General features: G+C 74.3%; 53 protein-coding genes (1 of these 53 cut by a window edge). 29 read left to right on the forward strand and 24 right to left on the reverse strand.

The window, feature by feature from the left end:
- From E4U92_RS08265 to E4U92_RS08280, 4 genes are all read left to right on the forward strand, one after another.
- The coding region (locus E4U92_RS08265; protein WP_137299647.1) for an alpha-glucosidase C-terminal domain-containing protein at window positions 1-457 on the forward strand (457 nt) is incomplete at its 5' end.
- Window positions 458-485: 28 nt separating this feature from the next.
- Window positions 486-1850, forward strand: a complete 1365-nt coding sequence (locus E4U92_RS08270) for a maltokinase N-terminal cap-like domain-containing protein (protein ID WP_137299648.1) — start codon at window positions 486-488, stop codon at window positions 1848-1850.
- A gap of 3 nt (window positions 1851-1853) precedes the next feature.
- Complete coding sequence (gene glgB, locus E4U92_RS08275) at window positions 1854-4058, forward strand: 1,4-alpha-glucan branching enzyme (protein WP_137299649.1); 2205 nt, start codon at window positions 1854-1856, stop codon at window positions 4056-4058.
- A 57-nt stretch (window positions 4059-4115) separates the two neighbouring features.
- Entirely contained in the window at window positions 4116-5267 is a 1152-nt protein-coding gene (locus tag E4U92_RS08280) for a glutamate--cysteine ligase 2 (RefSeq protein WP_137299650.1), read from the forward strand.
- A 33-nt stretch (window positions 5268-5300) separates the two neighbouring features.
- Here E4U92_RS08280 and E4U92_RS08285 read toward each other — a convergent pair whose 3' ends face one another.
- On the reverse strand, window positions 5301-5534 hold the full coding sequence (locus E4U92_RS08285; protein WP_067228907.1) for a DUF6480 family protein: 234 nt from the start codon (window positions 5532-5534) through the stop codon (window positions 5301-5303).
- Between the two features lie 165 nt (window positions 5535-5699).
- On the opposite strand from E4U92_RS08285, the gene E4U92_RS08290 reads away from it, so the two are divergent.
- Together E4U92_RS08290 and E4U92_RS08295 are read left to right on the forward strand one after the other, a co-directional pair.
- The gene (locus E4U92_RS08290; RefSeq protein WP_137299651.1) at window positions 5700-7601 is read left to right on the forward strand and encodes an AMP-dependent synthetase/ligase; all 1902 of its coding nucleotides are present in this window, start codon (window positions 5700-5702) and stop codon (window positions 7599-7601) included.
- 208 nt (window positions 7602-7809) lie between these two features.
- Window positions 7810-8244, forward strand: coding sequence for an ATP-binding protein (locus E4U92_RS08295; protein WP_137299652.1), 435 nt, complete (start codon window positions 7810-7812; stop codon window positions 8242-8244).
- A 68-nt stretch (window positions 8245-8312) separates the two neighbouring features.
- Here the strand turns inward: E4U92_RS08295 and E4U92_RS08300 are convergent, their stop codons facing one another.
- Entirely contained in the window at window positions 8313-8873 is a 561-nt protein-coding gene (locus tag E4U92_RS08300) for an ATP-binding protein (RefSeq protein ID WP_229862467.1), read from the reverse strand.
- Window positions 8870-9235: a PRC-barrel domain containing protein gene (locus E4U92_RS08305; protein ID WP_210719253.1), complete on the reverse strand. Its 366-nt coding sequence runs from the start codon at window positions 9233-9235 to the stop codon at window positions 8870-8872. Before E4U92_RS08305 ends, E4U92_RS08300 begins: the two co-directional genes overlap by 4 nt.
- Window positions 9236-9657: 422 nt before the next feature.
- On the opposite strand from E4U92_RS08305, the gene E4U92_RS08310 reads away from it, so the two are divergent.
- The 3 genes from E4U92_RS08310 (at window position 9658) to E4U92_RS08320 (ending at window position 17125) form a co-directional block, all read left to right on the forward strand.
- Window positions 9658-13953, forward strand: coding sequence for a HAMP domain-containing protein (locus E4U92_RS08310; protein ID WP_137299654.1), 4296 nt, complete (start codon window positions 9658-9660; stop codon window positions 13951-13953).
- Window positions 13954-14011: 58 nt separating this feature from the next.
- The gene (locus E4U92_RS08315; RefSeq protein WP_137300121.1) at window positions 14012-16582 is read left to right on the forward strand and encodes a SpoIIE family protein phosphatase; all 2571 of its coding nucleotides are present in this window, start codon (window positions 14012-14014) and stop codon (window positions 16580-16582) included.
- Between the two features lie 150 nt (window positions 16583-16732).
- On the forward strand, window positions 16733-17125 hold the full coding sequence (locus tag E4U92_RS08320) for an STAS domain-containing protein (RefSeq protein WP_137299655.1): 393 nt from the start codon (window positions 16733-16735) through the stop codon (window positions 17123-17125).
- A gap of 249 nt (window positions 17126-17374) precedes the next feature.
- Here E4U92_RS08320 and E4U92_RS08325 read toward each other — a convergent pair whose 3' ends face one another.
- The gene (locus tag E4U92_RS08325; protein ID WP_168373568.1) at window positions 17375-17848 is read right to left on the reverse strand and encodes a MarR family winged helix-turn-helix transcriptional regulator; all 474 of its coding nucleotides are present in this window, start codon (window positions 17846-17848) and stop codon (window positions 17375-17377) included.
- A gap of 99 nt (window positions 17849-17947) precedes the next feature.
- Here E4U92_RS08325 and E4U92_RS08330 point away from each other — a divergent pair, with 99 nt between their 5' ends.
- From E4U92_RS08330 to E4U92_RS08355, 6 genes are all read left to right on the forward strand, one after another.
- Window positions 17948-19123, forward strand: a complete 1176-nt coding sequence (locus E4U92_RS08330; protein ID WP_174863757.1) for a PP2C family protein-serine/threonine phosphatase — start codon at window positions 17948-17950, stop codon at window positions 19121-19123.
- 216 nt (window positions 19124-19339) lie between these two features.
- On the forward strand, window positions 19340-20236 hold the full coding sequence (locus tag E4U92_RS08335) for an STAS domain-containing protein (protein WP_137299657.1): 897 nt from the start codon (window positions 19340-19342) through the stop codon (window positions 20234-20236).
- Window positions 20233-20649 carry an STAS domain-containing protein gene (locus tag E4U92_RS08340; RefSeq protein ID WP_137299658.1) on the forward strand — a complete coding sequence of 139 codons (417 nt, stop codon included), beginning with the start codon at window positions 20233-20235 and terminating at the stop codon, window positions 20647-20649. The genes E4U92_RS08335 and E4U92_RS08340 overlap by 4 nt, the downstream gene beginning before the upstream one ends.
- Window positions 20646-21092: an anti-sigma regulatory factor gene (locus E4U92_RS08345; protein ID WP_137299659.1), complete on the forward strand. Its 447-nt coding sequence runs from the start codon at window positions 20646-20648 to the stop codon at window positions 21090-21092. Before E4U92_RS08340 ends, E4U92_RS08345 begins: the two co-directional genes overlap by 4 nt.
- Window positions 21089-22135, forward strand: coding sequence for an ATP-binding SpoIIE family protein phosphatase (locus E4U92_RS08350; RefSeq protein WP_137299660.1), 1047 nt, complete (start codon window positions 21089-21091; stop codon window positions 22133-22135). Before E4U92_RS08345 ends, E4U92_RS08350 begins: the two co-directional genes overlap by 4 nt.
- On the forward strand, window positions 22132-23856 hold the full coding sequence (locus tag E4U92_RS08355; RefSeq protein ID WP_137299661.1) for a PP2C family protein-serine/threonine phosphatase: 1725 nt from the start codon (window positions 22132-22134) through the stop codon (window positions 23854-23856). Before E4U92_RS08350 ends, E4U92_RS08355 begins: the two co-directional genes overlap by 4 nt.
- 46 nt (window positions 23857-23902) lie before the next feature.
- Here the strand turns inward: E4U92_RS08355 and E4U92_RS08360 are convergent, their stop codons facing one another.
- Entirely contained in the window at window positions 23903-24376 is a 474-nt protein-coding gene (locus tag E4U92_RS08360; RefSeq protein WP_229862465.1) for a MarR family winged helix-turn-helix transcriptional regulator, read from the reverse strand.
- Between the two features lie 243 nt (window positions 24377-24619).
- Between E4U92_RS08360 and E4U92_RS08365 the strand changes: the two genes are divergently transcribed.
- Together E4U92_RS08365 and E4U92_RS08370 are read left to right on the forward strand one after the other, a co-directional pair.
- The gene (locus tag E4U92_RS08365; protein WP_137299662.1) at window positions 24620-25987 is read left to right on the forward strand and encodes an NAD(P)/FAD-dependent oxidoreductase; all 1368 of its coding nucleotides are present in this window, start codon (window positions 24620-24622) and stop codon (window positions 25985-25987) included.
- 63 nt (window positions 25988-26050) lie between these two features.
- Window positions 26051-28300: an FUSC family protein gene (locus tag E4U92_RS08370; protein ID WP_229862461.1), complete on the forward strand. Its 2250-nt coding sequence runs from the start codon at window positions 26051-26053 to the stop codon at window positions 28298-28300.
- A 48-nt stretch (window positions 28301-28348) separates the two neighbouring features.
- Here E4U92_RS08370 and E4U92_RS08375 read toward each other — a convergent pair whose 3' ends face one another.
- From E4U92_RS08375 to E4U92_RS08395, 5 genes are all read right to left on the reverse strand, one after another.
- Complete coding sequence (locus E4U92_RS08375) at window positions 28349-28780, reverse strand: hypothetical protein (protein ID WP_137299664.1); 432 nt, start codon at window positions 28778-28780, stop codon at window positions 28349-28351.
- Window positions 28781-28808: 28 nt separating this feature from the next.
- On the reverse strand, window positions 28809-29651 hold the full coding sequence (locus E4U92_RS08380) for a DUF1206 domain-containing protein (RefSeq protein WP_137299665.1): 843 nt from the start codon (window positions 29649-29651) through the stop codon (window positions 28809-28811).
- 110 nt (window positions 29652-29761) lie between these two features.
- On the reverse strand, window positions 29762-30013 hold the full coding sequence (locus E4U92_RS08385; RefSeq protein ID WP_137299666.1) for a DUF5133 domain-containing protein: 252 nt from the start codon (window positions 30011-30013) through the stop codon (window positions 29762-29764).
- Between the two features lie 49 nt (window positions 30014-30062).
- Window positions 30063-30947 (reverse strand): SigB/SigF/SigG family RNA polymerase sigma factor, encoded by an 885-nt coding sequence (locus E4U92_RS08390; RefSeq protein WP_137299667.1) that lies wholly within the window; start codon window positions 30945-30947, stop codon window positions 30063-30065.
- Window positions 30948-31157: 210 nt separating this feature from the next.
- Entirely contained in the window at window positions 31158-31598 is a 441-nt protein-coding gene (locus E4U92_RS08395) for an ATP-binding protein (protein ID WP_168725070.1), read from the reverse strand.
- A 172-nt stretch (window positions 31599-31770) separates the two neighbouring features.
- Between E4U92_RS08395 and E4U92_RS08400 the strand changes: the two genes are divergently transcribed.
- The 3 genes from E4U92_RS08400 to E4U92_RS08410 all read left to right on the forward strand — a co-directional run bounded on the left by E4U92_RS08400 (window position 31771) and on the right by E4U92_RS08410 (window position 33855).
- Window positions 31771-32019, forward strand: coding sequence for a hypothetical protein (locus E4U92_RS08400; protein WP_137299668.1), 249 nt, complete (start codon window positions 31771-31773; stop codon window positions 32017-32019).
- Between the two features lie 312 nt (window positions 32020-32331).
- Window positions 32332-32787 (forward strand): cyclic nucleotide-binding domain-containing protein, encoded by a 456-nt coding sequence (locus E4U92_RS08405; protein WP_137299669.1) that lies wholly within the window; start codon window positions 32332-32334, stop codon window positions 32785-32787.
- A gap of 357 nt (window positions 32788-33144) precedes the next feature.
- A complete protein-coding gene (locus tag E4U92_RS08410) occupies window positions 33145-33855 on the forward strand; it encodes an HAD family hydrolase (RefSeq protein WP_137299670.1) in 711 nt (236 codons plus the stop codon).
- 21 nt (window positions 33856-33876) lie between these two features.
- On the opposite strand, the gene E4U92_RS08415 is transcribed toward E4U92_RS08410, so the two are convergent.
- From E4U92_RS08415 to E4U92_RS08425, 3 genes are all read right to left on the reverse strand, one after another.
- Complete coding sequence (locus E4U92_RS08415) at window positions 33877-34245, reverse strand: hypothetical protein (protein WP_137299671.1); 369 nt, start codon at window positions 34243-34245, stop codon at window positions 33877-33879.
- Window positions 34246-34395: 150 nt separating this feature from the next.
- Entirely contained in the window at window positions 34396-35700 is a 1305-nt protein-coding gene (locus E4U92_RS08420) for an MFS transporter (RefSeq protein WP_137299672.1), read from the reverse strand.
- 77 nt (window positions 35701-35777) lie between these two features.
- Entirely contained in the window at window positions 35778-36392 is a 615-nt protein-coding gene (locus E4U92_RS08425; RefSeq protein ID WP_137299673.1) for a LysE/ArgO family amino acid transporter, read from the reverse strand.
- Window positions 36393-36461: 69 nt separating this feature from the next.
- Here E4U92_RS08425 and E4U92_RS08430 point away from each other — a divergent pair, with 69 nt between their 5' ends.
- Window positions 36462-37355 carry a LysR family transcriptional regulator ArgP gene (locus E4U92_RS08430; RefSeq protein WP_137299674.1) on the forward strand — a complete coding sequence of 298 codons (894 nt, stop codon included), beginning with the start codon at window positions 36462-36464 and terminating at the stop codon, window positions 37353-37355.
- 106 nt (window positions 37356-37461) lie between these two features.
- Here E4U92_RS08430 and mscL read toward each other — a convergent pair whose 3' ends face one another.
- The 3 genes from mscL to E4U92_RS08445 form a co-directional block, all read right to left on the reverse strand.
- The gene (gene mscL / locus E4U92_RS08435) at window positions 37462-37905 is read right to left on the reverse strand and encodes a large conductance mechanosensitive channel protein MscL (RefSeq protein WP_137299675.1); all 444 of its coding nucleotides are present in this window, start codon (window positions 37903-37905) and stop codon (window positions 37462-37464) included.
- Between the two features lie 120 nt (window positions 37906-38025).
- Window positions 38026-38892 (reverse strand): SDR family oxidoreductase, encoded by an 867-nt coding sequence (locus tag E4U92_RS08440; protein WP_137299676.1) that lies wholly within the window; start codon window positions 38890-38892, stop codon window positions 38026-38028.
- Window positions 38893-39062: 170 nt separating this feature from the next.
- The gene (locus tag E4U92_RS08445) at window positions 39063-39806 is read right to left on the reverse strand and encodes a TetR/AcrR family transcriptional regulator (RefSeq protein ID WP_137299677.1); all 744 of its coding nucleotides are present in this window, start codon (window positions 39804-39806) and stop codon (window positions 39063-39065) included.
- A gap of 145 nt (window positions 39807-39951) precedes the next feature.
- Here E4U92_RS08445 and E4U92_RS08450 point away from each other — a divergent pair, with 145 nt between their 5' ends.
- The gene (locus tag E4U92_RS08450; protein WP_137299678.1) at window positions 39952-41169 is read left to right on the forward strand and encodes a saccharopine dehydrogenase family protein; all 1218 of its coding nucleotides are present in this window, start codon (window positions 39952-39954) and stop codon (window positions 41167-41169) included.
- Between the two features lie 21 nt (window positions 41170-41190).
- Here E4U92_RS08450 and E4U92_RS08455 read toward each other — a convergent pair whose 3' ends face one another.
- From E4U92_RS08455 to E4U92_RS08475, 5 genes are all read right to left on the reverse strand, one after another.
- Window positions 41191-41649 (reverse strand): DUF6098 family protein, encoded by a 459-nt coding sequence (locus tag E4U92_RS08455; protein ID WP_137299679.1) that lies wholly within the window; start codon window positions 41647-41649, stop codon window positions 41191-41193.
- Between the two features lie 58 nt (window positions 41650-41707).
- Window positions 41708-43570, reverse strand: coding sequence for a sensor histidine kinase (locus E4U92_RS08460; RefSeq protein WP_137299680.1), 1863 nt, complete (start codon window positions 43568-43570; stop codon window positions 41708-41710).
- Window positions 43567-44262 (reverse strand): response regulator transcription factor, encoded by a 696-nt coding sequence (locus E4U92_RS08465; protein WP_137299681.1) that lies wholly within the window; start codon window positions 44260-44262, stop codon window positions 43567-43569. Before E4U92_RS08465 ends, E4U92_RS08460 begins: the two co-directional genes overlap by 4 nt.
- 41 nt (window positions 44263-44303) lie before the next feature.
- A complete protein-coding gene (locus tag E4U92_RS08470; RefSeq protein WP_137299682.1) occupies window positions 44304-45041 on the reverse strand; it encodes a L,D-transpeptidase family protein in 738 nt (245 codons plus the stop codon).
- A 76-nt stretch (window positions 45042-45117) separates the two neighbouring features.
- Window positions 45118-46548, reverse strand: a complete 1431-nt coding sequence (locus tag E4U92_RS08475; RefSeq protein WP_137299683.1) for a M1 family metallopeptidase — start codon at window positions 46546-46548, stop codon at window positions 45118-45120.
- Window positions 46549-46792: 244 nt separating this feature from the next.
- Here E4U92_RS08475 and E4U92_RS08480 point away from each other — a divergent pair, with 244 nt between their 5' ends.
- On the forward strand, window positions 46793-47146 hold the full coding sequence (locus tag E4U92_RS08480) for a DUF488 domain-containing protein (protein WP_137299684.1): 354 nt from the start codon (window positions 46793-46795) through the stop codon (window positions 47144-47146).
- Window positions 47147-47209: 63 nt separating this feature from the next.
- On the opposite strand, the gene E4U92_RS08485 is transcribed toward E4U92_RS08480, so the two are convergent.
- Together E4U92_RS08485 and E4U92_RS08490 are read right to left on the reverse strand one after the other, a co-directional pair.
- A complete protein-coding gene (locus E4U92_RS08485; RefSeq protein ID WP_137300125.1) occupies window positions 47210-48883 on the reverse strand; it encodes an FAD-binding dehydrogenase in 1674 nt (557 codons plus the stop codon).
- A gap of 23 nt (window positions 48884-48906) precedes the next feature.
- Entirely contained in the window at window positions 48907-49602 is a 696-nt protein-coding gene (locus tag E4U92_RS08490) for a TetR/AcrR family transcriptional regulator (protein ID WP_137299685.1), read from the reverse strand.
- 127 nt (window positions 49603-49729) lie between these two features.
- Here E4U92_RS08490 and E4U92_RS08495 point away from each other — a divergent pair, with 127 nt between their 5' ends.
- The 3 genes from E4U92_RS08495 to E4U92_RS08505 all read left to right on the forward strand — a co-directional run bounded on the left by E4U92_RS08495 (window position 49730) and on the right by E4U92_RS08505 (window position 52472).
- Window positions 49730-50362: an alpha-ketoglutarate-dependent dioxygenase AlkB gene (locus E4U92_RS08495; protein ID WP_137299686.1), complete on the forward strand. Its 633-nt coding sequence runs from the start codon at window positions 49730-49732 to the stop codon at window positions 50360-50362.
- A 97-nt stretch (window positions 50363-50459) separates the two neighbouring features.
- Window positions 50460-51224, forward strand: coding sequence for an MBL fold metallo-hydrolase (locus tag E4U92_RS08500; RefSeq protein WP_137299687.1), 765 nt, complete (start codon window positions 50460-50462; stop codon window positions 51222-51224).
- Window positions 51225-51233: 9 nt separating this feature from the next.
- Window positions 51234-52472 carry a DUF4032 domain-containing protein gene (locus E4U92_RS08505; protein ID WP_137299688.1) on the forward strand — a complete coding sequence of 413 codons (1239 nt, stop codon included), beginning with the start codon at window positions 51234-51236 and terminating at the stop codon, window positions 52470-52472.
- A gap of 25 nt (window positions 52473-52497) precedes the next feature.
- Here the strand turns inward: E4U92_RS08505 and E4U92_RS08510 are convergent, their stop codons facing one another.
- Entirely contained in the window at window positions 52498-53370 is an 873-nt protein-coding gene (locus tag E4U92_RS08510) for a universal stress protein (RefSeq protein WP_137299689.1), read from the reverse strand.
- A gap of 113 nt (window positions 53371-53483) precedes the next feature.
- Between E4U92_RS08510 and E4U92_RS08515 the strand changes: the two genes are divergently transcribed.
- The 3 genes from E4U92_RS08515 to E4U92_RS08525 form a co-directional block, all read left to right on the forward strand.
- On the forward strand, window positions 53484-53843 hold the full coding sequence (locus tag E4U92_RS08515) for a VOC family protein (RefSeq protein WP_137299690.1): 360 nt from the start codon (window positions 53484-53486) through the stop codon (window positions 53841-53843).
- A 125-nt stretch (window positions 53844-53968) separates the two neighbouring features.
- Window positions 53969-55645, forward strand: coding sequence for an NAD(P)/FAD-dependent oxidoreductase (locus tag E4U92_RS08520; RefSeq protein ID WP_137299691.1), 1677 nt, complete (start codon window positions 53969-53971; stop codon window positions 55643-55645).
- Window positions 55642-56335, forward strand: the 5' portion of a protein-coding gene (locus E4U92_RS08525) for an ATP-binding protein (RefSeq protein ID WP_137299692.1). It continues 782 nt past the right edge of the window; only the first 694 of its 1476 coding nucleotides appear in the window; it begins with the start codon at window positions 55642-55644; its stop codon lies off the right edge, out of view. The genes E4U92_RS08520 and E4U92_RS08525 overlap by 4 nt, the downstream gene beginning before the upstream one ends.

Consider the following 56335-nt stretch of genomic DNA (forward strand, 5'->3'; position numbering starts at 1 on the left):
CCGCAACGCCGGCTTCTCCTCCTGCGACCCCGGCCGCCTCTACCTCCCGACCATCATGGACCCGGTCCACGGCTACCAGGTCACCAACGTCGAGGCGTCCATGAGCAGCCCCTCGTCGTTGCTGCACTGGACCCGCCGCATGATCGAGATCCGCAAGCAGAACCCCGCCTTCGGCCTCGGCAGCTACACGGAACTGCACTCCTCCAACGCCGCGGTGCTGGCCTTCCTGCGCGAGTACGAGGACGACCTCGTGCTGTGCGTGCACAACTTCTCCCGCTTCGCCCAGCCCACCGAACTCGACCTGCGCCGCTTCGACGGCCGCCACCCGGTCGAGCTGTTCGGCGGGGTCCGCTTCCCCGCCATCGGCGAGCTGCCCTACCTGCTCACCCTGGCGGGCCACGGCTTCTACTGGTTCCGGCTCGCCCGAGTCGCATCCCGCACCGGCCGGCGCGTGTGAACGTGCGCCGGGGAAAGGACGCGTCACCATGCCGAAGACCACACCGCTGATGACGAGAACGCCCGTCGGTACCCGTACCGTCGGGCCGCTCGGCGCGTTGCTGCGCGAGTGGCTGCCGGGGCAGCGCTGGTTCGCCGGCAAGGACCGGCCGGTCACCGACCTGCGGCTGCTGTCCATGACGGAGCTGTATCCGGGCTGTCTGCACGTGCTCATCCAGGCCGGGCACCAGAGCGTCCCGCCGCCCGTCGGGGCCGCCCCCACCGGTGACTGCTACCAGCTTCTGCTGGGCCTGCAACAGCACCTGTCGCCGCGGCTGGGGCGGGCGATGATCGGCCGCGTGGCCGAGGGACCGCTCACCGGGTACACGGTGTACGACGCGCTGCAGGACCCGCGCTCCACCCAGCTCCTGCTGGAGCGGATGCGGCATCCGGGCGCCCTCGGCCCGCTGGTGTTCGAGGCGCACCCCGAGGCGCCGCCGGTGCCCGCGGGCCTCGCGCCGCGGCTGCTGGAGGCCGAGCAGTCCAACACCTCCCTGGTGTACGGGGACGCGTTCATCCTGAAGGTGTTCCGGCGGATCCAGCCGGGGGTGAACCCGGACCTGGAGGTGCCGGTCGCGCTGGCCGGGCAGGGCTGCGCCCAAGTGCCCGCGCCGGTCGCGTGGTTCCGTACGACGCACCCGCAGCAGGCCACGCTGGGCGTGCTCCAGCCGTTCCTGCCGGACGCCTCGGACGGCTGGACGCTGGCCCTGGACGCGCTCGGCCGCGGGGACGACTTCACCACCGAGGCGCACGCGCTGGGCCGGGCGACGGCCGAGGTGCACCTCGCGCTGGCGGCCGCCTTCCCGCTGGGCCCCGAGGGCGAGAACGGCCCGCTGGCGGCCGCGATGACCGAACGGCTGGAGGCCGCCGCGCACCACGTGGCGGCCCTCAGGCCCTACGTGCCCGGGCTGAAGACCGCCTTCGCGGCGCTCGGCTCCTGCGACCCGGGCCCGCCCGCCCAGCGCATCCACGGCGACCTGCACCTGGGACAGGTGCTGCGGGCCGGACGCGAGTGGTTCGTCATCGACTTCGAGGGCGAGCCGTCCCGCCCGCTGGCCGAGCGGTGCAGCGCCCACTCCCCCGTGCGGGACATCGCCGGGATGCTGCGCTCCTTCGACTACGCGGCCCGGCAGCGGCGTCCCTGGCGCCCGGAGTGGGCCCGGCGCTGCCGGGAGGCGTTCTGCGCCGGCTACGCCGCCCGGGCCGGCTGGGACCCGCGCAAGAAGCACGCCCTGCTGCGCGCCCACGAGACCGACCGGGCGGTCTACGAAGTGCTGTACGAGGCCCGGCACCGGCCCGACTGGCTGGCGGTGCCGATGGCCGCGATCGAACGACTCGCCGTCCGAGGAGGATGACCCGTGGCTCTGCGTGACACGTCCCCGCCCGAGGGCGCCGGCCCGGTCCCGACCCGGACCGCGCCGCTCGACCCGACCGACCGCGCCCGGCTCCTTGCGGGCGAACACCACGATCCCCACGCCGTGCTCGGCGCCCACCCGGTGCCGGGCGGGGTCGTGTTCCGGGCGCTGCGCCCGTTCGCGCGGGCGGTGAGCGTCGTCGTCGACGGCGCGCCCGTGCCGCTCGGCTCCGAGGGCGACGGCTTCTTCTCCGCCGTGCTGCCCCTGGACGCGGTGCCCGCCTACACCCTGCGGGTGGCGTACGACGACGGCCCGGAGCAGGAGACGCACGACCCGTACCGCTTCCTGCCCGCGCTGGGCGAGCTGGACCTGCACCTGGTCCGCGAGGGGCGGCACGAGGAGCTCTGGACGGCGCTCGGCGCCCGGCCGATGACCCACCAGGGGGTGGCCGGCACCCGGTTCACCGTGTGGGCGCCCAACGCCCGCGGGGTGCGGGTCACCGGCGACTTCTGCTGCTGGGACGGCACCGCGTTCCCGATGCGCTCGATGGGCGCCTCCGGCGTCTGGGAGTTGTTCCTGCCGGGGATCGGCGAGGGCGCGCGGTACAAGTTCGAGATCACCTCCCGCCACGGCGGCCGGTTCCTCAAGGCGGACCCGATGGCGCGCCGCGCGGAGGTGCCGCCGGACACCGCGTCGATCGTGCACGTCTCGCGCTACGAGTGGGGCGACGCCGACTGGCTGGCGCACCGGGGCGAGGTGCCGGTGCACGAGGCCCCGTTCTCCGTGTACGAGGTGCACCTGCCGTCCTGGCGCCCCGGGCTGACGTACCGCGAACTCGCCGCGGAGCTGCCCGGCTACGTGAAGGAACTGGGCTTCACGCACGTGGAGTTCATGCCGGTCGCCCACCACCCCTTCAGCGGCTCGTGGGGCTACCAGATCACCGGCTTCTACGCGCCCACGGCCCGCCTCGGCTCCCCCGACGACCTCAAGTACCTGATCGACGCCCTGCACCGGGAGGGCATCGGCGTGATCATGGACTGGGTGCCGGCCCACTTCCCCAAGGACGACTGGGCGCTGGCCCGCTTCGACGGGGACCCGCTGTACGAGCCCGGGGACGCGCGGCGGGCCGAGCACCCGGACTGGGGCACCTTCGAGTTCGACCTCGGGCGCACCGAGGTGCGCAACTTCCTGGTCGCGAACGCCACGTACTGGTGCGAGGAGTTCCACATCGACGGGCTGCGCGTGGACGCGGTCGCCTCGATGCTCTACCTCGACTACTCGCGCGACTCCGGTCAGTGGTCCCCGAACGTGTACGGCGGCCGTGAGGACCTGGACGCGGTGGCGTTCCTGCAGGAGATGAACGCCACGGTGTACCGGCGCAACCCCGGGGTGGTGACCATCGCGGAGGAGTCCACCGCGTGGGACGGGGTGACCCGGCCGACGGACAGCGGCGGGCTCGGCTTCGGCCTGAAGTGGAACATGGGCTGGATGCACGACTCGCTGCAGTACATGAGCCACGAGCCGGTGCACCGCAAGTACCACCACCACGAGATGACCTTCGCGATGGTGTACGCCTACAGCGAGAACTACGTCCTGCCCATCAGCCACGACGAGGTGGTCCACGGCAAGCAGGCCCTGGTGTCGAAGATGCCCGGCGACTGGTGGCAGCAGCGCGCCGACCACCGCGCCTACCTCGGCTTCATGTGGTCCCACCCCGGCAAGCAACTGCTGTTCATGGGCCAGGAGTTCGCCCAGGGCGCCGAGTGGTCCGAGGCACAGGGCCCCGACTGGTGGCTGCTCGACCCGGCCTACGGCGCCGAGGCCGACCACCGCGGCGTGCGCGACCTGGTCCGCGACCTCAACGCGGTCTACCGCGCCACCCCGGCCCTGTGGCAGCGGGACACCGACCCGGCGGGCTTCCGCTGGGTGGCCTGCGACGCCGCCGAGGACAACGTGTACGCCTTCCTGCGCTTCGCCGCCGACGGCGCTCCCCTGCTGGCGGTCAGCAACTTCTCGCCGGTCGTGCGCCACGACTACGCCCTCCCGGTCGGGGACGAGGTCACGGCGTGGCAGGAGGTGCTGAACACTGACGCGGCCCGCTACGGCGGCGGCGGCGTCACCTGTCCCGACCCGGTGAAGCCGGAGGACGGACGGATCCGGCTCACCCTGCCGCCACTGGCGACGGTGTGGCTGACGCCCGCCGTGTGAACCCGGCCCGGGCGGGAAAGCGGGTGCGTACGACCAGCGGGAGAAAGGCTGCAACGCGTGCGCACCGTCGGAGTGGAGGAGGAACTCCTCCTGGTGGACCCGGACAGCGGCGATCCGAGAGCGATGTCCGCCGCGGTCCTGGCCCGGGCCGCCCGGGCAGCCGGGGACCAGGAGGAGAACGGCACCAAGGGCGACGACAGCGACAGCGGCGAGGCCGCCGGGGACGCCGACGACGTCTTCGAGAAGGAACTGCACGAGCAGATGCTGGAGTTCGCCACCCAGCCGCAGTCCTCGATGGCCGAGCTGGCGGCGGAGATCGTCCGGTGCCGGGCGGAGGCGTCCCGGCTCGCCCGGGAGACCGGGTGCGAGGTGGCCGCACTGGCCTCGTCCCCGCTGCCGGTGCAGCCGTCGGTGGGCATGGGCCGGCGCTACCGGTGGATGGAGGAGCAGTACGGCATCGCCACCCGGGAGCAGATGGTGTGCGGCTGCCACGTCCACGTGTCTGTGGACTCCGACGAGGAGGGCGTGGCCGTCGTGGACCGCATCCGGCCCTGGCTGTCGGTGCTGACCGCGCTCAGCGCGAACTCGCCGTTCTGGCAGGGCCGGGAAACCGGTTACCACAGCTACCGCAGCCGGGTGTGGCAGCGGTGGCCCTCGGCCGGTCCGACCGAGCTGTTCGCCACGCCGGAGCGCTACCACCGCCGGGTGGCCGACATGGTGGCCACGGGGACGATCCTCGACGACGGCATGATCTACTTCGACGCCCGGCTCTCCCCGCGCTACCCCACGGTGGAGATCAGGGTGTCCGACGTCTGCCTGGAGCCCGGCACCCCCGTGCTGATCGCCGCCCTCGTGCGGGGGCTCGTGGAGACGGCCGCGCGCGAGTGGCAGGCCGGCCGGGAGCCGGTGGACCACAGCGTGAGCCTGCTGCGCCTCGCCGGCTGGCAGGCCGCCCGCTCCGGGCTGACCGGCGAACTGCTGCACCCGGCGACCATGCGGCGCGCCCCGGTGAAGGCGGTCGTACGGGCGCTGCTGGACCACGTCGGAGAGGCGCTGGCCGACGCCGGCGACCTCGACCGGGTGGAGGCGTCCTGCGCCGAGCTGCTGGCGCACGGCAACGGCGCGCAGGTGCAGCGGGAGGTGTGGGAGCGCACCGGCGGCAACCTGCGCGAGGTGGTCGCCGAGTGCGTGCGGCGCACCCAGGGCTGAGCGCCGGGTGCGTCCCCACGGGGGTACGGGTGCTCACAGGGCCAGGACGAGGGCGTAGGCGAGGAAGAACGCGGCGACCAGCACGCACAGCCCGATGATGATCACCAGCGGGCCCTTGGCCCAGCCCGTGGTCGGGTTGTGCGTCTCCAGCGGACCCGCCTCCGGCATGCTGCTCTCGGCCGGCGGGGTCTCGCCCGGGGGGACGCCGCCGCCGGGTTCCAGTCCGGTGGTGCGCTCGGGTTCGGGGTCGGGGTTGATGTGCGTCATGCCGTCCGAGTCCCCCGATCCGGGCAGGATCACCGTCCCGGGATCATCGACTCGGATTACTTGTCCGTTTCCGGCCACAAGTGGTCCGACCTCGGCTACATTCGACCAGCGCCGACACCGGACCACGTCGGCCGCGCGCCACCCCGTTCCCGTCAGGAGCACCGCATGCGCGACACCGCGATGGCTCCCCCAGCCGCCTCGCCCCTGACCGCGGGTCTCGCCGACAGCGTCTTCGAGACGGCGGCCCGCACGCCCACGCTCCCGGTCCTCGCCCGCCGCAGCCCGGTCACGGGCGCGTGGGAGGAGGTGACCGCCGTCGAGCTGCGCGACGAGGTGGTCGACCTGGCCAAGGGGTTCGTCGCCTCGGGCATCTCCCCCGGCCACCGTGTCGCGATCATGGCCCGTACCCGGTACGAGTGGACGGTGCTCAGCTACGCCCTGTGGGCCGTGGGCGCCGAGATCGTGCCGATCTACCCGACGTCCTCGCGCGACCAGGTCGCCCACATCCTGCGCGACTCCGGCTGCGTCGGGGTGGTCGTCGAGGACGAGCAGAGCGTGATGACGGTCGGTTCGGTCTGCGCCTCGCTGCCCACGCTGCGGCACGTGTGGCAGCTCGACTCCGGCGCCCTGGACGAGCTCGCCCGGCGCGGTGAGCACATCCCGCTCACCACCGTGGACTCGCTGCGCCGCATCGTGCTGCCGGACTCCACCGCGGCGATCGCCTACACCTCCGGCACCTCCGGCCGTCCCCTCGGCTGTGCGCTGAGCCACCGCGGGCTGGCGAGCCCCTGCGACACCCTGCTGGCCGGCTGGGGGCACACCGCGGCGCCGCCCGGCGAGCAGCCGTCGGTGCTGGCCTTCCTGCCGTTCTCGCACGTCTACGGGCTGATGATCCAGGGGCTGTGCGTGCGCGGCGGCATCCTCATGGGCCACGAGCCCGACCTCAGCCAGGAGGCGCTGGTCGCGGCACTGGCCTCGTTCCGGCCGACCTACCTGTACGCGGTGCCGTCGGTCTACGAGAAGATCTACAAGAACTTCCTGCGCGCCGCCCAGCAGGCCGGCCGCGGCGCGCTGTTCGAGCGGGCCGCGCAGACCGCGCGGGACTTCGCCACCGCCGTGGAGCGCCAGCGCCTCGGCCGCGGCTCGGGACCGGGGCTCGACCTGCGGCTGCAGCACGCCGTGTTCGAGCGGACCGTGTACCGCAGGCTGCGCGCCGCGCTCGGCGGGCGGGTGCACCGCGCCACGTCCGGCGGCTCCCCGCTCCACCGCGATCTGTCGCTGTTCTACGAGGGCATCGGCATCTACGTCCACGACGGCTACGGGCTCACCGAGACCAGCGGCGGCATCACCATGCAGCCGCTGGGCCGGGAGCGGTCCGGGACGGTCGGGCAGGCACTGCCGGGCACGGAGATCCGGGTGGCCGAGGACGGGGAGATCCTGGTGCGGGGCCCGTCGGTGTTCCAGGGCTACGTCAACGACGAGGGCGCCACCCGGACCGCGCTGCGCGGCGGCTGGCTGGCCACCGGGGACCTCGGGCACCTGGACGGGGACGGCTACCTGACGATCACCGGCCGCAAGAAGGACGTCATCATCACCAGCAGCGGCAAGAGCGTCTCGCCGGCCCTGCTGGAGCAGCGGCTGCGCCTGCATCCCCTGGTGCACCAGGCGGTCGTGGTGGGCGACAACCGGCCCTGTGTCGGCGCGCTGATCACGCTGGACCCGGACTTCCTCGCGCACTGGCGCGGCGGGCTGATGCTCCAGGGCGACGCGCCGAGCCGCGAGGCCCGCGAGGAGAACGCCCTGCGCGACGAGCTGGGCCGGGCCGTCGCCGCCGCCAACAGCGCGGTGTCCCGCTCGGAGTCGATCCGGGTCTTCCGGGTGCTGCCGCAGCCGTTCGACCAGACCAACGGACTGCTGACGCCGTCGATGAAACTGCGTCGGGACTCGATCGTGCGGCACTACGCCGCCGAGATCGACGCGATGTACGCGGTCCGCCGCCCGCTGCCCCGGCCGGGCCCGCCGGAGGAGGTCCTCGCCTGGGACGACGCGGACAACGTGTTCCGCTGAGCCCGGGCCGCCCGGGGCCGCCCGAGGGTGCTTGCCGTGTCCGCGCACTCCGTCGGCGTACGCCGGGATGTGACGCCAGGGACTGCGGTGTACGGTGCCGCCCTCGTCCGGGACGCGTAGGCCACGCGGGCCCGGGAACCCTGAAGGTGGTCACGGACAGTTCTGTGGGAGAAAGGACGCCGGCCCGCCGCGCGGGCCGCACGACGACATGGCGATCGAGCCGAACAGGGGAGACGAACTGACCTCCTGGGGACCGCAGCCCCGCACCGTGCGTTTCGCGGGTGAGCCGCACGACGTGACGGGCGCTCGGATGGCCGCGGAGGAGTTCCTGCGAGACCTGGCGCGGGCCGTGCCGCCCTCCGCCGAGGAGTACTGGCACGACATCCTGCTGATCGTGGACGAGCTGACGTCGAACGCGGTCCAGTACGCGCCGGGCCCCTTCGACCTGCACCTGCGGCGGACCTTCGACGGGGTGCACGTCACGGTCCACGACACCAGCTCCACGCTGCCCGCGCCGCGGCCCTTCCGGCCGGACAGCGGGGCCGGCGGCATCGGCTGGCACCTGGTGCACACGCTGTGCCGGCAGGTCAGCGTGGTGCCCACCGACGGGGGCAAGGACATCCACGTGTTCCTGCCGTGGTGAGAGCCGGTGAAGGCCCGCGGGGGGCCGGTGCGGGAACGGCGAGCGGGGGTGGCGGCCGGGCGCGTAGATCAGGCGCGTCCGGCCGAGGCGTCCTCGGAGGAGGACGGAACGCCGTCGGAGCCGCCGCGGGCGCGGCCGGGTCCGGACGGGTCCTGGGCGAGGGCCGGGCGCAGCGGAACGCGCGCGCTGATCGTCTTCCCGCCCCTCGGCCGGTGCCGGACGGTGACCTCTTCGGCGAGGCGGTTGATCAGCGGCCAGCCGTAGCCGTTGCCGCCGTGGGTGGTGGGGAAGCCGCCGACGCCGTACGCGCCGTCGGGGACGGCGTCGCTGCGGTCGCTCACCGCCAGCCGGACACCGTCCCGCTCGACCGTCACCTCGAAGCCGGTCAGTCCCCCGCCGTGCCGGATGGCGTTCGTGACCATCTCGGAGACGACGAGCGACAGGTCGATCAGGTCCTCCTCGCTTGGCCGCTCACCGGCGGCGCCCCACGCCCCCTCCACCGCCGCCCGTGCCCGGGCACGGGCCGACGCGGCGGTCGCTCCGGTCGGCGGGACGGGCGACGGCACCCGGGCCGTCAGGTCGCCCGGGCCCCTGCCGCCCTCCTCCCGCGGACGCGACGCGCGGGTCACGCGGGTGTGGTTCCGCGGGCCGCCAGCCGGGCGTAGTACTCACCGACCGCCGACAGGTACTCGTGGTTCATGGTCTCGCTGTCCGTACGGAACCGCGGGGCGTCCTTGACCTGGTCCCTGGTGCAGGCCAGGGTCACGCGCCGCTCCGCCGGGTCGACGGAGGTGACCGCGCCCACCGGCACGACGGCGCTGCGGCCGAACACCCACACGCCGGTGTCGACGACCAGGTGGCGCATGCCGTGCGGGGCCGCCTCCCGGTCCACGTGGCCGACGGTGCCGTCGGCGGCCTCGACCGTCCAGCCCGTCAGGTCCTGCTCCTCGGTCCGGCCGCTGTCCACCGTGTACGACCACAGTGCGAGCATCGTCACGCTGCTCCCTTCTCGCGTCTCTCAGCACCAATTACCCGGACACGGCTGGCCCATTCGGCTCCGGGGGCCCGCGGCGCCCCGCGTCCGGGCGGCCCCGTGCCCCGTTCCCGCACGGCGCGGGGCGGGTCCGCGGCGCTTCGGGCGGCTTTGCCGGGTACACGCGCGAAACTCCGTCGCATACCCTGTTCCCGCTCCCGTATGCGCGGTGTCCGCCTCCTGGTCCGGCGTGGTGCGGGAGGTGACGCACGACTTTGTTCCGGGCCCGATCCGCGGGTTAGCCTGCGGCGTATTTCTCTCATCGGCGGGGCCGTCACCGGCGGTTTCGTCACACGGCAGGCGGGTTCGTCCGTCCTCACGGGCGGCCCGGTTCCGAGTCCCCGGGGCGGGGGCTCCTGGGGAGCGGAACGAGGCTGCGCATGACCAGCAAGAGGACCGAGGTCGTCGAATCGGCACCGGGCGACCAGGAGCTCAGACAGCTCCTCGCCGGGTTGACGGCCGTGCGGGACGGCGACTTCGGCATCCGGCTGCCCGAGGAGGGCGAGGGGCTGGTCCGGGACATCGCCACCGTCTTCAACGGCATGGTGGACCAGTTGTCGGTGTTCACGTCCGAGGTCACCCGCGTGGCCCGGGAGGTCGGCACCGAGGGCACCCTCGGCGGGCAGGCGGAGGTGCCCGGGGTGTCCGGCACCTGGGCCGACCTGACCGACTCGGTCAACGCGATGGCGGGCAACCTGACCACCCAGGTCCGCGACATCGCCCAGGTGGCGACGGCGGTGGCCAAGGGCGACCTGTCGCAGAAGATCGACGTGCCGGCCCGGGGCGAGATCCTGCAGCTCAAGGAGACCGTCAACACGATGGTCGACCAGCTCTCCGCGTTCGCCGACGAGGTCACCCGCGTCGCCCGCGAGGTGGGCACCGAGGGACGCCTCGGCGGCCAGGCGCAGGTGGGCGGGGTCGCCGGCGTGTGGCGCGACCTCACCGACTCGGTGAACTTCATGGCGGGCAACCTCACCGCCCAGGTCCGCAACATCGCCCAGGTGACGACGGCGGTCGCCCAGGGCGACCTCTCCCAGAAGATCACCGTCGACGCCCGCGGCGAGATCCTCGAACTCAAGAACACCATCAACACGATGGTCGACCAGCTCTCGGCCTTCGGTGACGAGGTCACGCGCGTCGCCCGCGAGGTCGGCACCGAGGGACGCCTGGGCGGCCAGGCCGACGTGAAGGGCGTCAAGGGCACCTGGCGCGACCTCACCGACTCGGTGAACTTCATGGCGGGCAACCTCACCGCCCAGGTCCGCAACGTCGCCCAGGTGGCGACCGCGGTCGCCCAGGGCGACCTCTCCCAGAAGATCACCGTCGACGCCCGCGGCGAGATCCTCGAACTCAAGAACACCATCAACACGATGGTCGACCAGCTCTCCGCGTTCGCCGACGAGGTCACCCGCGTCGCCCGCGAGGTCGGCACGGCCGGCAACCTCGGCGGCCAGGCCACGGTGCGGGGCGTCTCGGGCACCTGGAAGGACCTCACCGACAACGTCAACGTGATGGCGTCGAACCTCACGGGACAGGTGCGGTCCATCGCCCAGGTCGCCACCGCCGTGGCCCGCGGCGACCTGTCGCAGAAGATCACCGTCGAGGCCAAGGGCGAGGTCGCCGCGCTCGCCGACGTGATCAACACGATGGTCGACACGCTGTCCGCGTTCGCCGACGAGGTCACCCGCGTGGCCCGCGAGGTGGGCACCGAGGGACGCCTCGGCGGCCAGGCGCACGTGCCCAACGTGGCCGGCACCTGGAAGGACCTCACCGACAACGTCAACTCGATGGCCAACAACCTCACCGGCCAGGTGCGCAACATCGCGCTGGTGACGACCGCGGTGGCCAAGGGCGACCTGTCGAAGAAGATCGACGTCGACGCGCGCGGGGAGATCCTGGAGCTGAAGACGACCATCAACACGATGGTCGACCAGCTCTCCGCCTTCGCCGACGAGGTCACCCGCGTGGCCCGTGAGGTCGGCACCGAGGGCCGCCTCGGCGGGCAGGCCGAGGTGGAGGGCGTCTCCGGCACCTGGAAGCGCCTGACGGAGAACGTCAACGAGCTGGCCGGGAACCTGACCCGGCAGGTGCGGGCCATCGCCGAGGTGGCGAGCGCCGTGGCCGAGGGCGACCTGACCCGCTCCATCACGGTAGAGGCCTCCGGCGAGGTCGCCGAGCTCAAGGACAACATCAACTCGATGGTGGAGTCCCTGCGCGACACGACCCAGGCCAACCAGGAGCAGGACTGGCTCAAGACCAACCTGGCGCGCATCGCCGGCCTGATGCAGGGCCACCGCGACCTCCCCGTGGTCGCCGAGCTGATCATGGACGAGCTGGTGCCGCTGGTGGCCGCCCAGTACGGCGCGTTCTACCTCGCCGAGGACGGCGAGAGCAGGCCCGAGCTGCGGCTGGTCGGGGCGTACGGCTACCCCGACGACAACCACCGCCCGACCCGGATCCCGTTCGGCCGCTCGCTGGTCGGCCAGGCCGCGCGCAGCCGCCGTACGATCGTCGTCGACGAGCTGCCGGCCGGGTACGTGACCATCTCCTCCGGGCTCGGCCAGGTCGAGCCCAGCGCGCTGGTGCTGCTGCCGATCGTGTTCGAGGGACAGGTCCTCGGGGTGATCGAGCTGGCGTCGGTCACCGCGTTCACCCAGATCCACATGGACTTCCTGGAGCAGCTCCGGGAGACCATCGGGGTCAACGTCAACACCATCGTGGCCAACGCCCGGACCGACGAGCTGCTCGACGAGTCGCAGCGGCTCACCGCCGAACTGCAGGCGCGCTCGGCGGAGCTGCAGTCGCAGCAGGAGGAGCTGCAGCGCTCCAACGCGGAGCTGGAGGAGAAGGCGTCGCTGCTGGTCGCGCAGAACCGCGACATCGAGGCGAAGAACCTCCAGATCGAGCAGGCCCGGCAGGAACTGGAGGCCCGCGCCCAGCAGTTGTCGCTGGCGTCCAAGTACAAGTCGGAGTTCCTGGCGAACATGAGCCACGAGCTGCGCACCCCGCTCAACAGCCTGCTCATCCTGGCCCAGTTGCTCGCGCAGAACCCGTCCCGCAACCTCACCCCGAAGCAGGTCGAGTACGCGGGGATCATCCACTCCGCCGGTTCCGACCTGCTCCAGCTCATCAACGACATCCTCGACCTGTCCAAGGTGGAGGCCGGCAAGATGGACATCTCGCCCGAGCGGGTGTCCCTCAAGCAGCTCATCGACTACGTCGAGGCGACGTTCCGGCCGCTGACGACGCAGAAGAGCCTCGACTTCGCGGTGCGCACCGCGCCCGGGGCGCCCGCCGACCTGCTGACCGACGACTCCCGGCTGCGCCAGATCCTGCGCAACCTGCTGTCCAACGCGGTGAAGTTCACCGAGCAGGGCGGTGTGGAGCTGATCGTGGAGCCGGTGGGCGACGACGAGGTGCCCGCGGGCGTGATCCCGGGCGGCACCATCGTGGCGTTCCGGGTGAAGGACACCGGCATCGGCATCTCCGAGCAGCACCTGGAGAGCATCTTCGGCGCCTTCCAGCAGGCCGACGGCACCACGAGCCGCAAGTACGGCGGCACCGGCCTGGGCCTGTCGATCACCAAGGAGATCGCCCACCTGCTGGGCGGTGCCGTGACGGTGGACAGCACGCCCGGGCACGGCAGCACCTTCACGCTCTACCTGCCCGTCGCCCGGCGGGACTTCGAGGATCTGCACGCGGGCGGCCGGGCGCTGGAGCGGAGCGGGGACCACGCGGACGGCGCGGACGGTGCGGACAGCGCACCGGCCGGCATCCCGGTCGGCCCCCTCCCGGTGTCCACGGCGGCCCGGCCCCGTCCGCGCCGGCTCCTCGTGGTCGAGGAGCGGCCGCGCGGGCTGCTCACCCTGGTCTCCGAGAGCGTGGCAGCCGACCTCGGCCGCGGCCGGGACGAGGGCGCGATGCCGCTCCCGGTCGACCTGGTCACCGCGGTCGGCGCGCAGGAGGCGGCCGGGGCGCTGGCCGCCGAGCCGTGCCACTGCGTGGTCCTGGACCTGACGATGCTGGGCGGTGAGGCCTCCCGCTTCCTGGAGGCGCTGGAGGGCGACTCGGCGCTGGCGAGCGTGCCGGTGCTCGTGCACACGGGCCACCGGGTGGAACTCGCCCAGGAGGAGACCCTGCGGGCGCGGGCCGCCGGCCGGCCGCTGGAGTTCCTGTCCAGCCTGGACGAGCTGCGCGAGCGCATCACCCTGCACCTGTCCGCCGAGGAGCCGGGGGACGTGCTCGCCCTGGTCCGCGCCGACGAGCCGCACCACATCGCTCCGGAGGTGGTCGACGACGCGGTGGTGGGGCGCACGGTGCTGGTGGTGGACGACGACGCGCGCAACCTGTACGCGCTCAGCGGCATCCTGGAGCTGCACGGGCTGCGGGTGCTGCACGCGGAGAACGGCCGCGAAGGCATCGAGACGCTGCGCAACAACCCGGAGATCGCGCTCGTGCTGATGGACGTGATGATGCCGGAGATGGACGGGTACACGGCCACGGCCGAGATCCGCAAGCTGCCCGAGTACGCGGAGCTGCCCATCGTCGCGGTCACCGCCAAGGCGATGCCCGGCGACCGGGAGAAGAGCCTCGCCTCGGGTGCGAGCGACTACGTCACCAAGCCCGTGGACACCCACGACCTGATGTCCTGCGTCCGCCGCTGGCTGACCGCCTGAGCGAGCCGTGCGTCCCGGGCGACCGGGCGTCCAGGCCGAGGAGTAGCGCACTGTGACCATGTCCCGACCGCCGCACGAGAGCGCGGCGCCGCCGGAGCGGCCCGCGCCGACCGGCGAGGCCCGCTCCGACGACGCCCCGTCCGACGACGTCCTGTCCGTCACCGCCCCGGACACCCCGTCCGCCGCTCCCCCGCCGGCCGGCACGGAGGAGGCCGGCCGGTCCGACGGCCTCAGCCCCGTCGGCCGGCTCGCCGCCACCGTGGAGCGCCTGCGGCGCGAGGTGCGCGCCGCGCAGGCCGAGGCGGAGGGGCGCGCCCTGGTCGAGCTGGCCAAGGGCGTCCTGGTGGAGCGGCTGGGCTGCGGTCCCGCCGCCGCGGCCCGCCACCTCACCGACCTGGCCGAGCAGACGGGCGTGACGCCGCTCGAGCTGGCCGTGGACGTGATCAACCAGTCCGCCCAGGACCGGCTGTCCGAGGTGACGCTCGGCTTCCTCGACACCGTCGCCGGGCGGGCCCGCGCAGCGGAGGAGGCCGAGGCGGCGGTACGGCTGCGCACCGCGGAGAGCGGGGCGCTGGCGGCCCAGGACACCCAGGCGGTCGCCGACTCGCTGCTCCAGCACGCGCTCGGTCCCCTCGGCGCCGTGGCCGTGGCGATCTGGGCGGCCGGCCCCGACGGCTCCCTCACCCTGGCCGGCAGCGCCGGCTTCGCGCCCGGCGAGTCCGCCCGCTGGCACTACGTACCGCCGGACGTGGCGACCGTGGCCCGCCGCGGGCTGACCGAGCGCACCGGCCACTGGGTCGAGTCGCTCGCCCGGACGGGCCTGCCCTCCATCGGACGGCACCTCTACCCCGAGGGCGGCCGGGTGGCGCTGCCCGCCGGGACCGGCGGCCGGGTCCACGGCGTCCTGGAGATCGTCTGGCCCTCCCCGCTCGTGCCGCAGCCGCCCCAGGTGGTCCGGCAGATGGAGGCGCTGGCCGAGCTGTGCGCCCACACCCTGGAGACGTCACGGCCGCCGCAGGCGTCCGAGCGCCCGCCCGGCCCGCTGCCCGACGCCACGGAATTGATGGACCTCGCGGACGGGCTGCACGACCCGGCGCTGGTCCTCGTGCCGCACCTCGACAGCGCGGGCGGGCTCGCCGACTTCCGCATCCAGCACGTCAACAGCCGCTTCCTCGACCCCGCGGGCCGCTCCCGGGCCGTCGTCAACGGCGCGCTGCTGCTGGAGGCCTACCCGATGGCCGCCGGGGAGAGCGAGCTGTTCCAGCGCATCGAGCGCGTCTACGCCACCGGGGAGCCGTTCCGCGCCCGGCGCATGGGGCTGACCGCGCTGGTGGACGAGGTGCCGCTCGCGGCGACCGCCGACATCAGCATCAGCCGGCACGGGAGCTGTGTGCTGCTCATCTGGCGGATCGAGGACGAGACGGCCCGCCTGGCGAGCCTGCTCCAGCACGCCCAGCGCCTGGGCCGCATCGGCGGCTTCGAGGAGAACCTGCTCACGGGCGAGATCACCTGGAACGGCCAGATGTTCGTCCTGTACGGCCGTCCCGAGTCCAGCCCGCCGGTGCCGCTGGAGCGGCTGGCCGCGCACGCCCACCCCGACGACGCGGTCACCATCGGCCGCTTCCTGCGCACCCTGCTGCACCACCGGCGCCCCGCGTCGGCGGCGTTCCGGCTCCAGCGGCCCGACGGCGTGACCCGGCACATGCGGGTCGTCGCCGAGCCGGTCCTGGACACCGACGGCCGCCCGGTCGCGCTGCGCGGCGCCTACCAGGACATCTCCTCCCAGCACTGGACGGAGGTGGCGCTCGCCGCGACCCGCGACCAGCTCGCGCACACCGAGCAGCAGGCGCACGAGCGCAACCGGCTCACCCTCCAGCTCCAGCACGCGATCATGCCGCCGGCGCACAACACACCGCTGGAGGTCCCCGGTCTCCAGGTGGCCGTGCGCTACCGGCCCGCCGAGGAGGAGCAGCTCGTCGGCGGCGACTGGTACGACGCCGTACGGCTGCCCTCGGGGCTGGTGATGCTGTGCGTGGGCGACGTGGCCGGGCACGGCATAGAGGCCGCTACCAGCATGGTGGTGCTGCGCAACGCGCTGCGCGGGCTGGCGGTGACCGGCGCGGGACCGGGCCAGCTGCTGTCGTGGCTGAACATCGTGGCGCACCACCTCACCGGCGCCGTGACGGCGACCGCGGTGTGCGGGCTGTACGACCCCGGCCGGGGCACCCTGCGCTGGGCGCGGGCGGGGCACCTCCCGCCGGTCCTGGTGAACGGGGAGGCGGCGGTCCCGCTGCCGCTGGTGAAGGGGCTGCTGCTGGGCGCCGTACCGGAGACGCGGTACGAGGAGGGCGAGCTGTCGCTGGCGGCCGGGGACACGCTGCTGATGTACACCGACGGCCTGATCGAGCGGCGCGACCGTTCGGTGGAGGAGTCGCTGAGCCACCTGCTCAGCACGGCCCGGACCGTCCCGCCGACGCTCGACCAGCAGCTCGACCGGCTGCTGGTGCACAGCAGGTCGGACACGGACGACGACACCTGCATCGTCGGCATCCGGGTCGGTCCGCGCACGTCGGACACCGAGGAGCCGCGCTCCGGGGAGTCCGGCGACCGGGAGTTCCGGGACGCATGAGCCGCCCGTTCGGGGGTATCCGCTGGTGCGCGGTGACAGGCCGGGACCGCGGGCGGACAGAGGTGCCGTACGGCCTCTCTGTCCTCCTCCGGGTCGCATCGGAGCGACCTCCCGGGAGTCACCCGAGACCGTCTGTATTCGGAGGTTTTCGTGGCCATCGCCCACAACCCGCTGTCCGTCGAGGTGTCCCTGCCCCGTGAGGACGTCGCCCTGGTCCGGGTGGAGGGCCATCTCGATCTGGACACCGCCACCGAGTTCCAGGCCCATCTGGCCAACCAGCTCCACCACGGCCGCAAGCACTTCCTGCTGGACCTGTCCGAGGTCCCGTTCATGGACTCGTCCGGCATGAACATCATCCTGCGCGTCTACCAGGAGGCCCGTGAGCTGCCCGGCAGCGTGCACGTGATCAACCCGACGGCGCCCGTGCGGCGGGTCCTGGACCTGACCGGCGTGAGCCTGACGGTGCCGATCTCCGAGAAGGTGGACGAGGCGCTGGCCCTGATCGACCAGGGGCTGCCGCAGGCCGAGGCCCCCGACAGCTGAACCGTCGGGCGCCGTGCGGCCGCGTGGCCGTGCGGTCGCCCGGACGCGGCGCGGGGCGGTGGGTGGGCGATCCGGGGTGTCCGCCACCCCGACACTTGCCGTCCGGCAACTGTGTGCGGGGGGCAACAACGACATGAGGGCGAGTCAGCGGGAGGAACCAGGGATGGACCGGTGGTCGGGGCGGGCTCCCCGTGCCTGCGCGGCACCGGCCGGCGGCGGTCGGCCGGCGTCCGGCGCCGCGGCCGGGGCTCAGGCGCTGCGGGCGCCGGCGGCGCCGTCGCTCTCGTGGATCTGGTCGGCCGCGGCGAGGCAGAACGCCTCCAGCCCGTGCAGCAGCTCGGCGCGCCGGGCGGCCGGCATCTGCTCCAGCACCGACTCCAGCGCGCTCTCCCGGCGCCGGCGCAGGACGGTCAGGAAGGACCGCCCGCGGTGGCTGAGGTACAGCTCCAGCTCGCGGCGGCTGCCGGCGGCGGACCGGCGCTCCACGAAGCCCACCGCCTGGAGCCGGTCGCACAGCCGGCTCGTGGACGACGGTGAGGACCCGAGGGTCTCGGCGAGCGTGCGCAGGTTGATGCCCTCGTGGTGTTCCAGGATGAAGAGCACCCGTAGCTGCGAGGCGGAGACGGGCGTCGTGGAGGCGCGGCCCCACAGGACTCCGAGCAGCTCGGCCGCCTCCGAGGTCACACGGGCCACCTGGTCGGGTTCCGGAGAGGAGGGCGACATCACGGTGACACTCTCGCAGGGTTCCCCGGGCCTGTCAGCCCGCACGTTCCCGCGGCCCGCGCGCCGCGCCCTCCCGCGAAGAACGGCGCACCCGGCATCGTGAACGCGATCGTGGCCGCCGAACGCGCGCTGCGCACCGCGGCACCCCACCAGCTCCCGGCAGCCCTCGGCGCCGCCCTGCGGGCGGAGTACGGCGCGGAGTCGGTCTGCCTGCTGCTCGCCGACTACGGACTGACCGCGCTGCTCCCCGTGCCCGACGGCTCGTCCCCCGCGGGCGACCCGGTGCCGCTGCACTCCGGCCCGGCCGGACGCGCCTACGGCGCCCAGCAGCCCCAGCGCGAGGACCGGGACGGCGGCCGGACGCGCCTGCACCTGCCGGTGAGCGTGCGCGGCGACCGGCTGGGCGTGCTGTCGGTCGTGCTGCCCCGGGAGGCCGCCACGCCGGAGGCCGTGGCCGAGCTGACCGAGCTGGCGGGGACGCTGGGCCACGAGCTGGTGGTCGCCGAGCGCGACACCGACGTCTACGCACGTGCCCGCCGCACCGACCGCCTCACCCTGGCGGCGGAGATGCAGTGGCAGCTCCTGCCCGCGCGCTCCTGCGCCCGGCGCGAGTACGCGCTGGGTGCCCAGCTCGAGCCCGCCTACTCGGTCTTCGGGGACAACTTCGACTGGTCCGCCGACGACGGCCGCCTGACGGTGTGCGTGACCAACGGCATGGGTGAGGGCATGGCGGCCGCCCTGCTCACCAGCCTCGGGATCAACGCGCTGCGCAACGCCCGCCGGGCCGGCGTCCCGCTCGCCGACCAGGCGTGCCTGGCCGACCAGGCGATCCACGCCCACCACCGCGGGGCGGCCCACCTGTCCGTCCTGCTGGTGGAGGTCGAGCTGGCGACCGGCCGCGCGCAGGTGGTCGACGCCGGGTCGCCGCGGATGCTGCTCCAGCGCGACCGGACGCTGAGCACCGTGAAGCTGGAGGCGCAGTTGCCCCTCGGCATGTTCGAGGAGACGGACTACGTCGCCCAGGAGCTGCTCCTGCGGCCCGGCGACCGGCTGCTGTTCGTCAGCGACGGGGTGCACGCCGTCGCCGGGCCGGGGGGCGAGGCGTACGGAGAGCGGGCCCTGGCCCGGGCGGTCACCTCGGCCGCGCTGCTGCCGGCCGCCGAGGTGCCGGCGGCGGTGCTGCGGGAGCTGCGCGCCCACCGCGGCAGGCCCGAGGGGGACGACGACGCGGTGGTGGTGTGCCTGGACTGGTTCGGCAGGGAACCGGACCCCTAGACGCCCGCCCACCCGTCACGGATACCGAACGGACGTACGAGATTCGCGCAGTTCTCCCCGGGAGCCGCTCGGTGGGGCACACCACAGGGTTCACCCCGATGGACCGAGTGCCGCCGGGCAGGAGCCAGTGGTTAGGGTTGTCGCCCGGCAAAGATCGCTGACGACCCCGCCACCGGCGGGACGCAGCCGCGCAACGCAGACGGAGGAGTGAAGCAGGTGCCGGAACACGAAGCGCTGCACCAGCACGAATCGCCGGCCCGCGAGGTCGCGGCCTTCCTGCGCCGCCGCAGGGAGCAGATCGCCCAGCGGTGGGCCGACGAGGCGCTGTTCCGCAGCGTGTTCACCGTGTCCCGGGACGAGGCGGTGGAGGCCGGCCGGGTCGTCGTCGACGCCCTCGCGCAGGTCGCCGAGTCCGAGCGGGTCGAGGACCCGGACGCCGCGGCGTTCACCGTGGTCCGCGAGCAGCTCGCCGGGATGGCCGCGGCCCGCTCCCGGTACGGTCTGAGCGCCGCCCAGGTGTCACGGGAGGTGGACGCCCTGCGGGTGGCCCCGACGGACCTCCTCGTCACCGACCTGGCGGACGCGCCCGCCGAGCACCTGCGCGCCTGCACCACCGCCCTGACCGTCCTGACCGGCACCCTGCGGCTGGTGGTGCTGGACACCGCGCTCAGCGAGGGCCAGGCGCTCATCGACCGGCAGCGGATGCAGCTCCTGGAGGTGGCCACGCCCGTGATCCGGCTGTGGGACGGCATCGTCGCCGTACCGCTCATCGGGACCCTGGACAGCGCCCGCAGCCAGGTGGTCATGGAGACGCTCCTGGAGGCGGTCGTCGCCGAGCAGGCGCACTTCGCCATCCTCGACATCACCGGGGTGCCCACGGTCGACTCGCTGGTGGCCCAGCACCTGATGAAGACGGTCGCGGCCGTCCGGCTGATGGGCGCGGAGTGCGTGGTGTCGGGCATCCGCCCGGCCATCGCGCAGACCATCGTCCAGCTCGGCCTCGACCTGGGCACCGTGGTGACCCGCGCCAGCCTGGCCGACGCCCTCGGGTACGCGCTGCGCGGCCTGGACGCGGACATCGTCCAGGCGCCGGGCGGTGCGAGCAAGCGGTGAACGACGGCTTCCTCTCCGCCGGCACCGGGGCCGTCCCGGTGCTGAAGCTGGGCGACGTCCTCCTGGTGACCCTGCCGGGCGACCTGCACGACGGGCTCGCCCAGCAGCTCCAGCAGGACATCGGCGAGGCCATCACCCGGCACCGGGTCGGCGGGGTGGTCATCGACATCTCCGGGGTCGAGATCGTCGACTCCTTCCTGGGCCGGGTGCTGGCCGAGATCGCCGCGGGCGCCCGGCTGCTGGCCGCGCGGACGGTGGTGGCGGGCATGCGCCCCGCCGTCGCCCTCACGCTGGTCGAACTGGGCCTGACCCTGCCGGGCCTGCGCACCGCGCTCAGCGCCGAGGCGGCCATCGAACTGCTGGGTGGCCCGGGCGTGGTGCGGCCGGCCGGTCGTCGCCGGGAGGACGGATGAGCGACACGGCCGCCCGGATCGACGCCCGCCTGCCGATCAGGTCGGACATGGACCTGGTGTGGGTGCGCCAGCACGTCCGGCAGGCCGCCGCCCTGCTCGGGTTCAGCCTGGTCGAGCAGACCAAACTGGTCACGGCGGCCAGCGAACTGGCCCGCAACACGCTCGTCCACGGCGGGGGCGGCGAGCTGCGGGTCGCGCGGGTCACCGAGGGCACCGCGCAGGGGCTGCGGCTCACCTTCAGCGACCAGGGGCCCGGCATCGCCGACCTGGAGCAGGCGCTGCGCGACGGCTTCACCTCCGGCGACGGGCTGGGCATGGGCCTGGGCGGCGCACGGCGCCTGGTGCACGAGTTCTCGATCGACAGCACACCGGGCGTCGGCACCGTGGTCACCGTGACCTCGTGGGCCGCGCGCACGCCCCGGCCCCGGCAGGAGATGTCGTGACCCGGGTGTGGGACGTGCCCGTGCGCGACGCGACCCGGGTGCGCGACGCGCGGCTGGCCGCGGAGGGCGCCGCCGCGCTGGCCGGCCTGGACGCCGAACGCACCCAGGACGCGGTGCTGGTCGCCACGGAGCTGACCACCAACCTGCTCAAGCACGCGCAGGGCGGCCGCCTCCTCGTCGAGGCCGTCGCCCCGCCCGTCCCGCACGAGGACGCGACCGCCGTCGTGCAGATCGCGGCCGTCGACCACGGCCCCGGCATGCCCGACGTGGCGGCCGCCCTGCGTGACGGCTTCTCCACCGCCGGGTCGCTCGGCGCGGGCCTCGGGACCTGCCGGCGGCTGGCCGACGACTTCGACGTGCACAGCGCCGCGGGCCGCGGCACGGTCGCGCTGGCCCGGATAGGGGCCCCGCACCGGCCCGCCACCACGCCGGCCGCCGTCCGCGCCGGCGGGATCAACCTGCCGCTGGCCGGCGCGGAGTGGTCCGGGGACGCCTGGACCTGCGTGCGCGCCGGGGACCGGCTGACCCTGCTGCTGGCCGACGGGCTGGGCCACGGCCCCGACGCCGCCCGGGCCTCCGGCACCGCGGTGAGCGAGGCGCGCCGCTGGGCCGACCTGCCCCCCGCCGAGGTACTGCGCCGGCTGCACGACGCGCTGCGCGGCACCCGCGGGGCGGCCGTCGCGGTGGCCCAGCTCGACGTGCGCCGGGACGAGCTGCGCTTCGCCGGCGTCGGCAACGTGGGCGCCCGCCTCCGCGAGGGCGGCACCTGGCGCTCGCTGGTGTCGCGCCCCGGCATAGTGGGCGCCCACCGCCCCGCGACCATCCCCGAGTCCCGGGCCCCCTGGTCCGCCGACCGGCTGCTGATCCTGTACACCGACGGCCTGCCGAGCCGCTGGGTGCCCCCCGAAGACCCCCGGCTCCAGGTGGCCGACCCCGCGGTCACCGCGGCCGTGGCCGTGCGGGACGCCAGCAGCTCCGCCCGGCCGATGCGCGACGACACCGCCGTGGCCGTCCTGGCCCCGACCCCGCCGGAGCGACGATGAGGCACCAGTGGGAGATCACCTCCGTCACCGACGCCGCCCGGGCGCGGATCGCCACCGCCCGGCTGGCCGCCGCCCTGGGCGTGGCGCCGCTGCCGCGGACCCGGCTCGCCGTCGCGGTCAGCGCCCGGCTGCGGCAGTGCCTGACCAAGGGCGGCGTCTGGCGCCTGACGCTCTCGACGACCGGCTCGGACACGGGCGAGCGCCTGGTGCGGGCCGAGGTGGACGCGGTCCCGCCCGCCGGCGAGCCGCCGTGGCAGACGTCCGTGCCCTGCCCGGAGACGGACGGCGCCGTCCGCGCCGGGTCCGGCGGACACGACCCCGACCTGCTCGCCGAGGCGCTGCTCGGGGCCGACGAGGACACCGCGGTCGTCCTGGACCGGCTCGCCGAGCAGGAGGACCTGGTCGCCTTCCACCGGGAGGAGCTGCACCAGACCAACCAGGGCGTGCTGGCGCTGCACGCCGAGCTGGACGCCGCGGGACGGGCCCAGCGCGAGGCCTTCGCCGCGGAGCGGGCGGCCCGCCAGGAGGCGGAGAACGCGCGGCGCCGGCTGACGTTCCTGGCCGACGCCAGCGCCGTGCTGACCGCGTCGCTGAACCACGAGGAGATCGTGCGGCGGCTGCCGGAACTGCTGGTGCCCCGGTACGCCCGCAGCGTCGACGTGTGGCTGTTCGACACGGAGGAGGACCACGAGCGGCCGCCCGCGCCGCATCCCGCGGCGGCCGTCCGCGCCGCCCGCACCGGCCGCCCCCAGTACGCCGCCGACCACCCCGGCGGCCTGCCCGGGGTCGACGACCATCCGCCTTCCGCGCTGGACCCGGCCCGCCCGCTGCTGTGCGTGCCGCTGCCGACCCGGCGCGCCCCGCTGGGCGTCCTCACGCTGACCCCGCCGGGCGAGCGCTGGGACCCGGACGACGCGGTGATGCTGATCGAGCTGACCCGCCGGGCGAGCATCGCCCTCGACCACGCCCGCCGGTTCGAGCACAACCGGGACATCGCCGAGACGCTCCAGCGGGCCCTGCTGACCGAGCTGCCCACCCGGCAGGGGCTGCGCCTGGCCGCGCGCTACCTGCCGGCCACGTTCGGGTTGAACATCGGCGGTGACTGGTACGACGCCTTCCACCAGCCCGACGGCGGTCTGATCACCGTCATCGGGGACGTCACCGGGCACGGACTGCACGCGGCCGTGATGATGAGCCAGCTCCGCACCGCGCTGCGGGCGTACGCCGTCGACGGCGGGACGCCCGGCCAGCTGCTGACGCGGCTGCACATGTTCCTGCACCACCTCCAGCCCGACCTGTACGCGACGGCGGTGATCGCCCGCTTCCACCCGGACGAACCGGTGCTGACGTGGGCGGCCGCCGGTCACCCGCCGCCGGTGCTGCGCACCCCGGACGGCCGGGTGCACGTCCTGGACGCGCGGCCGGGCGCCATGCTGGGCATTCCCCTGCGCCAGCAGATCCACGACCACCGGGTGCCGCTGCCGCCGGGCTCGACGCTCGCGCTCTACACCGACGGCCTGGTGGAGCGGCGCGCCCAGGGCATAGACCCGGGCATCGAGCGGCTGGCGACGGCGCTGGCCGGCTTCGGCTCCGGGGAACTCCACGCCGACCTGGAGGGCGCGGCGGACCGCATCCTCGATCCGCTGCTGAGCGACTCCGAGCGCGACGACGACGTGTGCCTGCTGCTGTGCCACGTCACCGGCGGCACACCGGCCGGCTGAGGCGGGCCGCCGCTCAGCCGTCACCCCGGGGGGCGTCCCCGGCACCCTACGGCGGCCGCGGGTCCGCGGTGCGGGACCGGTGGAAGGCGGACAGGCCCTGTTCCAGGGCGGCCCGCTGGCCGGGGGTCATGTGCGCGAACACGGCCGCGAGCCCCCGGACCCGCCGCTCGGTGACGTCGGCCAGCACGCGCCGCCCGTACGCGGTCACCGCCAGCCGCACCTCCCGACGGTTGCACGGCGGCACGGTCCGCTCCAGCAGGCCCGCCGCCTCCAGCCGGTCGCACAGCCGGCTGGCGTTGGGCAGGCCCATGCCGAGCTGCCCGGCCAGCGCGGTGAGGTTGATCTCGGGTCTGCGCCCCACGGTCCGCAGCGCGAGAAGCTGCCGCGCCGGGAGCCGCGGCGTGGTTCCGTCCGCCGCCGCCAGCCAGCACGCCACCAGACCCTCCATCGCGTCGACGACCCGCCGCGCGGTCGCCTCCCGCGCCGCCTGCCCGTCGTCGGCGCCCTCTGCGCACCCCACGTCAGTACCCTCCGGCCACCACCGTTTTTGTCATGTACGTCGGGCTACCCGAGGGGCCGGGGCCTACACGGCCCGACCTGCCCGACGAGGTGTTCGAGGACGGCGTTCGTCTGCTCGGCCCGTCCGGGTGGCGCGAGCGGGCCGGGCGCGGTGGGATCGAGGAGGTGCGAAGCCGTCCGGGGCGGGCAGGTGCATGGCGAGGGATCAAGGCAGACCGCAGGAGCCGCAGAAAGAGGGAACGACGTGACACGACCCAGGATTCTGGTGGTGGGCGCGGGCTTCGCGGGAGTGGAGTGCGTCCGGCGCCTGGAACGCAAGCTCTCCCCCGACGAAGCCGACGTCACCCTGGTGACCCCCTTCTCCTACCAGCTCTACCTGCCACTGCTGCCACAGGTCGCCTCCGGGGTGCTCACGCCCCAGTCGATCGCCCTGTCCCTGCGCCGCAGCGCCAGGTACCGCACCCGGATCATCCCCGGCGGCGCGATCGGCGTGGACCTGAAGGCGAAGGTCTGCGTCATCCGCACCATCACCGACCGCATCGTCGACGAGCCGTACGACTACCTCGTGCTCGCCCCCGGCAGCGTGACCCGCACCTTCGACATCCCGGGACTGACGGACAACGCGTTCGGCATGAAGACGCTCGCGGAGGCCGCGTACATCCGCGACCACGTGATCTCCCAGCTCGACCTGGCGGACGCCAGCCAGGACCCGGCCGAGCGGGCCTCCCGGCTGCAGTTCGTGGTCGTCGGCGGCGGCTACGCCGGCACCGAGACCGCGGCCTGCCTGCAGAAGCTGACGCACAGCGCGGTCCGGCGCTACCCGCGCCTCGACCCGAAGCTGATCAAGTGGCACCTGATCGACATCGCGCCGAAGCTGATGCCGGAGCTGGGCGACAAGCTCGGCCGCAGCGCGCAGGAGGTGCTGCGCCGGCGCGGCATCGAGGTCTCGCTCGGCGTGTCCATCGCCAAGGCGGGACCGGAGGAGGTCACCTTCACCGACGGGCGGGTGGTCCCGACCCGCACGCTGATCTGGACCGCGGGCGTCGTGGCGAGCCCGCTGATCGCCACGCTCGGCGCGGAGACGACGCGCGGACGGCTCGTGGTCACCCCGGAGATGACCCTGCCGGGCTCCGACGGGGTGTTCGCGCTCGGCGACTCCGCAGCCGTCCCGGACCTCGCCAAGGGCGAGGAGGGCGCGGTGTGCCCGCCGACGGCGCAGCACGCCATGCGGCAGGGCAAGGCCGTCGCCGACAACGTCATCGCCACGCTGCGCGGCACGCCGTTGCAGCCGTACGAGCACAAGGACCTCGGCCTGGTCGTGGACCTCGGCGGGCGCGACGCCGTGTCCAAGCCGCTGGGGGTCGAACTGCGCGGTCTGCCCGCCCAGGCGGCGGCGCGCGGCTACCATTGGTGGGCCCTGCGCACCGGCGTGGCCAAGGTGCGGGTGGCGACGAACTGGACGCTGAACGCGCTCGCCGGTGACGACTTCGTCCGCACCGGCTTCCAGGCGCGCCGGCCGGCCAAGCTGAAGGACTTCGAGTACACCGACACGTATCTGACGCCCGACCAGGTGCGGGCCCACGTCGAGGGGAGCCGACCCGCCGCCGGGTGACCCGGCCCGCCGTGGCATGCTGATGATCAGGTCCGGGTGCGAGGCGGGAGAGAGTACGGCGGCGTGAGGTCAGCGGAACGGTCGGTGTGGTCCGAGGTGCGCGACCGCGTGGCGGCGTCCGACCCGGGACTGCTGCGACTGGCCGCGGGGCTGCGCACCGTCCTGTCCATCGCGCTGAGCCTGGCCGTGCTGGCCGCCCTTGACGCCGGGGTGACGCACCTGGTGGCCGGCGCGATCGCGGCGATGGTCGCCACGTTCGCCGTCCGGGAGAAGCAGCGCGCGCCGCAGGCCGTCACCCTGGCCCTCGGCCTGCCGGTGGCGCTGGCGTCGGTGTCGCTGAGCGCGCTGCTGAACTCCCGGGTGCTGGCCGGCGACGCCTTCTTCGTGGTGCTCATCTTCTGCGCGGTCTACGGCCGCCGGTTCGGCGACCGGGGCACCGCGCTCGGCCTGATCGGCTTCCAGACGTACTTCGCGTCCCTGTTCGTCGGAGTGACCCCGGCCAGCCTGCCGGGGTTCCTCGGGACCGTGGCGATCGCGTTCGCCTGTGCGGCGCTGGCGCGGTTCGCACTGGTCCCGCAGACCCCGACGGGCATCCTGCTGCGGCTGCGGGAGGCGTTCCGGGCCCGGCTGGCGCAGCTCCTCGAGGCCCAGGCGGACCTGCTGGACGCCGGTCCCGACGACGTCGACCGGGTCCTGCAGCAGGTGCGGGAGGGCACCGCGCGGCTGCACGAGACCGCCATGATGATCCAGGGCCGGCTGGAGGAGGGCACCCCCGACGAGGCGGTGGCGCGGCTGGTGCAGCGCCGCATCGCGGACGCGGAGATCGCCGCCGAGCGGCTCGGACTGCTCCTGCTGACCGCGCGCAGCGCCCGCCGGGCCGACACCCTCACCCTGCACCTGCCGGGCGCCCAGTTGCCCGGGCGGGGCCGGCTCCCGGTGCGCGACGAGGCGAGCGACGCGCTGCGCCGCGACCTCGCGGCCCTCGCGCTGCTCGTGCGGCGCCCGGTGGCCGCGGCGTCCGGGACCGGGCTGGCGCAGGTGCGCAACCGGCTGCTGGGCTACCGCGACGACGAGCACCTGCCGAGCGCGTCACCGGCCGTGCAGGACGTGTTCCGCGGCATCGGCGAGGCGGCCCGCGCCGTGCTGGGCCTGCGCATCGCGCTGGACGGGCCGCAGGACGACGCCGACGACAGTCCGGCGACCGCCCGCTCCCGCGAGGAGCTGGACGCGGAGGACGCCGCGATCGGCGTGGCGGAGGAGACCGAGGAGCCGAGCGAGCCGGAGACGGGGCTGCGCCGGCCCACGACGCGGGCGGCCGTGCAGGTGGCGGTGGGCTCCCTGCTGGCGATCGTCGGCGGCGAGTTCCTGTCCTCGCAGCGCTGGTACTGGGCGGTGCTCACCTGCTGGATCGTCTTCATCAACACCGCCTCCACCGGGGAGATCCTGGTCAAGGGCTACCGGCGGCTGGTGGGCACCGTGCTCGGCGTCGTCGCGGGCATCGTGCTGGCCGGGCTGGTGGGGCACCACACGTGGACGGCGTTCGCGGTGGTGCTGCTGTGCGTGTTCGCGATGTTCTACACCGCTCCCCTGTCGTACACGCTGATGTCCTTCTTCGTGACCGCGGCGCTCGGCGTGCTGTACACGCTGCTGCACACCTACAGCCTGTCGGTGCTGGTGCTGCGGGTGGAGGAGACGGCGCTGGGCGCGGCCTGCGGGGTGGTCGCGGCGGCGCTGGTGCTGCCGGTGCACACGGACCGGCGCACGAACGACCTGCTCACGACGGTGCTGGACCGGCTGACCGAGGTGACCTCGGCCGCCATGGACCAGCTCAGCGGCGGTCCCCCGGTCGACCTGCTGGAGCGGGCCCGGGACCTGGACCAGGCGCTGGCGGACCTGCGGGCCGCCACGCAGCCGCTGACGCACCCGGTGACCCCGCTGCGGACCCGCCGTGAGACGGCCCGGTACGTGGTGGCGCTGCTGGAGACGTGTGCCTATCACGCGCGGTCGCTGGCCGCGACGGCCGAGCTGCTGCCCACGCACCCGTCGATCGCGGCCGATCCGGGGCTGCGGGGCGCCGGGGAGCGCATCCTGCGCAACATCGGGGCGATCGCGGCGCACGTCGGCGACGAGCGCTCGGCGGAGCCGGTGCGCACCGGGCCGAGCATCGCGTCGCTGCTGAATCCGGGGGTGCCGTCGACACCGCGCTACGGGCGGGTCACCGACCGGGTGCTGCGGCACCTGCAGCGCCTCGACGAGGCGGTGGTGGGCCTGGCCCGGCCGCTGGACGTCCCGGTGGCCGCACCGCGGGGGTGAGACCGCACGGGTGAGCACGGGACCGCGGCGGTCGCCGTGGTCCCGTGCTCAGAAATCGGTCGGCATGCCGCTCGCCTCGGCGATGCCGCGCAGTTCCTCGGTGTCCTGGTGGCGCCGGCGGATGTAGGACGCGATCTCGGCGAGCCGGTCCGGGTCGGACGCGGTCGCCGCGTCGGTGACCACGCGCACCGGGCCCGTCTCGTCGATGTCCAGCTCCACCAGCTGGTTGTCCAGCCGTCCGGTGACGGCCGTGGCGATGACCAGCGCCGCCTCGTCGCGGATCTGCTGCGGCAGGCTCTGCGTGTCGTCGGGGTCCAGGGAGAAGTCCAGGGTTTCCGGCGGCTGCTCGTCCAGGGCCCGCAGCGCGGGGGCGACGACCTGGAGCAGCAGCCGGTAGTCGTCGTTGTCCATGCGGACGCGCAGGAGGTCGAGGTACATGTCCACGGGCCGTCCGTCCGACGGGTGCTCGGGTTCCATCATCCGTACCGGGTTCCCTCCTTGGCCGGGCTCAGACCCGCCGCCAGCGGGCCATCGCGAACGAGAACAGCCCGAACAGCACCAGCCCGGCCGCGACGCACACCAGCAGGCCCGGTCCGGCCGGGGTGTCGGCCAGGGAGCGCAGGGTGTCGTCGAGGCCCTTGGCCTTCTGCGGCTCGTACTCCACGGCGGCCCGTACGGCGAAGACGCCGACCGCGGCGAAGACGAGCCCGCGGGCCGCGCCGCCGCCGACACCGGTGATGTCGACGAGGCGGCGCATCCGCGGGCTGAGCTGTCCGAGGTTCATCTTCTTGCGGTAGGTGCGCATCACGGCACGGCCGCCCAGGACCAGCCCGGCGATGACGATGCCGACGCCGGCCGCGCCCACGAGCCACTGCCCCGCGGGCAGGTCGAGGGCGCGGGCGGTGACGTCACGGGACTGCTTGTCGCTCGACCCGCCGCCGTCGCCGGAGCCGGCCGCGAAGGACAGCACCGAGTAGGCCACGAACGAGTAGAAGACGCACCGTCCCGCCGCCATCAGCCGCTTGCGGGCGCTGCGGCCGTCCTTGCCGGCCGCGCCGAACACGGCCTCGGACAGCCGCCAGAGCGCCATGCCCACGAGCCCGATGCCGAGGGCCCACAGCAGGAACTTGCCGAAGGGCTGGTGGGATATCTCCTCCAGGGCCCCCTTGCGGTCGGCCTGCTGCTGCCCCTCACCGAAGGCGATCTTCAGGGCCAGCACGCCGACCAGCAGGTAGATCACCCCGCGGGCGGTGAGGCCGGCCCGTGCCGCGCCCCTGGTCACCGATCCCCGGGCGGCCCGCTCGGCCCCCGTGCGCCCGTTGCGCGCCAAGGCGCTCGCACTCGTGTTCATGACGTCCTCCCCCTTCGCCCTTCACCGCAGCGCCCTGTCAGGCGTGTCCTCGTCCGGCCGTCACCGGACCCCCCATGCCTGTGTCCGCAATCCGGCGGGTCATACCGGCCTCACACCAGGACGTGGGTCCCGGGGCCGGTCTGCTCGGCCGGCGGCACGGCCGCGGCGGTCAGCCAGCGGCGCGCGGTCTCCAGGGCGTCCATCACGTCGCGGGTACCGGTCGACACGCACAGGGTGTAGGCCAGGTCCTGCTCCCGGGTACTGCGCGTGGCCGGCTCCTCGCCGACCGCTCCCGCCGTCTGGCTCAGTGCCTGGTACTCGTCGACGAGCCGGCGCAGCACGGCGGGATGGGGCATCAACATCGGTCGTTCGCTCCTCATGCGGGTCGGGTCGGTACGTGGTGCGGGCGGTTCAGGCCAGGGGGCCGGAGGCGGCGCCCCGGCGGCCGAGGGCCTCTTCGCGCACGCGGGCGCAGCTCCGGCTGATCAGCCGGGAGACGTGCATCTGGGAGATGCCGAGCTTGTCGGCGATGCGGCTCTGGGTCATGTCCTCGAAGAAGCGCATGTAGAGGATGGCCCGCTCGCGCTCGGGCAGGCGGCGCAGCCCCTCCTTGGCGGACTCGCGGTCGATGACGATGTCGTAGGAGGCGTCGGGGCCGCCGAGGGTGTCGGCCAGGCTGTAGCCGTCGTCGCCGGCGGGCAGCTCGGCGTCGAGGGAGAGGGTGCTGAAGCTCTCCAGCGCCTCCAGGCCCGCGGCGACCTCCTCCTCGGTGAGGCCCGTGTGCCCGGCGATGTCGGCGACCGAGGGCTCGGGGGCGCCGGGGTTCTGGGTGAGTTCGCGGCGGGCGACGCGCACCTTGTTGCGCAGTTCCTGCACGCGGCGCGGCACCCGCAGGGCCCACATCCGGTCGCGGAAGTGGCGCTTGATCTCGCCGGTGATGGTCGGCACGGCGTAGCTCTCGAAGGCGCCGCGCGAGGGGTCGAAGCGGTCGACGGCCTTGACCAGCCCGAGGGCGGCGACCTGGCGCAGGTCCTCCAGGGACTCGCCGCGGTCGCGGAAGCGGCCGGCGATGCGGTGGGCCATGGGCAGCCAGGCGGTGACGAGCTCGTCGCGCACGGCGTCCCGGCGGGGGCCGGGCGGCAGCTCGGCCAGGCGCTGGAACCGGCTGATGGTGTCGGGGGCGTCGTCGTGGTTGCGCCGCGACGGGGTGCGGGCGGGCGCAGGGGTCTGTGCGGAGGGGTCGGCCGTCTCGAGCAGAGCGGCGTCAGATCGGCTTGTCGACATGTCGATAGGCATGCGGTTTTCGCTCCCGAACGGTGGTTTCTGGGGGGTTGACCACGGGAGAGTCGCTGCCGACCGGGACCAGAAGCCCCGGGCGGTCATACCGCTCCCGCTGGCGCGCCTCCGGTCCGAAGCACGAAACTGCGTCTGCCCCCCTCCCGGAAGAACAAACTCCGCGAGTCGGGAATCGTCCGCGAGGGGCGGCGAGAGGGGTCGGGACGGCGGTCAGGACAGGGGGACGACGGCCGTGATGCGCTTGCCGCCCGACGGAAGGTCCGCGACGCGGACGTCCTCGGACAGCCGGCAGACGATCGGCCACCCCCGCCCTCCGGCACGGCGCCGGCCCCGCTCGTCGAGCTCGCGCAGGACGGGCGGCCGGTCGCTCTGGTCGCAGACGGAGACGTGCAGGGCCCGGCCGTCGAGGCCGACGTCGAACTCCGTGACACCGCCGCCGTGCAGGATGGCGTTGGTCGTCAGCTCCGACGCGACGAGCAGGGCGTCGGAGAGGGCCGCGTCGTCGTAGCGGACCCCGGGGGTGCGGCAGCAGGCGCAGACCACGCGCCGCACGGCGCTGCGGACGTCGGCGGGGCGGCAGGGTCCGTCCCCGTGCAGCCGGTCGGGATGGTCGGGCGCACCGAGGGCAGCGGTGCCGTGGTCCATGGGCATCCTTTCGCTCCTTGAGTGGTACCGGCTGGTGGCGGGCCTCTTGGCTGGACCCTCTTACATGCGGCTGGCCACCATCCCGCGCCCCAAACGTGGCCAACTCAGGGAAAGCGGTCATTCCGGCGGCCCGCGCGGGTGACGTCATCGACGGCGTGCTTCGGGGTACGCGCACCGCATGGCGGAAGTTGTGGATTCGGACGAACTGCTGCGGCGCATCCAGCGGGCACGCCGCTACGCACAAGAGGAACTGCGCACCTGGGAGGCCCGCGCCCGCGGGCCGGAGAGGGACGGCGATCCCGGCGGCGGCGTCGACGTGGCGCAGGACGCGCGGGGCCGGCAGCTCGCCTACGAGGCCGTGGTGCAGGTGCTGGACGAGATCCTGTCGCCGGGGCGCCACGGCGCGGAGCCGAGAACCGACGACTGAAAGCTGTCCGGACGCTGTGCGAACCGGGCTCGGCATGGCACAGTGGAGTGAAACGGGTCACGTGACCGGGTTCTGACTACGCATCACCCCCGCGAATGGTTTACCGTTCATCCATACGTGGTGACGGGGTCGAGTCCCCCCTCCCCCGACATCACCCGTAACGGCCCTGGCTGGCTTCCCCCGTCCAGCCAGGGCTCTTTCCTGTCCGGAACGCGGCGCGGCACCGCCGAGGTGCCCGGCGCGACGGCAGCGGTTGAAATGGGCATAGGGAAAGCACCTTCCCCCCGACCGCCCGGCGAGGAGCCACGCGCCATGACCAAAGCGACCAAACTCCTGACCGCCCTCCCCCCGCCCCAGCGGCAGCGCCTGATGACCCTGGCCCGGGAGGTGTCCTTCGCGGAGGACACCCGCATCTTCGAGGCGGGCGGCCGGGCCGACCGCTTCTGGGTCGTCCGCTCCGGCTCCGTCTCCCTCGACCAGCAGGTCACCACCCACCAGCGGGTCACCGTCGCCGGCCTCTCGGCGGGCGACCTGCTCGGCTGGTCGTGGCTGTTCCCGCCGTACCGGTGGGACTTCGGCGCGGAGGCGTTCAGCCCGGTGCGGGCGTACGAGTTCGAGGCCCAGCCGGTGCTCAAGCTGTGCGAGGAGGACCCGGCACTCGGGCTGTCGCTGGTGCGCATCGTCGCCGAGATCCTCGCCCACCGGCTGGAGATGACCCGGGGCAAGCTGATGGAGCAGTACGCGATCAAGCGCCGGGGCGCTTTCTGACCGATCTTTTTTGCGCCCGCGTACGCCCGGGGTCCGTACGGGCTTGTGCGTGCGGTGAATGCGGAGTTCTTTCGAGTACGCACGCGTGCGGGTGGCGGCGGACGTGGGGCACGTCGGCCCCCGCCTGACCCTGGGCGCGGTACAACTCCCCTAACTCCGCTGGGCGTTGACCGTCCCTGTGCCCGTGCCGCCGCTGCCGCCACCGCCCGGCCATACGCCCGTTCCAGGCGCTCGTCGAGTCACCGGAAAGAGTTATTGGCCGCATTTCCTGGACGGAAATAACGTTGCGGAACTCACCTTTCCATTTCCTGCCGGGAATGCCGCGTGCGCGTGCACGCGAAGGCTTGGGAGGCCCCCGTGACCACCTCACACCACGACCTGCTCGACTGGTCGCCCGACGCCGTCGTCTTCGACTGCGACGGCACCCTGATGGACAGCGAACGCCACTGGCAGGAGGCTCGCAGCCGGGCCTTCCAGGAGTACGGCCTGCAGCCGCCGCCCGGGTTCGCGGAGCAGGCCCTCGGCCTGCACTACGAGGACTGCGGCCGGCTCATGGCGCAGTCGGTGCACAAGCCCGAGCTGACCGAGGACCTCACAGCCGCGCTCCTCGACCACTTCCTGGCCCTCGTCACCGACGAACCGGTGACGATGCCCGGTGCGGCCCGGCTCGTCCGGCTGCTCTCCGGCCGGTTACCGCTGGCGGTGGCCAGCAACTGCCCGCGGGTCGTGGTCGAGGGCAGCCTGGAACGAGCCGGGCTGCTCGGGCACTTCCAGCACCTCGTCGTCCCCGACACCGGGGACCGGGTGCGCCCCAAGCCGCACCCCGACGTGTACGCCGTGGCGGCACGGCTGTGCGGTGTCCCCCCGCACCGGGCGCTGGCGGTGGAGGACTCCCTGACCGGTGTGGAAGCGGCCCGCCGGGCGGGCCTACGGGTCCTGGGCGTCGGCCCCCGGCCGCAGGGCGACGGCGCCTCCCGGGCCGACGGGTGGCTGCCGACGCTGGACGCCCCCGAGCTGCGGGCCTGGGCCGACGCACTCGACGCCCCTGGCGGAAGGCAAGATCCCTGAGGACCGGCCGGAGCCCGCCGGTCAGGCCGGCCCGCACCCGCTCGCCCGCACGCTGTCGCCGTCGACGGTCACCGCGGAGCACACCACCGACAGGTTGTCGACGACGTAGGGGCGGGGCGGGCCGGAGAGCACCGACACGTTGGACGTCGCCTTGTCGACCGTGAAGGAGTACAGCGGGCCACCGTCGACGAAGCCGCACGCGGACCGGGAGACGAACAGGTTCGGGAAGAAGTAGCCGCTGCCCGAGGGCAGGAGGGCGAGGGACAGCGAGGTCGGGCAGTGCGTGGTGGTCGACGCCTGCGCGGCCTGTGCCGGGGCGCCGACGGTGACGGCGGCCGCGGCCAGAGCTGTCGCGCACGCCGCCGCCACGCGGCGCGGGAGTCGTCTCATCGCTTTCCTCCGGTCGGTCGGGGGTGCGCTGCTGCTGCGCCGGGCCAGCCTCGCCGCCCGCCCCCGCCCCGAACAGCCCCGGAACCGGCCAGTCCGCGGGCGGAAGGGCGGCCACCGGCCAGGGCCGGGCCGGGCGTGCCCGGCCCGGGCTCAGATGCGGTAACGGCGCAGCGCCGGGACCGTCGCCGCCAGGCCCAGCATGAGGGCGACGACCAGCAGACCGCCGCCCGTCACGGCCGCCCGCGGGCCGAAGGCCGAGCCCGCCGTGCCGTGCAGGACGTCCGCCAGGCGGGGTCCGCCCGCGACCACCACCGTGAAGACACCCTGCATCCGGCCGCGCATCTCGTCCGTGGCCGCCGACAGCAGGATCGCCCCGCGGAAGACCATCGAGACCATGTCCGCGACACCCGCCGCCGCCAGGAAGGCCACCGCCCACCACAGGCTGCCGCTGAGCCCGCAGCCGGCGACCGCGGCGCCCCAGGCGACGACCGCGCCGATCACCATCCACCCGTGCCGGCGGGCCCGCGAGAAGGTCCCGGAGAACAGCCCGCCGAGCACCGCGCCGACGGGGATCGCCGCGTAGAGCAGGCCGAGGGCCGGACCCTCGCCGTAGGAGGCGTACGTCTCGGCGGCGAGCTGCGGGAACAGGGCGCGGGGCATGCCGCACACCATCGCGATGACGTCGGCCAGGAACGACAGCAGCAGCACCTTGCGCCCGGCGATGTAGCGGAAGCCCTCGGCGATCTCCCGCAGCCCGGCGCGCCGGGCCCCGGCACCGCCCAGCGGGGGCAGGGCGGGCAGCCGGGCCACCGCCCAGACGGTGACGCACAGCGCGAGCGCGTCGATCAGGTACAGCTCGGGCAGCCCGATGACGGGGATCAGCGCACCGGCCAGCAGGGGGCCCGCGACCAGGCCGGTCTGGGTGACCGTCGAGCCCAGGGCGTTGGCCGCGGGAAGCTGGTCGGCGGGCACCAGCCGGGCTATGGAGGCGGTGCGGGCGGGCGCGTTCAGGCCGAAGAATGCCTGCTGGAGCGCGAGCAGCACCATCAGCACCGGTACCGAGTCCAGCGAGGTGACGGCCTGCACCCAGAACAGCACCGAGGTGACGGCGATACCGGTGTTGGTGACCAGCAGCAGCTTGCGGCGGTCCACGGTGTCCGCGACGGCGCCGCCCCACAGGGCGAACAGCACCATGGGCACGAGGCCGGCCAGGCTGGCGTAGCCGACCCAGGCCGAGGAGCCGGTGATGTCGTAGATCTGCTTGGGCACGGCGACGGCGGTGAGCTGGCTGCCGACGGCCGTGACGATGGTCGAGGTCCACAGCCGGCGGTAGGCCGGGATGCCCAGGGGGCGGGTGTCCATCGCCCAGCGGCGCCAGCCGCGCCGGGGCGGCGCCCCGGGCACCCCCGCGGAGGACTCCGAACCCGTCTGTGTGCTGCTCTCGCTCGTGTCCACGGACTTCCTGGTTGCTCGTTACACCTATCGGGGCCGGGGTTCACTATGTCACCGTCCCCGCCGGCCGCCGAGGCCGGTCAGCCTCCGGCGAGGAGCAGGACACCGAGCGTGATCATCGTGGCGGCCACCAGCCCGTCGAGCACCCGCCAGGCCGACGGGCGGGCCAGGAAGCGGCCGAGCAGCCGGGCGCCGAAGCCGAGGGCGGCGAACCAGCACAGGCTGGCCAGGGCGGCGCCGAGGCCGAACGTCCAGCGCAGCGGGCCGCGGTCGGCGGCGATCGAGCCGAGCAGGAACACCGTGTCGAGGTACACGTGCGGGTTGAGCCAGGTCAGGGCGAGGCAGGTGAGCACGGCCCGGCGCCGGGAGCCCGCCGCGTCGCCGGCCGCCCGCAGTCCGTCGCCCGGCCGCAGCACCCGGCGGGCGGCGAGCGCGCCGTAGCCGAGCAGGAAGGCGCCGCCGACCCAGCCGACCGCGGTGAGCGCACCGGGCCAGGCCACCACCAGCGCGCCCACGCCGCCCACGCCGAGCGCGATGAGCACCGCATCGGACAGGGCGCAGATCCCGACGACGGCGAGGACGGCGTCCCGGCGGACGCCCTGGCGCAGGACGAAGGCGTTCTGGGCGCCGATGGCGACGATGAGCGACAGGCCGGTGCCGAAACCGGCCGCGGCGGCGGTGAGTGCGGGGGACATGCGCTCCACGCTAGGGAGCCGATCACTGCCGGTCCAGCTAAAGATTCTTACCTATCATTAGCGGACGTGATGAGCGACCTGCCCCTCGACCAGGTGCGGACCCTGCTCGCGGTGGTCGACGAGGGCACCTTCGACGCGGCGGCGGCCGCCCTGCACGTGACGCCGTCGGCGGTGAGCCAGCGGGTCAAGGCACTGGAGCAGCGCACGGGCCGGGTGCTGCTGCTGCGCACCAAGCCGGTGCGTCCCACCGAGTCCGGCGAGATCGTCGTGCGGTTCGCCCGGCAGCTCGCCCGGCTGGAACGCGACACGCGGGCCGAGCTGGGCATGAGCGTCGAGGGCGAGCCCACCCGGGTGTCGGTCGCGGTGAACGCCGACTCCCTGGCGACCTGGTTCCTGCCCGCGCTCACCCGCGTGCCGGCGGAGCCGCGGCTCTGCTTCGAACTGCACCGCGAGGACGAGACCCGCACCGCGGAGCTGCTGCGCGAGGGCCTGGTGATAGCGGCGGTGACGTCCTCGCCGGACGCCGTGACCGGCTGTTCGGTGCGGCGCCTGGGCACGATGCGCTACCTCGCCGCGGCCACCCCCGCCTTCACCGGGCGCCACCTCGCCGGCCCGCTGCCCGAGGCCCTGGCCCTCGCCCCCGTCGTCACCTTCGACCGGCGCGACGACCTCCAGGACGCCTTCGTACGACGGCTGCGGCGCGGGTCCGGCGGCGCGAGCGCGGTGCGGCACGCCGTGCCGACCTCGGAGGGCTTCCTGGACGCGGTCGCCGCCGGGCTCGGCTGGGGCATGGTCCCCGAGATCCAGGCGGGCGAACTGCTGCGCTCGGGGCGCCTGGTGTCCCTGGCGCCGGAGCTGCCGCTGGACGTGCCCCTGTACTGGCAGCAGTGGAAGCTCGACTCACCGGCCATGGCGGCGCTGGCGGAGGCGGTGGCGGGCGCGGCGGCCGCGGCGCTCGGCTGAGAGCGGCGATGCCGTCGCGGCCGCCGGCGCGTGCGCCGCGCCCGTCAGCCGGGCGGACGAAGCGGGGGTCGTGGGCGAGGGGGGTGGGCGGTGCCCCCGCGTCCGGTCACCCGGCCCGCTGGGTCGTCTCCCCGGCCTGGGCGGGCACCGCGGGCAGGGCGACGGTGCAGGAGGCGCAGCGCCGGGCCTCGGCCGGAACGGGGCTGAGGCACTCGGGGCAGTCCCGCTTGGGGGCCTGGACGTCGTGGTGGGGGGCGAGGCGCTCGTGCAGCTTGTTGATCGGGAGGACGACGAGGAAGTACAGGGCGCTCGCCAGGAGCAGGAAGCTGATCGCCGCGTTGATGAACGCTCCGTAGGGGAACTTGGTGCCGCCCACGGAGAAGGCCTTGTGGGTCATGTCGCCGGTGGCCCCGGTGGCCAGCCCCACGAGCGGGGTCAGGAAGGCGCTGACGAAGCCGTTGACGACGGCGGTGAACGCCGCCCCGATGACGATGCCGACCGCCAGGTCGACGACGTTTCCGCGCAGGATGAAGCTGCGGAACCCCTTCACCTTCCACCCCTTCCCGGCCCGTGACGTCGACGGGCGGCCACCCTGACCTCTGACCCCGCATGCCCGACCACGCCCCGGCCATGCCTGCCCGCAGCGGCATCGGGGCATCCGCCGCCTCGTTCACCCCGTGGGTGTCGCCGGGGCCGGGTCCGCGTCCGGGTGTTCGGTGGGGTGCTGGGTGAAGGCACGTGCGGCAGTCAGTTCGGTGGTGTTCGCGGACTCGACCGCCTGCAGGAAGTCGTAGGCGTCCGCGCCGATCGGTACGCGCAGGGGGGCCGTGGGGGACTCCACCAGGCGCAGGACGTGGTGGGCGAAGACATCGGGCCGGTTCAGCGCGGGGTTGCCGGCCATGCCCCGCAGGCCGGCCTCGACGTCTCCGGTGACCTGCGCGTAGGCCGGGATGCGGTCGGCGGCCTCGGCCAGCGAGGTGCCGTAGTGGGTGGCGAAACCGCCGGGCTCGACGGCGTACACCCGGATGCCGAAGGGCGCGACTTCCGCCGCCAGGGCCTGGCTCATCCCCTCCAGGGCGTACTTGCCCGTGACGTACGCGGACAGGCCCGGCAGCCCCATCCGCCCGGCGATCGAGGAGACGTTGACGACGTGCCCGAAGCCCTGACGGCGCATCAGGGGCAGCACCAGGCGGGTGAGCCGCCACGGCGCGACGGTCAACACCTCCAGTTGCCGGCGCAGTTCGTCGTCGGACACCTCCTCGACCGTGCCGAACAGCCCCGCCCCGGCGTTGTTCACCAGCACGTCGACGCCGCCGAAGCGCTCGACCGCGTGGGCGACCGCCGCTTCGCACTGCGCGGCGTCGCACACGTCCAGCGCCACCGCCGACACCCGGTCCGGGTGCCGCCCGGCCAGGTCGTCCAGGGTGGCGGGCCTGCGGGCGGTGGCGACCACCAGGTCGCCGGCCGCCGCGGCGGCGGCCGCCAGCGCCCGCCCGAGCCCCGAGGAGCACCCCGTCACCAGCCATCGCCGCGCCATGCGTCCCCCGTCGTCGCCGTGTCCGTGGCCGCGGCCGTGGGCCGCGCAGGGGGATGGTGGCAGCCTCGCTCCCCGGCCAGTAGGGGCGCGCGGAAGCACGAGCGGCGCGTACGCGGGAGCGGGTGAGACGGAACCCGCCTCCTGCGGGCGGTCGGCCGGTCAGTCGCCGGTCAGGACTCTCCCCCGTCGCCCGTCTCCCCCCGGTCACCCGCCCTCAGTTCCTCCAGCCGTGCCTGTGCGCTGTCCAGCAGCATCTCCAGCGCCGTCGGGTACGCACTGGTCACCATGCGCGTGGCGAGCAGCGGGGCGGCCTCTGCGATGCGGGGGTGGGTGGTGGCGGGCAGGCGGGCGTAGGTGGAGCGCCACATGGCCTCGTCGGCGCGCTGGGAGGCGCGCGGCAGGGTCAGGGAGGCCGCGTCGAGGGCGGCGAAGGCCAGGGTCTGGTCGATGAACGCGTGGTAGACGCGCACGGTCTCGGCCAGCGGGAAGCCGGCCCGGCGCAGCACGTCCAGCACGGCCTCGTCGGCGGCCAGCTCGTTGGCCCGCCCGGTGACCCTGCCGGCGGTGAGCTGGGCCGCCTGCGGGTGCGCGACGTAGGCGGCGTGGATGCGCAGTCCGACGGCGTGCAGGTCGGCCCGCCACCGGGCGGTCGGCCGCCAGCCGCTGAGCGCCTGCCCGATCAGCGCGTCGCCGATGGCGAGGGTCAGCTCGTCCATGCCGCGGAAGTACCGGTACAGGCTGCTGGGGTCGCAGTCGAGGGCCAGGCCGAGGCGGCGGGCGGTGAGCCCGGTGCTGCCGTGCTCGCGCAGCAGCCGCAGCGCCGTGTCCACGATCAGCTTCTCGGACAGCACGGTGCCGCCGCGGGTGGGCCGGCGACGGCGCCGCTTCTCCTCGGGCACGACGGGCTTCGGCACGTCCGGCCCTCCCTCCCTGCGGCGACGGCTTATGCCAACGCCATTGACCTTAAGCGAGCGCGGCGGGTTGTATCCAGAGCGGGGCGCGCCACCACTACGGAACGACAAACCGAGAAGTCGACAGATCGACTCAGGGAGTGCTGTCATGCGTGTACTGCTCGTGGGAGCCGGCGGAGTCGGCACCGCCGTCACCCGGATCGCGGCCCGCCGCACGTTCTTCGAGGCCATGGTGGTCGCCGACTACGACCCGGCCCGCTCCGCCGCCGCGGTGGCGGCCCTCGACGGCGACGGCCGGTTCCTGGCCGAACGCGTCGACGCGGGCGACGAGGCGGCCGTGACCGCGCTGCTCGCCCGGCACGGCTGCGACGTGCTGCTCAACGCGACCGACCCTCGGTTCGTGATGCCGCTGTTCCGGGCGGCGCGGGCGGCGGGCGCCACCTATGTCGACATGGCGATGTCCCTGTCCCGGCCGCACGCGGAGCGGCCGTACGAGGAGTGCGGGGTGAAGCTCGGCGACGAGCAGTTCGCCGAGGCCGGCGCGTGGGAGGAGGCCGGGGCGCTGGCGCTGGTGGGCATGGGCGTCGAACCGGGCCTGTCCGACGTCTTCGCCCGGTACGCCGCCGACGAGCTGTTCGACGAGATCGAGGAGATCGGCGTCCGCGACGGCGCGAACCTCACCGTGGACGGCCTGGACTTCGCGCCGTCCTTCAGCATCTGGACCACCATCGAGGAGTGCCTGAACCCGCCGGTCGTCTACGAGGCGGAGCGGGGCTGGTACACCACCGAGCCGTTCAGCGAGCCCGAGGTCTTCGACTTCCCCGAGGGCATCGGGCCGGTGGAGTGCGTGAACGTCGAGCACGAGGAGGTGCTGCTCGTGCCCCGCTGGGTCGGGGCCCGGCGCGTCACCTTCAAGTACGGGCTCGGGCAGGAGTTCATCGACACGCTGCGCACCCTGCACCGGCTGGGCCTGGACGGCACCGACCCGGTGACCGTGCCGGGCGCGGACGGGCCGGTCCGGGTGTCGCCCCGGGACGTGGTGGCCGCCTGCCTGCCCGACCCGGCCACCCTGGGCGAGCGGATGCACGGCAAGACCTGCGCGGGCACCTGGGTGCGCGGCGTGAGGGACGGCGCCCCGCGCGAGGTGTACCTGTACCACGTGGTCGACAACCAGTGGTCGATGGCGGAGTACGGCAGCCAGGCCGTGGTGTGGCAGACGGCGGTCAACCCGGTCGTCGCCCTGGAGCTGCTCGCCACGCGCGCGTGGGAGGGCGCCGGGGTGCTGGGCCCCGAGGCGTTCCCGGCCCGGCCGTTCCTGGACCTGCTGACCGCGTACGGCTCGCCGTGGGGGATGCGGGAGCAGTAGCCGGGCCGCGGCCGCCGGGCCTCAGCTTCCCCCGCGGCGCAGCGGACCCCACGCGTGCTCCTGGGCGGCGACCTGGGCACGGGCCTCGTCGATCACCGCGTCGTCGATCCAGCACAGCGGCTCGACCTCCGCCACGAGGGGTTCGTTGTCGGGGCCCCGGCCCCGCTCGCGCCCGGCGAGGATCCAGGGGCGCACCCCGGGGCCCTTCTCGTGGGGCAGGTGGGCGTAGTCGTAGAGCCTGCGGGCCGCCCACAGGACGGGCGAGCGGTCACCCCACCACTCCTCGACGTCGAGCGGGCTGGCCGACAGGCCCGGCATCCGCACGCCGGTCAGCTCGTCGATGCTGGACGACCGGCCGAGATCGATCGCGGGACCCCGCGACCAGCGGACGTACAGCCCTCGCCGCCGCTGCATCAGGCGGGTCAGTTCCTCCAGGCTGTGCACCACCGGCAGCTCGGCCGCGCCGCTCGACGGGCTCACCGCGTCACCTCCCTGTGCGCCGTCCGGACACCGGAGTACCCCGCAGTCACGTGCGGAATCAGGGGTCCCCCGGCGCCGTTCCCGCAGGCAGGCGCAGGGTGAAGGCGCTGCCCCGGCCCGGGGTGCTGCGCGCCCCGGCGGTGCCGCCGTGCGCCGCGACGAGGTGCCGCACGATGGACAGGCCGAGCCCGCTGCCCCCGGTGCGGCGGCTGCGGGACTTCTCGGCCCGCCAGAAGCGCTCGAAGACGTGCGGCAGGTCCTCGGCCGCGATGCCGGTACCGGTGTCGGCGACCTCCAGCACCACCCGGTCCCCCTCGCGGCCCGCGGACAGGGTGACCGTGCCGCCGCGGGGGGTGTGCCGTACGGCGTTGGTGACGAGGTTGCCGAGGGCCTGGCGCAGCCGTACCGGGTCGGCGTCCAGCCAGGGGGTGCCGTCCGCCCGGGTGCGCAGCGTGACGCCCGCGGCGTCGGCGGCGACGCGGTGGGCCGCGGCGACCTGGGCGATCAGCTCGTCGGCGGCCACCGGCTCGGGGTGCAGGCGCAGGGTCCCGGCGTCGGCGTCGGCGAGGTCGCGCAGGTCGTCGATGACCCGCTGCAGCACGAGTGCCTCCTCGTGCAGCGCCGACAGCAGCCCGGGGTCGGGGTCGACGAGGCCGTCGCGGGTGACCTCCAGCCAGCCGCGGATGTTGGTCAGCGGGCTGCGCAGCTCGTGGGCGATGTCGCTGACCAGGGCCTTGCGCTGGGCCTCCAGGCGCTCGCGGCGCTCGGCGAGGTCGTTGAACGCCTCGGCGAGGATGCCGGTCTCGTCGCGGGTGGTGACGGGCACGCGCGCGTGCGCCTCCGGCGGCTGCTGGGCGGCCTCGGTCAGGGCGCGCAGCGGGCGGACGAGCCGGGTGGCGACCACGGCGGTCACCGCGACGGTGACGGCGAGGACCAGTCCCGCGGCCCCGGCGACCTTCGCCTTGTTGGCCGGGGACATGTCGAAGCGGGGCGGCGCGTCACCCGCGCCCCCGCCGAGGAACAGCTCGGCGACCGGGGCGACGTACGGGTCGAGCTGGGCCCGGCGGGCGCTGTCGACGCAGGTCTGGGCGGTGTGCAGGGCCCGGGCGTCGCGGGCCGAGGAGAACTTCCCGGCGATGGCGGGGACGAGCCCCTCGGTGACGTCCACGACGAGGTACAGCGGGGTGCCCGCGTCCAGGCCGAGCCTCGTCAGGCAGCCGCCGGCCTGTTCCTGCAGGGCGCGCAGGGCCTTCTCCTCGGTCGCCGTGGGCGTGTTGAGCCGGCCGTCGGCGCAGTCGGTGGCGTCCGGGTCGGCGCCGACGGCCCCGGTGTCCTCGGTGACGACCGGGCGCCCGCTGGGGACGCGGGTGACGGTGGTGGGCAGGCCGTAGCGGTCGAGGCAGCGCTGCCGGACGCGGGCGAGGCCGTCGAGCGTGGCGCGTTCGCCCGCGGTCAGCCGGTACGGGCCGACCGCGCGCGGGTCGATGCCGGTGCGCTGGGCGCCGCGCTCGGAGTAGGTGTCGGTGTGCAGCGGGTCGACGGTGGCGGCGGCGCGGGGCGGCAGGGAGGTGCCGGGCGGCGCGGAGTCGGCGAGCGGGGTGCGGTCGGTGGTGGTCAGGGCGATGCGCCGGCCGGTCTGCGCGGACAGGGCCCGCACGGTGGCCCGGACGTCCCGCCAGTCGGGGTGGGTGGCGGCGTAGCCGCTGAGCCGGGCGAGGATGTCCATGTCGTCGGCGAGGGCCTGGCCCTGTTCCTCCTTCAGGGCGCGGGTGGTGGTCTCGATGGCCAGCCAGGTGGTGGCGGCCACGGAGCAGACGGCGATCAGCACGGAGGCGATCAGCAGCCGCACCAGCAGGCGTTTGCGCACCGGTATCCGGGCCCGGCGGGGACCTCGGGCCCGACCGCGGGGCCACCGGGTCATCCGGGGCCGCCGCTGAGCTTGTAGCCGACGCCGAAGACGGTGAGCAGCCGGGCCGGGCGGCGCGGGTCGGTCTCGACCTTCTTGCGCAGGTTCATGATGTGCACGTCGATGGCCCGCTCCGTGGAGGCCCGCTCGGAGCCGCTGGTGCACTGGAGCAACTGGCGCCGGGTGAAGACGCGTTCGGGCTCCCCCACGAGGGCCAGCAGGATCTGGAACTCGGCCGGGGTGCACTCCACGGGCACGCCGTCGCACCGCACCTCGTGCCGCGCGGGGTCGACGGCCAGGCCCGCCGCCCGCAGCACCGGGTCCGCGCGCCGCCCGGCGGCCCGGCCGCCGCGCCGCAGCACCGTGCGGATCCGGGCCATCAGCTCGCGCGGGCTGTACGGCTTGGTCATGTAGTCGTCGGCGCCGAGGTCCAGGCCGAGCAGGACGTCGTCCTCGGCGGTGCGGGCGGTGAGCATCAGCACGGGCACGTCGCCCTCGCGGCGCAGCGCCCGGCACACCTCGAAGCCGTCGAGGCCGGGCAGCATGAGGTCGAGCACCACGAGGTCGGGGCCGAGGCGGCGGGCGGTGGCCAGGGCGGCGGGCCCGTCGTGGACGACGGTGGCCGTGTGGCCCTCGGCCAGGAGGGTGCGGCGGATGAGTTCGGCCTGCATCGCGTCGTCCTCGGCGACGAGTACGTGGGCGCACACGGGACGGTTCCCCTTCGGTCGGCGGGCGGGGTGCTCGTCCTTCAGCGGGCGAGGAAGGCATGGTCGCCCATCACGACGACCGGGTGGAGGGCGGGGTCGAGCGTGCGCAGGAGGTCCTTCATGTGGGCCTCGGCGAGGCTGACGCAGCCGTGCGTGGGGCCGCCGTGGTCGACGTGGAACCAGATGCCGCCGCCGCGGCGCGCGCCGAGCGGCCGGGTCCAGTCGAGGGGTGAGGTGCCCGGCCGGCGGTTGTAGTCGATGGCGACGACGTAGTCGAAGGAGCCCTCCAGCGGCTCCCCCTCGAAGCCGGTGCCGGGCGAGGTGAAGCCGCGCGAGTGGTGGTAGGGCAGCCGGGTCCCGGGGTCGGGGCGCCGCCCGCCCGCGTCGCTGAGGGTGAACACGCCCAGGGGGCTGCGCAGGTCACCGCCCGTGTGGTGGGCGCTCCAGCCGCGCAGGGCGTTGTGCGCGGGCCAGGCGGGGCCGGGCTGCCAGCCGTCGGCGGTGCGCCGGTACAGGACGACCGTGGACAGCGGCGAGTCCCGGTCGCGTCCGGTGACCACGACGACCTGCCCGGCCGTCCCCGGTATGCGGGCCAGGGTCGCCGGGCCGAGGCCGGGTATCCGGGCCGGGGCCGCGCGCACCGTCACGGCGGGCGCGGGCGGGGTGCCGGTCGGGGCCGGCGGGGCGGCGGGCCCCGAGGAGGCCGCCGCGCCGCCGCCGCACCCGGTGAGCAGGAGCAGGACGGCGAGCAGGGCGGCCCGGGGTCGGTGCGCGATCATGTCTCGACCTTGGCCGACGGATGTGAGGAACTGGTCAGTTTCTGCGACGCGTTCGGCCCGCGCCGGCCGAACGCCCCTACGGGCGGCTCGGCTTGCCCCGAGTGTAGAGCCAGGTGGTGAACACGGCGCCGAGGTCCTTGCCCGCGACGTGCTCGGCCAGCCGCCGGAAGTCTGCGGTGGTGCCGTTGCCGTACCGGTGGGCGCTCGCCCAGGCGCGCAGGACGCGGGAGAAGTCCCGGTCGCCGACGGCGGTGCGCAGGGCGTGCAGGGCCATGGCGCCGCGGGCGTAGACCGGGGTGCCGAACAGGTGCGCGCCGTCGCCGGGGTCGGCGGGCGGGTAGGCCCACAGGGGGTCGCCGGCCGGGCGGGCGTAGAGCGCGTCGAACTCCTTCTGCGCGCTGTCGCCGCCGTGCTGCTCCTCGTAGAGCCACTCGGCGTAGGTGGCGAAGCCCTCGTTGAGCCAGATGTCCTTCCACGAGGTGACGGACACCGAGTCGCCGAACCACTGGTGGGCGTTCTCGTGCACCAGGGTGTCCACGTCGGGTGCGCTGTCGTAGACGGGCCGCCCCTGGGTCTCCAGGGCGTAGCCGACGTCGGGTGCGTGGTCGACGATCGATCCGGCGCTGCGGAAGGGGTAGGGGCCGAAGAGGCGGCTCTCCCACTCCAGCACGGAGGGCAGCTTCTTCAGGACGGGCGCGGCGGCGGTGGCCTCGCGCGGGTCGACGGCGTCGTAGACGCGGATGCCGTCGCGGGTGGTGTACTGCCGGACCTGGAAGGTGCCGACGGTGGCGGTGGCCAGGTAGGCGGCCATGGGCTCGCTCTGGCGCCAGTGGAACGTGGTGCGGCCCTGGTGGGTGCGCCGGCCGACCAGGACGCCGTTGGCGACGGCGGTGCGTCCCTGCGGGACGGTCACCGAGATGTCGTACGACGACTTGTCGGTGGGGTGGTTGTTGGCGGGGAACCACGTCATGGCGCCCTGGGGTTCGCCCGCGACGAAGGCACCGTCGTCGGTGGCGATCCAGCCGTCCGGGGAGCCGTCCGGGTCGGTGACCGGCTTCGGGGTGCCCCGGTAGGTGACGGTCACCTGGAACCACTGGCCCTTGCGCAGGGCCCGGCGCGGGGTGACGACGAGTTCCTGGCCGTCGCGCCGGTGCGCGGCCGGGGCGCGGTCGACGGTCAGGCCGGTGACCTTCAGGCCGCTGAGGTCGAGGTCGAAGCGGGTGAGCCGCCGGGTGGCGCGGGCGGTGAGGACCGCGGTGCCGTCGAGGTGCCGGGCGGCGGGGTCGTAGCGCAGGTCCAGCCCGTAGTGCGACACGTGGTAGCCGCCGTTCCCGGCGAGCGGGAAGTACGGGTCGCCGACCCCGGCGCCACCCGTCGTGGTGGCCCCCGCGGGGCTCGCGGAGGCGAGCAGGGCGGCCAGCGCCAGGGGAACGGTCGCCGTGAGGGCCCGGCGGCGCGGGCCGTGCGCGGGACGGTGGCTGGGCCTCGGGGGCCGGGATCGGGTCACGTGCTCTCCTGAGCGGGTCGGCAGGGGCGCTCCACCCGGGGTGGAGGGTCGCTCCGTCGGGGGTGGCGGTGATCGATCGTCCAGCGTAGGGCCGGCGGGCCGCGCCCTCACCCATGATCAGGTCAAGTCACGCCGCGTCACGCCGGGCGCGCGCGGACGGCCTGCCCGCAGTACGCTCCGGACAGCCCCCGAGCCCGCTGCCCCTCCCCCGTCCGTTGCGTCGACCCCGTGGAAAGGCCCGCCGGTGAGCGTACGAGTGCGCCGTGTCTACGACGATCCCGAACCCGCCGACGGCCTGCGCGTCCTGGTGGACCGGCTGTGGCCGCGGGGCGTGTCCAAGGACGTCGCCCACGTCGACGAGTGGCCCAAGGGCCTCACCCCGTCCGCGGAGCTGCGCCGCTGGTACCACGCGGGCGAGGGCTCCTACGAGGAGTTCGCCGGCCGCTACGAGGAGGAGCTCGCCGCGCCCGGGGCGGCCGAACTCCTGGACGGGCTGCGGGAGTCGGCCCGCAAGGGGTCAGTGACCCTGCTGACGTCGGCGAAGGACCCGGAGCACAGCCACGCGGCGGTGCTGGCCCGGCTGGTGCGGGAGGGCTAGGGGGCGTCTGACCTGCGGGGCGCCTGCTCCCGGGTCTCCCGGGTCCATTCCCGTCCGTTCCTCTCACGCCGTCTGCTGCGCCGCCGCCCGGCCCGCCGCGCGCCCCGAGAACAGGCAGCCGCCGAGGAAGGTGCCCTCGAGGGCGTTGTAGCCGTGCACGCCGCCGCCGCCGAAGCCGGCCACCTCGCCGGCGGCGTAAAGCCCGTCGACCGGGGTGCCGTCGGCGCCGAGGGCGCGCGAGTCGAGGTCGGTCTGGATGCCGCCGAGCGTCTTGCGGGTGAGGACGTGCAGCTTGACGCCGACGAGCGGTCCGGCGGCCGGGTCGAGGATGCGGTGCGGGGCGGCGACGCGGCCGAGGCGGTCGCCGAGGTAGCGGCGCGCGTTGCGGATGCCCTGCACCTGGGCGTCCTTGGCGTACGGGTTGTCGATCTGCAGGTCCCGCGCCCGGACCTGACGACGCATCAGGTCGGCGTCCAGGAGCGGCTCGTCGGTGAGGCCGTTCATCTTCTCGACGAGCCGCTCCAGGGTGTCGGCGACGACGAAGTCCGCGCCCCGGTCGAGGAACGCCTGCACGGGACCGGGGGCGCCCTTGCCGAGGACCCGGTCGCGCAGGACCGCCCGGCGGTCCTTGGCGGTGATGTCCGGGTTCTGCTCGGAGCCGGACAGCGCGAACTCCTTCTCCACGATCCGCCGGCTGAGGACGAACCAGGAGTGGTCGTACCCGGCGATGTCCTCGGTGGTGCGCAGGTGGCGCAGGGTGCCGAGGGTGTCGTAGCCGGGCAGGCACGGGTCGGGCAGCCGGCGGCCGAGGGCGTCGAACCACATCGAGGACGGGCCGGGCAGGATGCGGATGCCGTGGCCGGGCCAGACCGGGTCCCAGTTGCGCACGCCCTCGGTGTAGTGCCACATGCGGTCGCGGTTGACGAGGCGGACGCCGGCCCGGGCGCTGATGTCGAGCATGCGGCCGTCGACGTAGGCGGGCACGCCGGTGACCATCCGGGCGGGCGGGGTGCCGAGCCGTGCGGGCCAGTGGCGGCGCACGACGTCGTGGTCGGCGCCGATGCCGCCCGAGGTGACGATCACGGCCTGGGCGGTCAGTTCGAAGGTGCCGACCGCCTCGCGGCTGGAGGCGACGCCGCGCGGTGCGTCGTCCGGGGCGAGGACGGTGCCGCGCACGCCACGCGCCGCGCCCTGCTCCAGCACCAGTTCGTCCACCCGGTGGCGGTGGAGGAAGGTGAGCAGGCCGTCCCGGGCGGCCTGCCGGGCGTAGCGGACGAACGGCTCGACGACACCGGTGCCCGTGCCCCAGGCGATGTGGAAGCGGGGCACGGAGTTGCCGTGGCCGTCCGCGCGCAGGTCGCCGCGCTCGGCCCAGCCGACCGTGGGCAGCAGCTTGATGCCGTGCCCCTCCAGCCAGACGCGCTTCTCCCCCGCCGCGAACTCGACGTAGGCCCGCGCCCAGCGCACGGCCCAGGAGTCCTCGTCGTCCAGGCGGTCGAACCCGGCGCTGCCCTGCCAGTCGTTCCAGGCCAGGTCGAGGGAGTCCTTGACGCCGAGGCGGCGCTGCTCGGGCGAGTCGACGAGGAACAGCCCGCCGAAGGACCAGAACGCCTGGCCGCCGAGGTTGGCGGCGTTCTCCTGGTCGACCAGGGCGACCCGCCGGCCCCGGCTGGTGAGCTCGTGTGCGGCGACCAGGCCGGCGAGGCCCGCTCCGACGACGATGACGTCCGCGTCCATGGGCGTCCGTTCCTTCCTGGAGGTCATGCCCCGGGGGTTGGGCCCGGGGTTCGTCGACCGTGGGCCGACGGTGTGTGGGTGTGTGCCGGGGCCCGGGTGGCCGGCGGGGGCGTGGGGGGTGCGGCGAGGAGGGCCGTGAGGAGCTGCTTGAGCCACGCGCGCGCGGCGTCCACGTCCTTGTCCAGCAGGAGTTGGGTGGTCACGCCGTCGTAGGCGGCGACCACGGCCCGGGCGGCGCCCTCGGCGCCACCGAGCACGGCGGGCAGGGGGGTGGGGCCCTGGGCGCGGGCGAGCCGGTCCGCGACGGCCCGGCGCAGCCGCGCTCGGTGGTCGAGGAGGGAACGGGCGACGGCGGGCTCGCGTGCCGCGCGCACCAGGAAGTCGGTCTTGACCAGCAGCCAGTCCACGTCCAGCAGGAGCACCTCGGTGACCCGGTCCACGGCGGCGGTCACGTCGAGGCCGGGCCCGTCCTGGGCGAGGGCGTCGGCGACCTGCCGGGCGATGAGGTCGGCGCGCTCCTGGTAGAGGGCGAAGAACAGCTCGTCGAGGGTGGCGAAGTTGGAGTAGAAGGCGCCCCGGCTGAAGCCGGCGGCCTCGCAGACCTCCTCGATCGACACCCGCCCGAACCCCTTGGCGGCGAACACCGTGAACGCCGCGTCGAGCAGCCGGGCGCGGGTGCGGATCCGGCGCCGGGTGACGCGCTTGGCGCCGTCGTCCACGGCTCACCTCCATCGGATACGGCAACGTATCCGATACACCGGTGTATCGAACAGCCCCTTGAGGCGACGGAACGGCGGCCGCGGCGGCGACGGGAACACATTTTCGATTAAGGAGTACGCTGGTCCCATGACCAGGCACCACCTCCAGGGTTCCCTCTTCGACCAGGCCGAGGACCTGCGGCTCGGCCCGCTCGACGGCATCCGCCGCACCGTGCTCGGCGCGGGCGCCTGGATCGACGTGCTGCCCGGCTGGCTCACCGGTTCGGACGCGCTGTTCGAGGAGCTGGCCACCGGCGTCCCGTGGCGCGAGGAGCGCCGCCAGATGTACGACAACGTCGTGGCCGTCCCGCGCCTGCTGGCCTTCTACGGCGCCGAGGACCCGCTCCCCCACCCCGTGCTCGACGAGGCCCGCGCCGCGCTCACCGCGCACTACGCCGAGGAGCTGGGCGAGCCGTTCGCCACGGCGGGCCTGTGCCACTACCGCGACGGCCGGGACAGCGTGGCCTGGCACGGCGACCGCATCGGCCGCGGCGCCCGGCAGGACACCATGGTCGCGATCCTCTCCGTCGGCGCCCCGCGCGACCTGCTGCTGCGCCCCGCGCACGGCGGCGGCCAGACGGTGCGGCGCCCGCTGGGCCACGGCGACCTGATCGTCATGGGCGGCTCCTGCCAGCGCACCTGGGAGCACTGCGTCCCCAAGAGCACCCGGGCCACGGGCCCCCGCATCAGCATCCAGTTCCGCCCGCGGGGCGTGCGCTGAGCCCAGGACCGCCCCCCGGTGACGGCCCCCGGGACGGTTCTGCTTTGCTGTCCCCCGCAACCCCGCAACGCTTCTTATCACTTCCGACGGGACGGCCATGGGCGCAGACATCCAGCAGGTCGGCGACGGCATCCACCTGGTGCACGGCAGCAACACCAACTGGGTGATCCTCGGCGAGGGCGACGCGGTCACCCTGATCGACACCGGGTATCCCGGCGACCGCGGGCTGCTCCTGGAATCCTTGGCCGCGGTGGGCAGTTCACCGGAGGCGGTGGCCGCCGTGCTGATCACCCACGCGCACACCGACCACCTCGGCTCGGCCGAGTACCTGCGCGCCGCCCACGGCACCCCCGTCCTCCTGCACGAGGCCGAAGTGCCGCACGCCCGGCGCGAGTTCCTGCACCAGGTGAGCGTCGGGACGGTGCTCAGGAACGGCTGGCGGCCCGGGGTGCTGCCGTGGGCCGTGCACGCGATCCGCTCGGGCGGGACCGCGCACGTGCCGGTCACCGACCCGGCGCCGTTCCCCTCCGGCGGGCCGCACGGCCCCTACGGCCCGCTCGACCTGCCCGGCCGCCCCGTGCCGGTGCACACCCCCGGCCACACCCTGGGCCACTGCGCCTACCACCTGCCCGAGGCGGGCGTGGTGGTCTCCGGGGACGCCCTGGTCAGCGGGCACCCGACGTCGCGCGTCCGGGGGCCGCAGCTGCTGCCGGACATGTTCCACCACGAGCGGGAGCGCTCCGTGGCCTCCCTCGCGGTGTTCGAGGAGCTGGACGCCGACGTCCTGCTGCCCGGTCACGGCCCGGTCCACCGGGGCTCCGTGCGCGACGCCGCGCTCCGGGCCCGCGAACGCGCCGTCTAGGGTCGGTCCATGGCTCTGCAGATCAGCGCGACCAACCCGGAGCACCCGGCGCTGCTCCTGGAACTGCCCTGGCAGCTCCCGCTGGAGGAGTGGCCGGAGGACGTCCTGGTCCCCCTGCCCCGCGGCATCTCCCGCCACGTCGTGCGCTACGCCCGCGCCGGCGAGGAGGTCATCGCCGTCAAGGAGCTCGCCGAGCGGCCCGCGCTGCGCGAGTACGAGCTGCTGCGCGACCTCGACCGGCTCGGCATCCCCGCCGTGGACCCGCTCGCCGTGGTCACCGGCCGCACGGACGGGGCCGGCGAGCCCCTGGAACCGGTGCTCGTCACCCGGCACCTGGGCGGCTCCATGCCGTACCGCTCGATGTTCGAGACGACCATGCGGCCCGCGACCATGCACCGGCTCATGGACGCCCTCGCCGTCCTGCTGGTGCGCCTGCACCTCGCGGGGTTCGCCTGGGGCGACTGCTCGCTGTCCAACACGCTCTTCCGGCGCGACGCGGGCGCCTACGCCGCCTACCTCGTGGACGCCGAGACCGGCGACCTGCACCCCCGGCTCAGCCCCGGCCAGCGCGACTACGACCTCGACCTGGCCCGGGTGAACATCAGCGGCGAGCTGCTCGACCTGGAGGCCTCCGGCGCGCTGCACCCGTCGGTGGACCCGATCGCGTTCGGCCAGGAGATCTGCGCCCGCTACCGCGGACTGTGGGAGGAGCTGACCCGCACGTCCGTCTACCCGGCGGGCAAGTACCACTACATCGAGCGCCGGATACGCCGGCTCAACGAGCTCGGCTTCGACGTGGCCGAGATGCAGATCGAGCACTCCTCCAACGGCCACACGGTGACCTTCGTGCCGAAGGTCGTCGACGCCGGCCACCACCAGCGCCAGCTGCTGCGGCTGACCGGCCTGGACGCCGAGGAGAACCAGGCGCGGCGGCTGCTGAACGACCTGGAGAGCTGGATGGCCACCCAGGACGACCACGCCCCCGGCGACCCGCTCGCCGCCCGGCCCGAGGTGCTGGCGCACCGGTGGGTGCGGGACGTCTTCCGCCCCACCGTGCGCTCCGTGCCGGTCGAGCTGCGCGGCTCGATGGACCCGGCGGAGATCTACCACGAGCTGCTGGAGCACCGCTGGTACCTGTCCGAGCGCGCCCAGCACGACATCGGGCTCGACACGGCCGTCGAGGACTACATCACGAACATCCTCCCCAAGGCCCGCGAGACCCTGGCACCGACCGTCCCCGAGGACTGAGCCGCGGCCGCGTCGACCGGCCGCCTCAGCGCGGCGGGACGACCGCCACCGGGCAGTCGGCGTGGTGCAGCATCCCGTGCGCCACGGACCCGATCCGGGCGCCGATGGCGGTGCGGTGCGCGCGGCGGCCGACGACCAGGAGCTGGGCCCGGCCGGACACCGACAGCAGCACCTGGGCCGCGCTGCCCATCTCCACGTGCTCGACGACCGGCACGTCCGGGAACCGCTCCCGCCACGGTGCCAGCGCCGCCGCGAGCGCCTGCCGCTCGAACGGCTCCAGGCCGCCCGCCTCGTCGAGCAGCCGCAGCGAGCCGGGGCTGTAGGCGAACACCGGCGGCAGCGTCCAGGCCCGCACGGCCCGCACCGAGGCGCCACGCGCGGCGGCCGTCTCGAACGCGAACCGCAGGGCGGCCGCGCTGTCCTCGGGCTCGCCCTGCTGGCCGACGACGACCTCGTGCCCGGCCACCTCGTCGGACGCCTTGTCGCCGGAGCGCACCGACACCACGGGGCAGGCGGCCTCGGTGATCGCCTGCTGGCCGACGGAGCCCAGCAGGAACCCGACGAACGGGCCGTGGCCGCGCGAGCCGAGGACCAGCATCCCGGCTCCCCGGGCGGCGTCCAGGAGCGTGTCGGCGGGCGGGCCCTCCAGCACGTCGGTGGTCACCTCCAGCGCGGGGTGCCGTCCGGCGACCGTGCGTACCGCTCCCGCGACGCCCTCGCGCACCCAGCGCTCCTGGGAGGCGCGGTCCGCCACGTCGGGCGCCGCGTCCGGCTGGAACTCCCAGACGTGCACGACGCGCAGCGCCGCGTCCCGTCGTACGGCCTCGCGGGCCGCCCAGGCGAGCGCGGCGAGGCTCTCGTCCGTCCCGTCGACTCCCGCGGTGATCGGGCCCGTCATGCGGCTGCTCCTCGTGTTCGTGTGTGCGTTTGTGTGTCTGCGTGTCTGCGTCAGGGGTGGCGTGATCGAAAACGTCTCGCACAGTGTTCCCCACCGTGCCTACGCTGACCGTCATGACGCTGGAATGGGAGCAGGTCGTCGTCGACGCGCACGATCCGCGGGCGCTGGGCCGCTGGTGGGCCGAGGCGCTCGGCTGGGCGGTGGTCGACGACAGCCCCGACGAGTACGAGATCCGGCCCGCGCCCGACCGGCTGCCCGGCCTGCTGTTCGGCCGCAGCCCCGACGGCAAGGCGGGCAAGAACCGGCTGCACCTGGACTTCCGGCCCGTGGACCAGCGCGCGGAGGTCGAGCGGCTGCTGGCGCTCGGCGCCCGGCACGCCGACGTCGGCCAGAGCGGCGACGAGCCCTGGGTGGTGCTCGCCGACCCCGAGGGCAACGAGTTCTGCGTGCTCGGACCCCGCCGGCAGTCCTGAGCACTTACCGCAGACCGGCACCGGACAGCACGACACGACGATCGAACATACGATGGGCAGCGAGCCGGCCCGGCGACCCCGGCGGGTCACCGGCCGCACTGCCGATCACTCGGGGTGGGAGACGTATGGCACAGGCCGCCGAGACCGCGCGGACCGTCATCCTGACCGTGGACGACGACCCGGGTGTCTCCCGTGCCGTCGCCCGTGACCTCAGGCGCCGCTACGGCGCCTCGTACCGCGTCGTGCGCGCGGAGTCCGGCGAGTCGGCGCTGGAGGCGCTGCGCGAGCTGAAGCTGCGCGGCGACCTGGTCGCCGTGATCCTGGCCGACTACCGGATGCCGCAGATGAACGGCATCGAGTTCCTGGAGCAGGCGCTGGACGTCTACCCGGGTGCGCGCCGGGTGCTGCTGACCGCGTACGCGGACACCAACGCGGCGATCGACGCGATCAACGTCGTCGACCTCGACCACTACCTGCTCAAGCCGTGGGACCCGCCGGAGGAGAAGCTGTACCCGGTGGTGGACGACCTGCTGGAGGCGTGGCGCGCGAGCGACCACCGGCCGGTGCCCAGCACCAAGGTGGTCGGGCACCGCTGGTCGGCGCGGTCCTCGGAGGTCCGCGAGTTCCTGGCCCGCAACCAGGTGCCCTACCGCTGGTACTCCTCCGACGAGCCCGAGGGACGGCGGCTGCTGAAGGCGGCCGGACAGGACGGGCAGCGGCTGCCGCTGGTCGTCACCCCCGACGGCGGCACCCTTCTCGAGCCGGACCCACCCGAGCTGGCCGCGCACGTCGGCCTGGCGACGACCCCGACCGCCGAGTTCTACGACCTGGTCGTGATCGGCGGCGGCCCGGCGGGCCTCGGCTCCGCCGTGTACGGGGCCTCCGAGGGCCTGCGCACGGTGCTGGTGGAGCGGTCGGCCACCGGCGGGCAGGCGGGACAGAGCTCCCGCATCGAGAACTACCTCGGCTTCCCCGACGGCGTCTCCGGCGCCCAGCTCACCGACCGGGCCCGGCGGCAGGCCGCCAAGTTCGGCGCCGAGATCCTCACCGCGCGCGAGGTGACCGGTCTGGAGGTCAACGGCGCCGCCCGGGTCGTCCGGTTCTCCGACGGCTCGGCGATCGCCGCGCACAGCGTGATCCTCGCGACGGGCGTGTCCTACCGCCAGCTCACGGCACCCGGCTGCGACACCCTGACCGGGTGCGGGGTGTACTACGGCTCGGCGCTCACCGAGGCGCCCGCCTGCCAGGGCCAGGACGTCTACATCGTCGGCGGCGCCAACTCGGCCGGACAGGCGGCGATGTACCTCGCCAAGGGCGCCAAGTCGGTGACGCTGCTGGTGCGCGGGCCCGACCTGTCGGCGTCGATGTCGCACTACCTGATCCAGCAGATCGAGGAGGCGCCCAACATCTCGGTGCGCGCCCGGACCGTCGTCGAGGCCGCGCACGGGCCCGAGCGGCTGGAGCAGCTCACGCTGCGCGACGTGGACACCGGGGAGAGCGAACTCGTCGACGCGCAGTGGCTGTTCGTGTTCATCGGCGCCGCGCCGCTGACCGACTGGCTGGACGGCACGGTGCTGCGCGACCCGCGCGGGTTCATCCTGGCCGGGCCCGACCTGACCGCCGACGGGCGCCCGCCGGCCGGCTGGGAGCTGGACCGGCCGCCGTACCACCTGGAGACCAACGTCCCCGGCGTGTTCGTGGCGGGCGACGCGCGGGCGGAGTCCGCCAAGCGCGTCGCGTCCGCCGTGGGAGAGGGAGCCATGGCCGTGATGCTCGTCCACCGCTACCTGGAGCAGTCATGAGCGGGCAGCCGATGCCGTGCAGCCCGGGTGAGGTCGGCTCCCTGTTCCTGTTCGAGAAGCTGTCCCCCGAGCAGTTGGGGCGGCTGTGCGCCGAGGGCCGGGTGGAGCGGTTCGAGCCGGGGCCCGTCTACACCGAGGGCGACCCGGCGACGTGCTTCTACGTGATGATCGAGGGCACCGTGGTGCTCTCCCGCCGGGTCGGCGGCGACGACATCGAGGTCAGCCGCACCTCCCAGCGCGGGGTGTACGCGGGCGCCATGCAGGCGTACCTCGGGGACCGGGTGCCGCAGGTCTACAACAACTCGATGCGGGTGACCGAGCCGACCCGGTTCTTCGTGCTGCCCGCCGAGTCGTTCGCGGCGGTCATGCAGGAGTGGTTCCCGATGGCCGCGCACCTGCTGGAGGGCCTGTTCTTCGGGTCGAAGAACACCCAGCGGGCCATCGGGCAGCGCGAACGGCTGCTCGCCCTCGGCTCGTTGTCGGCGGGGCTCACGCACGAGCTGAACAACCCGGCGGCGGCCGCCGTCCGCGCCACCGCCACGCTGCGCGAGCGGGTGGCGAAGATGCGGCACAAGCTCGGCGTCATCGCCTCCGGGGCGTACGACCCGGAGGCGCTGGCCCGGCTCATCGAGATCCAGGAGCGCACGGCCGAACGGGTCGCCAAGGCACCGACGTTGAGCCCGCTGGAGG

This window comes from Streptomyces galbus (genome assembly GCF_005280195.1).
GTDB classification, from domain to species: Bacteria; Actinomycetota; Actinomycetes; order Streptomycetales; family Streptomycetaceae; genus Streptomyces; species Streptomyces galbus.

Bases quoted from the DNA above. Each gene is read 5' to 3' on its own strand.
- E4U92_RS08270 (WP_137299648.1), top strand. From the start codon at position 486: ATGCCGAAGACCACACCGCTGATGACGAGAACGCCCGTCGGTACCCGT.
- E4U92_RS08285 (WP_067228907.1), bottom strand. From the start codon at position 5,534: ATGACGCACATCAACCCCGACCCCGAACCCGAGCGCACCACCGGACTG.
- E4U92_RS08290 (WP_137299651.1), top strand. From the start codon at position 5,700: ATGCGCGACACCGCGATGGCTCCCCCAGCCGCCTCGCCCCTGACCGCG.
- E4U92_RS08295 (WP_137299652.1), top strand. From the start codon at position 7,810: ATGGCGATCGAGCCGAACAGGGGAGACGAACTGACCTCCTGGGGACCG.
- E4U92_RS08305 (WP_210719253.1), bottom strand. From the start codon at position 9,235: ATGCTCGCACTGTGGTCGTACACGGTGGACAGCGGCCGGACCGAGGAG.
- E4U92_RS08310 (WP_137299654.1), top strand. From the start codon at position 9,658: ATGACCAGCAAGAGGACCGAGGTCGTCGAATCGGCACCGGGCGACCAG.
- E4U92_RS08315 (WP_137300121.1), top strand. From the start codon at position 14,012: ATGTCCCGACCGCCGCACGAGAGCGCGGCGCCGCCGGAGCGGCCCGCG.
- E4U92_RS08325 (WP_168373568.1), bottom strand. From the start codon at position 17,848: ATGTCGCCCTCCTCTCCGGAACCCGACCAGGTGGCCCGTGTGACCTCG.
- E4U92_RS08345 (WP_137299659.1), top strand. From the start codon at position 20,646: ATGAGCGACACGGCCGCCCGGATCGACGCCCGCCTGCCGATCAGGTCG.
- E4U92_RS08355 (WP_137299661.1), top strand. From the start codon at position 22,132: ATGAGGCACCAGTGGGAGATCACCTCCGTCACCGACGCCGCCCGGGCG.
- E4U92_RS08375 (WP_137299664.1), bottom strand. From the start codon at position 28,780: ATGATGGAACCCGAGCACCCGTCGGACGGACGGCCCGTGGACATGTAC.
- E4U92_RS08380 (WP_137299665.1), bottom strand. From the start codon at position 29,651: ATGAACACGAGTGCGAGCGCCTTGGCGCGCAACGGGCGCACGGGGGCC.
- E4U92_RS08385 (WP_137299666.1), bottom strand. From the start codon at position 30,013: ATGTTGATGCCCCATCCCGCCGTGCTGCGCCGGCTCGTCGACGAGTAC.
- E4U92_RS08390 (WP_137299667.1), bottom strand. From the start codon at position 30,947: ATGCCTATCGACATGTCGACAAGCCGATCTGACGCCGCTCTGCTCGAG.
- E4U92_RS08395 (WP_168725070.1), bottom strand. From the start codon at position 31,598: ATGCCCATGGACCACGGCACCGCTGCCCTCGGTGCGCCCGACCATCCC.
- E4U92_RS08400 (WP_137299668.1), top strand. From the start codon at position 31,771: ATGGCGGAAGTTGTGGATTCGGACGAACTGCTGCGGCGCATCCAGCGG.
- E4U92_RS08405 (WP_137299669.1), top strand. From the start codon at position 32,332: ATGACCAAAGCGACCAAACTCCTGACCGCCCTCCCCCCGCCCCAGCGG.
- E4U92_RS08415 (WP_137299671.1), bottom strand. From the start codon at position 34,245: ATGAGACGACTCCCGCGCCGCGTGGCGGCGGCGTGCGCGACAGCTCTG.
- E4U92_RS08425 (WP_137299673.1), bottom strand. From the start codon at position 36,392: ATGTCCCCCGCACTCACCGCCGCCGCGGCCGGTTTCGGCACCGGCCTG.
- E4U92_RS08430 (WP_137299674.1), top strand. From the start codon at position 36,462: ATGAGCGACCTGCCCCTCGACCAGGTGCGGACCCTGCTCGCGGTGGTC.
- E4U92_RS08440 (WP_137299676.1), bottom strand. From the start codon at position 38,892: ATGGCGCGGCGATGGCTGGTGACGGGGTGCTCCTCGGGGCTCGGGCGG.
- E4U92_RS08450 (WP_137299678.1), top strand. From the start codon at position 39,952: ATGCGTGTACTGCTCGTGGGAGCCGGCGGAGTCGGCACCGCCGTCACC.
- E4U92_RS08460 (WP_137299680.1), bottom strand. From the start codon at position 43,570: ATGACCCGGTGGCCCCGCGGTCGGGCCCGAGGTCCCCGCCGGGCCCGG.
- E4U92_RS08470 (WP_137299682.1), bottom strand. From the start codon at position 45,041: ATGATCGCGCACCGACCCCGGGCCGCCCTGCTCGCCGTCCTGCTCCTG.
- E4U92_RS08485 (WP_137300125.1), bottom strand. From the start codon at position 48,883: ATGGACGCGGACGTCATCGTCGTCGGAGCGGGCCTCGCCGGCCTGGTC.
- E4U92_RS08495 (WP_137299686.1), top strand. From the start codon at position 49,730: ATGACCAGGCACCACCTCCAGGGTTCCCTCTTCGACCAGGCCGAGGAC.
- E4U92_RS08500 (WP_137299687.1), top strand. From the start codon at position 50,460: ATGGGCGCAGACATCCAGCAGGTCGGCGACGGCATCCACCTGGTGCAC.
- E4U92_RS08505 (WP_137299688.1), top strand. From the start codon at position 51,234: ATGGCTCTGCAGATCAGCGCGACCAACCCGGAGCACCCGGCGCTGCTC.
- E4U92_RS08510 (WP_137299689.1), bottom strand. From the start codon at position 53,370: ATGACGGGCCCGATCACCGCGGGAGTCGACGGGACGGACGAGAGCCTC.
- E4U92_RS08515 (WP_137299690.1), top strand. From the start codon at position 53,484: ATGACGCTGGAATGGGAGCAGGTCGTCGTCGACGCGCACGATCCGCGG.
- E4U92_RS08520 (WP_137299691.1), top strand. From the start codon at position 53,969: ATGGCACAGGCCGCCGAGACCGCGCGGACCGTCATCCTGACCGTGGAC.